Source organism: Shigella sp. FJ200513 (assembly GCF_040495915.1).
Classification (GTDB): domain Bacteria; phylum Pseudomonadota; class Gammaproteobacteria; order Enterobacterales; family Enterobacteriaceae; genus ECMA0423.
On the sequence record NZ_JBDYCV010000003.1, the window covers coordinates 1 to 53,342 of the forward strand.

Annotated in this window: 69 protein-coding genes and 3 pseudogenes (1 of these 72 running past the window's edge); 19 read left to right on the forward strand and 53 right to left on the reverse strand. The window is 51.6% G+C overall.

What is annotated here, in order from left to right; translation table 11 throughout:
- Positions 1-164: 164 nt before the first annotated feature.
- The 28 genes from rplQ to rpsJ all read right to left on the reverse strand — a co-directional run bounded on the left by rplQ (position 165) and on the right by rpsJ (position 13,819).
- A complete protein-coding gene (rplQ, locus tag ABZJ92_RS01200; RefSeq protein WP_001216368.1) occupies positions 165-548 on the reverse strand; it encodes a 50S ribosomal protein L17 in 384 nt (127 codons plus the stop codon).
- Between the two features lie 40 nt (positions 549-588).
- Complete coding sequence (locus ABZJ92_RS01205) at positions 589-1,578, reverse strand: DNA-directed RNA polymerase subunit alpha (protein ID WP_001162094.1); 990 nt, start codon at positions 1,576-1,578, stop codon at positions 589-591.
- 25 nt (positions 1,579-1,603) lie between these two features.
- Positions 1,604-2,224, reverse strand: coding sequence for a 30S ribosomal protein S4 (rpsD, locus tag ABZJ92_RS01210; RefSeq protein ID WP_000135224.1), 621 nt, complete (start codon positions 2,222-2,224; stop codon positions 1,604-1,606).
- A gap of 33 nt (positions 2,225-2,257) precedes the next feature.
- A complete protein-coding gene (gene rpsK / locus ABZJ92_RS01215) occupies positions 2,258-2,647 on the reverse strand; it encodes a 30S ribosomal protein S11 (protein ID WP_001029684.1) in 390 nt (129 codons plus the stop codon).
- 16 nt (positions 2,648-2,663) lie between these two features.
- A complete protein-coding gene (gene rpsM, locus ABZJ92_RS01220; RefSeq protein ID WP_000090775.1) occupies positions 2,664-3,020 on the reverse strand; it encodes a 30S ribosomal protein S13 in 357 nt (118 codons plus the stop codon).
- 146 nt (positions 3,021-3,166) lie between these two features.
- Positions 3,167-3,283, reverse strand: a complete 117-nt coding sequence (gene rpmJ / locus ABZJ92_RS01225; RefSeq protein WP_000868187.1) for a 50S ribosomal protein L36 — start codon at positions 3,281-3,283, stop codon at positions 3,167-3,169.
- A gap of 31 nt (positions 3,284-3,314) precedes the next feature.
- Positions 3,315-4,646 carry a preprotein translocase subunit SecY gene (secY, locus tag ABZJ92_RS01230; protein WP_001118861.1) on the reverse strand — a complete coding sequence of 444 codons (1,332 nt, stop codon included), beginning with the start codon at positions 4,644-4,646 and terminating at the stop codon, positions 3,315-3,317.
- Between the two features lie 7 nt (positions 4,647-4,653).
- Entirely contained in the window at positions 4,654-5,088 is a 435-nt protein-coding gene (rplO, locus tag ABZJ92_RS01235) for a 50S ribosomal protein L15 (RefSeq protein ID WP_001238917.1), read from the reverse strand.
- 3 nt (positions 5,089-5,091) lie between these two features.
- Positions 5,092-5,271, reverse strand: a complete 180-nt coding sequence (rpmD, locus tag ABZJ92_RS01240; RefSeq protein WP_001140433.1) for a 50S ribosomal protein L30 — start codon at positions 5,269-5,271, stop codon at positions 5,092-5,094.
- A gap of 3 nt (positions 5,272-5,274) precedes the next feature.
- Entirely contained in the window at positions 5,275-5,778 is a 504-nt protein-coding gene (gene rpsE, locus ABZJ92_RS01245) for a 30S ribosomal protein S5 (protein WP_000940121.1), read from the reverse strand.
- Positions 5,779-5,792: 14 nt separating this feature from the next.
- Positions 5,793-6,146: a 50S ribosomal protein L18 gene (rplR, locus tag ABZJ92_RS01250; protein WP_000358960.1), complete on the reverse strand. Its 354-nt coding sequence runs from the start codon at positions 6,144-6,146 to the stop codon at positions 5,793-5,795.
- A gap of 9 nt (positions 6,147-6,155) precedes the next feature.
- Complete coding sequence (gene rplF / locus ABZJ92_RS01255) at positions 6,156-6,689, reverse strand: 50S ribosomal protein L6 (protein ID WP_000091945.1); 534 nt, start codon at positions 6,687-6,689, stop codon at positions 6,156-6,158.
- 12 nt (positions 6,690-6,701) lie between these two features.
- Complete coding sequence (gene rpsH / locus ABZJ92_RS01260; RefSeq protein WP_000062611.1) at positions 6,702-7,094, reverse strand: 30S ribosomal protein S8; 393 nt, start codon at positions 7,092-7,094, stop codon at positions 6,702-6,704.
- A 33-nt stretch (positions 7,095-7,127) separates the two neighbouring features.
- Positions 7,128-7,433, reverse strand: coding sequence for a 30S ribosomal protein S14 (rpsN, locus tag ABZJ92_RS01265; protein WP_001118930.1), 306 nt, complete (start codon positions 7,431-7,433; stop codon positions 7,128-7,130).
- Positions 7,434-7,447: 14 nt separating this feature from the next.
- Positions 7,448-7,987, reverse strand: a complete 540-nt coding sequence (gene rplE / locus ABZJ92_RS01270; protein WP_001096200.1) for a 50S ribosomal protein L5 — start codon at positions 7,985-7,987, stop codon at positions 7,448-7,450.
- A gap of 14 nt (positions 7,988-8,001) precedes the next feature.
- Positions 8,002-8,316: a 50S ribosomal protein L24 gene (gene rplX / locus ABZJ92_RS01275; protein WP_000729180.1), complete on the reverse strand. Its 315-nt coding sequence runs from the start codon at positions 8,314-8,316 to the stop codon at positions 8,002-8,004.
- Between the two features lie 10 nt (positions 8,317-8,326).
- The gene (gene rplN, locus ABZJ92_RS01280) at positions 8,327-8,698 is read right to left on the reverse strand and encodes a 50S ribosomal protein L14 (RefSeq protein WP_000613955.1); all 372 of its coding nucleotides are present in this window, start codon (positions 8,696-8,698) and stop codon (positions 8,327-8,329) included.
- A 164-nt stretch (positions 8,699-8,862) separates the two neighbouring features.
- A complete protein-coding gene (gene rpsQ / locus ABZJ92_RS01285; protein WP_000130100.1) occupies positions 8,863-9,117 on the reverse strand; it encodes a 30S ribosomal protein S17 in 255 nt (84 codons plus the stop codon).
- A complete protein-coding gene (gene rpmC / locus ABZJ92_RS01290) occupies positions 9,117-9,308 on the reverse strand; it encodes a 50S ribosomal protein L29 (RefSeq protein ID WP_000644739.1) in 192 nt (63 codons plus the stop codon). Before rpmC ends, rpsQ begins: the two co-directional genes overlap by 1 nt.
- Positions 9,308-9,718, reverse strand: coding sequence for a 50S ribosomal protein L16 (gene rplP, locus ABZJ92_RS01295; RefSeq protein WP_000941212.1), 411 nt, complete (start codon positions 9,716-9,718; stop codon positions 9,308-9,310). The genes rpmC and rplP overlap by 1 nt, the downstream gene beginning before the upstream one ends.
- Positions 9,719-9,730: 12 nt before the next feature.
- Positions 9,731-10,432 carry a 30S ribosomal protein S3 gene (gene rpsC, locus ABZJ92_RS01300; RefSeq protein ID WP_000529945.1) on the reverse strand — a complete coding sequence of 234 codons (702 nt, stop codon included), beginning with the start codon at positions 10,430-10,432 and terminating at the stop codon, positions 9,731-9,733.
- Positions 10,433-10,449: 17 nt separating this feature from the next.
- Complete coding sequence (gene rplV, locus ABZJ92_RS01305) at positions 10,450-10,782, reverse strand: 50S ribosomal protein L22 (protein ID WP_000447531.1); 333 nt, start codon at positions 10,780-10,782, stop codon at positions 10,450-10,452.
- Between the two features lie 14 nt (positions 10,783-10,796).
- Positions 10,797-11,075 (reverse strand): 30S ribosomal protein S19, encoded by a 279-nt coding sequence (gene rpsS / locus ABZJ92_RS01310; RefSeq protein WP_001138117.1) that lies wholly within the window; start codon positions 11,073-11,075, stop codon positions 10,797-10,799.
- A gap of 16 nt (positions 11,076-11,091) precedes the next feature.
- Positions 11,092-11,913, reverse strand: coding sequence for a 50S ribosomal protein L2 (gene rplB / locus ABZJ92_RS01315; protein WP_000301864.1), 822 nt, complete (start codon positions 11,911-11,913; stop codon positions 11,092-11,094).
- Between the two features lie 17 nt (positions 11,914-11,930).
- A complete protein-coding gene (rplW, locus tag ABZJ92_RS01320; RefSeq protein WP_000617544.1) occupies positions 11,931-12,233 on the reverse strand; it encodes a 50S ribosomal protein L23 in 303 nt (100 codons plus the stop codon).
- Positions 12,230-12,835, reverse strand: coding sequence for a 50S ribosomal protein L4 (gene rplD / locus ABZJ92_RS01325; RefSeq protein WP_000424397.1), 606 nt, complete (start codon positions 12,833-12,835; stop codon positions 12,230-12,232). Before rplD ends, rplW begins: the two co-directional genes overlap by 4 nt.
- 10 nt (positions 12,836-12,845) lie before the next feature.
- Complete coding sequence (rplC, locus tag ABZJ92_RS01330; RefSeq protein ID WP_000579833.1) at positions 12,846-13,475, reverse strand: 50S ribosomal protein L3; 630 nt, start codon at positions 13,473-13,475, stop codon at positions 12,846-12,848.
- Between the two features lie 32 nt (positions 13,476-13,507).
- Positions 13,508-13,819, reverse strand: coding sequence for a 30S ribosomal protein S10 (gene rpsJ, locus ABZJ92_RS01335; RefSeq protein ID WP_001181004.1), 312 nt, complete (start codon positions 13,817-13,819; stop codon positions 13,508-13,510).
- 378 nt (positions 13,820-14,197) lie between these two features.
- On the opposite strand from rpsJ, the pseudogene ABZJ92_RS01340 reads away from it, so the two are divergent.
- A pseudogene (locus ABZJ92_RS01340) lies at positions 14,198-14,665 on the forward strand (prepilin peptidase).
- Here the strand turns inward: ABZJ92_RS01340 and bfr are convergent.
- The 11 genes from bfr to fkpA all read right to left on the reverse strand — a co-directional run bounded on the left by bfr (position 14,662) and on the right by fkpA (position 22,862).
- The gene (gene bfr / locus ABZJ92_RS01345; RefSeq protein ID WP_000675515.1) at positions 14,662-15,138 is read right to left on the reverse strand and encodes a bacterioferritin; all 477 of its coding nucleotides are present in this window, start codon (positions 15,136-15,138) and stop codon (positions 14,662-14,664) included. The pseudogene ABZJ92_RS01340 and the gene bfr sit on opposite strands and share 4 nt — an antisense overlap.
- Before the next feature lie 72 nt (positions 15,139-15,210).
- The gene (gene bfd, locus ABZJ92_RS01350) at positions 15,211-15,405 is read right to left on the reverse strand and encodes a bacterioferritin-associated ferredoxin (RefSeq protein ID WP_000289090.1); all 195 of its coding nucleotides are present in this window, start codon (positions 15,403-15,405) and stop codon (positions 15,211-15,213) included.
- A gap of 182 nt (positions 15,406-15,587) precedes the next feature.
- The gene (gene tuf, locus ABZJ92_RS01355) at positions 15,588-16,772 is read right to left on the reverse strand and encodes an elongation factor Tu (protein WP_000031783.1); all 1,185 of its coding nucleotides are present in this window, start codon (positions 16,770-16,772) and stop codon (positions 15,588-15,590) included.
- Between the two features lie 70 nt (positions 16,773-16,842).
- Entirely contained in the window at positions 16,843-18,957 is a 2,115-nt protein-coding gene (gene fusA / locus ABZJ92_RS01360; RefSeq protein ID WP_000124706.1) for an elongation factor G, read from the reverse strand.
- 96 nt (positions 18,958-19,053) lie between these two features.
- Positions 19,054-19,524, reverse strand: coding sequence for a 30S ribosomal protein S7 (rpsG, locus tag ABZJ92_RS01365; RefSeq protein WP_001138043.1), 471 nt, complete (start codon positions 19,522-19,524; stop codon positions 19,054-19,056).
- Positions 19,525-19,620: 96 nt separating this feature from the next.
- Positions 19,621-19,995, reverse strand: coding sequence for a 30S ribosomal protein S12 (gene rpsL, locus ABZJ92_RS01370; RefSeq protein WP_000246815.1), 375 nt, complete (start codon positions 19,993-19,995; stop codon positions 19,621-19,623).
- Positions 19,996-20,120: 125 nt separating this feature from the next.
- Positions 20,121-20,408, reverse strand: a complete 288-nt coding sequence (gene tusB, locus ABZJ92_RS01375) for a sulfurtransferase complex subunit TusB (protein ID WP_000903372.1) — start codon at positions 20,406-20,408, stop codon at positions 20,121-20,123.
- A 7-nt stretch (positions 20,409-20,415) separates the two neighbouring features.
- Positions 20,416-20,775, reverse strand: a complete 360-nt coding sequence (gene tusC / locus ABZJ92_RS01380) for a sulfurtransferase complex subunit TusC (RefSeq protein WP_000820723.1) — start codon at positions 20,773-20,775, stop codon at positions 20,416-20,418.
- On the reverse strand, positions 20,775-21,161 hold the full coding sequence (gene tusD, locus ABZJ92_RS01385) for a sulfurtransferase complex subunit TusD (RefSeq protein WP_001209706.1): 387 nt from the start codon (positions 21,159-21,161) through the stop codon (positions 20,775-20,777). The genes tusC and tusD overlap by 1 nt, the downstream gene beginning before the upstream one ends.
- Entirely contained in the window at positions 21,161-21,883 is a 723-nt protein-coding gene (locus ABZJ92_RS01390; protein WP_000091466.1) for a helix-turn-helix transcriptional regulator, read from the reverse strand. Before ABZJ92_RS01390 ends, tusD begins: the two co-directional genes overlap by 1 nt.
- Positions 21,884-22,049: 166 nt before the next feature.
- Positions 22,050-22,862: an FKBP-type peptidyl-prolyl cis-trans isomerase gene (fkpA, locus tag ABZJ92_RS01395; RefSeq protein WP_000838272.1), complete on the reverse strand. Its 813-nt coding sequence runs from the start codon at positions 22,860-22,862 to the stop codon at positions 22,050-22,052.
- A gap of 220 nt (positions 22,863-23,082) precedes the next feature.
- On the opposite strand from fkpA, the gene ABZJ92_RS01400 reads away from it, so the two are divergent.
- Positions 23,083-23,301: a protein SlyX gene (locus ABZJ92_RS01400; protein WP_001153613.1), complete on the forward strand. Its 219-nt coding sequence runs from the start codon at positions 23,083-23,085 to the stop codon at positions 23,299-23,301.
- 48 nt (positions 23,302-23,349) lie between these two features.
- Here ABZJ92_RS01400 and slyD read toward each other — a convergent pair whose 3' ends face one another.
- The 4 genes and pseudogenes from slyD to kefG all read right to left on the reverse strand — a co-directional run bounded on the left by slyD (position 23,350) and on the right by kefG (position 26,533).
- On the reverse strand, positions 23,350-23,940 hold the full coding sequence (gene slyD / locus ABZJ92_RS01405; RefSeq protein ID WP_000861334.1) for a peptidylprolyl isomerase: 591 nt from the start codon (positions 23,938-23,940) through the stop codon (positions 23,350-23,352).
- A gap of 94 nt (positions 23,941-24,034) precedes the next feature.
- On the reverse strand, positions 24,035-24,235 hold the full coding sequence (locus ABZJ92_RS01410; RefSeq protein WP_001007729.1) for a YheV family putative zinc ribbon protein: 201 nt from the start codon (positions 24,233-24,235) through the stop codon (positions 24,035-24,037).
- 9 nt (positions 24,236-24,244) lie between these two features.
- Positions 24,245-25,982 (reverse strand): annotated as a pseudogene (gene kefB / locus ABZJ92_RS01415) (glutathione-regulated potassium-efflux system protein KefB).
- Positions 25,982-26,533 carry a glutathione-regulated potassium-efflux system ancillary protein KefG gene (gene kefG / locus ABZJ92_RS01420; protein ID WP_001445921.1) on the reverse strand — a complete coding sequence of 184 codons (552 nt, stop codon included), beginning with the start codon at positions 26,531-26,533 and terminating at the stop codon, positions 25,982-25,984. The pseudogene kefB and the gene kefG overlap by 1 nt, the downstream one beginning before the upstream one ends.
- Positions 26,534-26,663: 130 nt before the next feature.
- On the opposite strand from kefG, the gene ABZJ92_RS01425 reads away from it, so the two are divergent.
- Genes ABZJ92_RS01425 through ABZJ92_RS01440 form a run of 4 tightly spaced genes read left to right on the forward strand, consistent with a single transcriptional unit; the run spans position 26,664 to position 30,734 of the window.
- Positions 26,664-28,577 carry an ABC transporter ATP-binding protein gene (locus tag ABZJ92_RS01425; protein WP_000634826.1) on the forward strand — a complete coding sequence of 638 codons (1,914 nt, stop codon included), beginning with the start codon at positions 26,664-26,666 and terminating at the stop codon, positions 28,575-28,577.
- Positions 28,577-29,599 (forward strand): hydrolase, encoded by a 1,023-nt coding sequence (locus ABZJ92_RS01430; protein ID WP_000057406.1) that lies wholly within the window; start codon positions 28,577-28,579, stop codon positions 29,597-29,599. Before ABZJ92_RS01425 ends, ABZJ92_RS01430 begins: the two co-directional genes overlap by 1 nt.
- Entirely contained in the window at positions 29,593-29,811 is a 219-nt protein-coding gene (locus ABZJ92_RS01435; RefSeq protein ID WP_000907085.1) for a YheU family protein, read from the forward strand. Before ABZJ92_RS01430 ends, ABZJ92_RS01435 begins: the two co-directional genes overlap by 7 nt.
- A 53-nt stretch (positions 29,812-29,864) precedes the next feature.
- The gene (locus tag ABZJ92_RS01440; protein WP_001274680.1) at positions 29,865-30,734 is read left to right on the forward strand and encodes a phosphoribulokinase; all 870 of its coding nucleotides are present in this window, start codon (positions 29,865-29,867) and stop codon (positions 30,732-30,734) included.
- Between the two features lie 54 nt (positions 30,735-30,788).
- Here ABZJ92_RS01440 and ABZJ92_RS01445 read toward each other — a convergent pair whose 3' ends face one another.
- The gene (locus ABZJ92_RS01445) at positions 30,789-31,193 is read right to left on the reverse strand and encodes an OsmC family protein (protein WP_001148908.1); all 405 of its coding nucleotides are present in this window, start codon (positions 31,191-31,193) and stop codon (positions 30,789-30,791) included.
- A 301-nt stretch (positions 31,194-31,494) separates the two neighbouring features.
- Here ABZJ92_RS01445 and crp point away from each other — a divergent pair, with 301 nt between their 5' ends.
- Both crp and ABZJ92_RS01455 read left to right on the forward strand, forming a co-directional pair.
- Complete coding sequence (gene crp, locus ABZJ92_RS01450; protein WP_000242755.1) at positions 31,495-32,127, forward strand: cAMP-activated global transcriptional regulator CRP; 633 nt, start codon at positions 31,495-31,497, stop codon at positions 32,125-32,127.
- A 50-nt stretch (positions 32,128-32,177) separates the two neighbouring features.
- Entirely contained in the window at positions 32,178-34,268 is a 2,091-nt protein-coding gene (locus ABZJ92_RS01455; protein ID WP_005052777.1) for a YccS/YhfK family putative transporter, read from the forward strand.
- 66 nt (positions 34,269-34,334) lie between these two features.
- Here ABZJ92_RS01455 and argD read toward each other — a convergent pair whose 3' ends face one another.
- From argD to ppiA, 5 genes are all read right to left on the reverse strand, one after another.
- A complete protein-coding gene (gene argD, locus ABZJ92_RS01460; protein ID WP_000963807.1) occupies positions 34,335-35,555 on the reverse strand; it encodes a bifunctional acetylornithine/succinyldiaminopimelate transaminase in 1,221 nt (406 codons plus the stop codon).
- Positions 35,556-35,640: 85 nt separating this feature from the next.
- Positions 35,641-36,204 carry an aminodeoxychorismate synthase component 2 gene (gene pabA / locus ABZJ92_RS01465; RefSeq protein WP_000601855.1) on the reverse strand — a complete coding sequence of 188 codons (564 nt, stop codon included), beginning with the start codon at positions 36,202-36,204 and terminating at the stop codon, positions 35,641-35,643.
- A gap of 31 nt (positions 36,205-36,235) precedes the next feature.
- On the reverse strand, positions 36,236-36,838 hold the full coding sequence (locus ABZJ92_RS01470) for a putative adenosine monophosphate-protein transferase Fic (protein WP_001280612.1): 603 nt from the start codon (positions 36,836-36,838) through the stop codon (positions 36,236-36,238).
- Complete coding sequence (locus tag ABZJ92_RS01475; protein ID WP_000736860.1) at positions 36,828-36,995, reverse strand: YhfG family protein; 168 nt, start codon at positions 36,993-36,995, stop codon at positions 36,828-36,830. Before ABZJ92_RS01475 ends, ABZJ92_RS01470 begins: the two co-directional genes overlap by 11 nt.
- Positions 36,996-37,099: 104 nt before the next feature.
- On the reverse strand, positions 37,100-37,681 hold the full coding sequence (ppiA, locus tag ABZJ92_RS01480) for a peptidylprolyl isomerase A (RefSeq protein WP_000477215.1): 582 nt from the start codon (positions 37,679-37,681) through the stop codon (positions 37,100-37,102).
- A 270-nt stretch (positions 37,682-37,951) separates the two neighbouring features.
- Between ppiA and tsgA the strand changes: the two genes are divergently transcribed.
- The 11 genes and pseudogenes from tsgA (at position 37,952) to frlR (ending at position 50,158) form a co-directional block, all read left to right on the forward strand.
- Positions 37,952-39,133, forward strand: coding sequence for an MFS transporter TsgA (gene tsgA / locus ABZJ92_RS01485; RefSeq protein WP_000185262.1), 1,182 nt, complete (start codon positions 37,952-37,954; stop codon positions 39,131-39,133).
- Between the two features lie 261 nt (positions 39,134-39,394).
- Positions 39,395-41,938 (forward strand): NADPH-nitrite reductase large subunit, encoded by a 2,544-nt coding sequence (nirB, locus tag ABZJ92_RS01490; RefSeq protein ID WP_000049213.1) that lies wholly within the window; start codon positions 39,395-39,397, stop codon positions 41,936-41,938.
- Complete coding sequence (gene nirD / locus ABZJ92_RS01495; RefSeq protein ID WP_000084766.1) at positions 41,935-42,261, forward strand: nitrite reductase small subunit NirD; 327 nt, start codon at positions 41,935-41,937, stop codon at positions 42,259-42,261. Before nirB ends, nirD begins: the two co-directional genes overlap by 4 nt.
- A gap of 125 nt (positions 42,262-42,386) precedes the next feature.
- Positions 42,387-43,193, forward strand: a complete 807-nt coding sequence (nirC, locus tag ABZJ92_RS01500) for a nitrite transporter NirC (protein WP_000493556.1) — start codon at positions 42,387-42,389, stop codon at positions 43,191-43,193.
- A gap of 18 nt (positions 43,194-43,211) precedes the next feature.
- On the forward strand, positions 43,212-44,585 hold the full coding sequence (cysG, locus tag ABZJ92_RS01505; protein WP_000349881.1) for a siroheme synthase CysG: 1,374 nt from the start codon (positions 43,212-43,214) through the stop codon (positions 44,583-44,585).
- Between the two features lie 246 nt (positions 44,586-44,831).
- Complete coding sequence (locus ABZJ92_RS01510) at positions 44,832-44,999, forward strand: YhfL family protein (RefSeq protein ID WP_001031834.1); 168 nt, start codon at positions 44,832-44,834, stop codon at positions 44,997-44,999.
- Between the two features lie 294 nt (positions 45,000-45,293).
- A pseudogene (gene frlA, locus ABZJ92_RS01515) lies at positions 45,294-46,631 on the forward strand (fructoselysine/psicoselysine transporter).
- A gap of 20 nt (positions 46,632-46,651) precedes the next feature.
- The gene (frlB, locus tag ABZJ92_RS01520; protein ID WP_025745374.1) at positions 46,652-47,665 is read left to right on the forward strand and encodes a fructoselysine 6-phosphate deglycase; all 1,014 of its coding nucleotides are present in this window, start codon (positions 46,652-46,654) and stop codon (positions 47,663-47,665) included.
- Positions 47,666-47,714: 49 nt separating this feature from the next.
- Positions 47,715-48,545, forward strand: coding sequence for a fructoselysine 3-epimerase (frlC, locus tag ABZJ92_RS01525; protein ID WP_000847821.1), 831 nt, complete (start codon positions 47,715-47,717; stop codon positions 48,543-48,545).
- Positions 48,542-49,327 (forward strand): fructoselysine 6-kinase, encoded by a 786-nt coding sequence (gene frlD / locus ABZJ92_RS01530; RefSeq protein WP_000853346.1) that lies wholly within the window; start codon positions 48,542-48,544, stop codon positions 49,325-49,327. Before frlC ends, frlD begins: the two co-directional genes overlap by 4 nt.
- 99 nt (positions 49,328-49,426) lie before the next feature.
- A complete protein-coding gene (gene frlR / locus ABZJ92_RS01535; RefSeq protein ID WP_005052755.1) occupies positions 49,427-50,158 on the forward strand; it encodes a DNA-binding transcriptional regulator FrlR in 732 nt (243 codons plus the stop codon).
- A gap of 159 nt (positions 50,159-50,317) precedes the next feature.
- Here frlR and ABZJ92_RS01540 read toward each other — a convergent pair whose 3' ends face one another.
- The 4 genes in view from ABZJ92_RS01540 to ABZJ92_RS01555 are tightly spaced (at most 11 nt apart) and all read right to left on the reverse strand, a layout consistent with a single transcriptional unit that may run on beyond the window.
- A complete protein-coding gene (locus tag ABZJ92_RS01540) occupies positions 50,318-51,403 on the reverse strand; it encodes an aminotransferase class I/II-fold pyridoxal phosphate-dependent enzyme (RefSeq protein ID WP_000847164.1) in 1,086 nt (361 codons plus the stop codon).
- A gap of 11 nt (positions 51,404-51,414) precedes the next feature.
- The gene (locus tag ABZJ92_RS01545; RefSeq protein ID WP_000366887.1) at positions 51,415-52,719 is read right to left on the reverse strand and encodes a YhfT family protein; all 1,305 of its coding nucleotides are present in this window, start codon (positions 52,717-52,719) and stop codon (positions 51,415-51,417) included.
- An 11-nt stretch (positions 52,720-52,730) separates the two neighbouring features.
- Positions 52,731-53,084 (reverse strand): DUF2620 domain-containing protein, encoded by a 354-nt coding sequence (locus ABZJ92_RS01550; RefSeq protein ID WP_000719728.1) that lies wholly within the window; start codon positions 53,082-53,084, stop codon positions 52,731-52,733.
- A 10-nt stretch (positions 53,085-53,094) separates the two neighbouring features.
- On the reverse strand, positions 53,095-53,342 hold the final stretch of the coding sequence (locus ABZJ92_RS01555; protein WP_000007018.1) for a phosphotriesterase-related protein. 631 nt of this gene lie beyond the right edge of the window; only the last 248 of its 879 coding nucleotides appear in the window; its start codon lies off the right edge, out of view; it ends in the stop codon at positions 53,095-53,097.

Consider the following 53,342-nt stretch of genomic DNA (forward strand, 5'->3'; position numbering starts at 1 on the left):
GTGTCCATCAATATAGATGGGCGCGATTGTTGCCAGACAGGACAATTTTCACAAGACGTCGCTGATGGGGCGCTTACCAAAAAGAGTACAGCTATTGTAGATAAGTGGGGATACTACGGGTATAAAAAAACCCGCCGGGGCGGGTTTTTTTACATTGCTTCAGATTACTCTGCAGCAGCTTCTGCTTTCTCTGAACGATCAACCAGCTCGATGTAAGCCATCGGCGCGTTGTCGCCTGCACGGAAGCCACACTTCAGAATACGAGTGTAACCACCGGCACGGCTCGCGAAACGCGGGCCCAGTTCGTTAAACAGTTTTGCCACGATCTCGTTATCACGAGTACGGGCGAATGCCAGACGACGATTAGCAACGCTATCAGTCTTGGCAAGAGTAATCAGCGGCTCAACTACGCGGCGCAGCTCTTTCGCTTTAGGCAGAGTCGTCTTGATGATTTCATGACGAACCAGTGAACCTGCCATATTGCGGAACATAGCCTGGCGATGGCTGCTGTTGCGGTTCAGTTGACGACCACTCTTACGATGGCGCATGACCTTATCCTTCTCAGTAAAACCTTAACCTGTGATCCGGTTACTCGTCAGCGATGCTTGCCGGTGGCCAGTTTTCCAAGCGCATGCCCAGAGACAGTCCACGGGAAGCCAGCACGTCTTTAATCTCAGTAAGAGATTTTTTACCAAGGTTAGGCGTTTTAAGGAGCTCAACCTCGGTACGCTGTACCAGATCACCGATATAGTGGATAGCTTCTGCTTTAAGGCAGTTAGCAGAGCGGACAGTCAATTCCAGATCGTCAACAGGGCGCAGCAGGATCGGATCGAACTCTGGTTTCTCTTCTTTCACTTCAGGCTGACGTACATCACGTAAGTCAACGAAAGCTTCCAGTTGTTCAGCCAGAATGGTTGCCGCACGACGAATCGCCTCTTCAGGATCGATTGTGCCGTTGGTTTCCATTTCGATGACCAGCTTGTCCAGGTCGGTACGCTGTTCTACACGCGCTGCTTCAACATTGTAGGCAATACGCTCCACAGGGCTGTAGCATGCGTCGACCAGCAGACGGCCGATTGGGCGCTCATCTTCTTCCGAATGAATTCGGGTAGAAGCCGGCACATAACCACGACCGCGCTGAACTTTGATACGCATGCTAATAGACGCGTTCTCATCGGTCAGGTGGCAGATCACGTGCTGCGGCTTGACGATTTCAACATCACCGTCGTGGGTGATATCGGCTGCAGTCACAGGGCCAATGCCAGATTTATTCAAGGTAAGAATAACTTCATCTTTGCCCTGAACTCTCACCGCCAGCCCTTTCAGGTTGAGCAGGATTTCCAGGATATCTTCCTGAACGCCTTCTTTGGTGCTGTACTCATGTAGTACACCATCAATCTCAACCTCGGTCACCGCGCAACCCGGCATCGATGAGAGCAGAATACGGCGCAGTGCGTTACCCAGAGTATGGCCAAAGCCACGCTCTAAAGGCTCAAGGGTCACCTTGGCGTGCGTCGAACTCACTTGCTCGATATCAACCAGGCGCGGTTTTAGAAACTCTGTCACAGAACCCTGCATTGTGTCCTCTCTTTGGTACTAAGCTTTACTTGGAGTAAAGCTCGACGATCAGGTGTTCGTTAATGTCCGCAGACAGATCAGAACGCTCCGGCTTACGCTTAAACGTACCTTCCATCTTGCCAGCATCAACTTCCAGCCAAGTTGGCTTTTCACGCTGCTCAGCCAGCTCCAGAGCGGCTTTCACGCGAGACTGCTTCTTCGCTTTCTCACGAATGCTTACAACGTCATTCGGACTAACCTGATAAGAAGCGATGTTAACAACACGACCGTTTACCATAATTGCTTTATGGCTAACCAGCTGACGTGCTTCTGCACGAGTGGCACCGAAGCCCATACGGTATACAACGTTGTCCAGACGACCTTCCAGCAGAGCCAACAGGTTTTCACCGGTGTTGCCTTTCAGACGTGCTGCTTCTTTGTAGTAGTTACGGAACTGACGCTCCAGCACACCATAGATACGGCGAACTTTTTGCTTTTCACGCAACTGCACACCATAGTCAGACAGACGCGGCTTACGCGCACCGTGCTGGCCAGGAGCTTGTTCAATTTTACACTTGGTATCGATCGCGCGAACGCCAGACTTAAGGAATAAGTCGGTGCCCTCACGACGGCTCAGCTTGAGCTTAGGACCCAAATATCTTGCCATTTTCTTTCTCCAACAAACCTGGAAAACGAGGCGTTATACGCGACGTTTTTTCGGCGGACGACAACCGTTATGAGGGATCGGAGTCACATCAGTAATGTTAGTGATGCGGAAACCTGCGGCGTTCAGAGCACGAATAGTAGATTCGCGGCCTGGACCCGGACCTTTAACCATAACTTCCAGATTCTTGATGCCGTATTCTTTCACGGCGTCAGCGCAACGCTCTGCTGCAACCTGAGCTGCAAACGGAGTGGATTTGCGAGAACCACGGAAACCGGAACCACCGGCTGTTGCCCAACCCAACGCGTTACCCTGACGATCAGTGATAGTCACGATGGTGTTGTTGAAAGAAGCATGGATATGAGCCACGCCGTCAGAGACTTGTTTTCTTACACGTTTACGTGCACGAATTGGTGCCTTTGCCATTATTCAATCACCCCGATTATTTCTTGATCGGTTTGCGCGGACCCTTACGGGTACGTGCGTTGGTCTTGGTACGCTGACCGCGAACCGGGAGACCACGACGATGACGCAAACCGCGATAGCAACCAAGATCCATCAGGCGCTTGATGCTCATGCTGATTTCACGGCGCAGATCACCTTCAACGACAAATTTGGCAACTTCGTCACGCAGCGTGTCGATTTGTCCTTCAGACAGCTCACTGATCTTAACATCTTCAGCGATACCCGCTGCAGCCAGGATGGCTTTAGAACGGGTCTTGCCGACGCCATAAATCGAAGTTAATGCGATTACGGCATGCTTATGATCAGGAATGTTAATGCCTGCTATACGGGCCACTATGCACTCCTACTATTTAATATGTACGTTCCATGCTGAAAAGCCCGTTTTCAGGATACTCAAATGGAAACGTACAGACATACAAAAGATTGGCTGGCTAATCTAGCCAGCTCAACCCAACTTTGCAAGAAAAATATGCGAAAAAATCAGCCTTGGCGCTGTTTATGCTTCGGCTCGGCACTGCAAATCACACGGATGACACCATCACGCTTAACGATTTTGCAGTTACGGCATAATTTCTTGACGGAAGCACGAACTTTCATTTTTACTCTCCGTAACTTCTCGGGCGACCAATTATCGGCCGTAGCCTTTCAGGTTCGCCTTCTTCAATGCAGACTCATACTGACTGGACATCATCAGAGTTTGCACTTGAGCCATAAAGTCCATAATCACGACAACAACGATAAGCAGTGAGGTCCCACCGAAGTAGAACGGTACTTTCATTGCATCACGCATGAACTCCGGGATCAGGCAGATAAAGGTAATATACAGCGCACCAACCAAGGTCAGGCGGGTCATTACTTTATCGATATACTTCGCCGTTTGCTCTCCCGGACGAATTCCTGGTACAAATGCACCGGACTTCTTCAGGTTATCTGCTGTTTCACGCGGGTTGAAAACCAACGCCGTGTAGAAGAAACAGAAGAAGATGATTGCAGACGCATAGAGTAACACATAAAGCGGTTGCCCAGGCTGCAAATACAGCGAAATTGTTGTCAGCCAGTTCCAACCAGTACCGCCCCCGAACCATGACGCGATGGTCGCCGGGAACAGAATAATACTGGAAGCGAAGATTGCCGGGATTACCCCCGCCATATTCACTTTCAGCGGTAAATGTGTGCTCTGTGCAGCATAGACACGACGACCTTGCTGACGTTTCGCGTAGTTTACCACAATGCGGCGTTGACCACGCTCAACAAACACAACAAAGAACGTCACTGCAAATACTAATACTGCAACCAACAGCAACACGAGGAAGTGCAGGTCGCCTTGACGCGCTTGCTCGATAGTATGGGCAATGGCTGGCGGGAGTCCCGCGACAATACCGGCGAAGATAATGATTGAAATACCGTTGCCGATACCTCGTTCAGTGATCTGTTCGCCCAACCACATCAGGAACATCGTTCCTGTGACCAGACTTACAACAGCGGTGAAGTAGAATGCAAAGCCCGGGTTAATCACCAGGCCTTGCATACCAGGCATATTCGGCAGACCGGTAGCAATACCGATCGACTGGAATATTGCCAGCACCAGAGTACCGTAACGGGTGTACTGGCTGATCTTACGACGACCAGACTCCCCTTCTTTCTTAATTTCTGCCAACGTTGGGTGAACCACCGTCAGCAGCTGGATAATGATCGACGCCGAAATATACGGCATGATCCCCAGAGCAAAGATAGAAGCACGGCTGAGAGCACCACCAGAGAACATGTTAAACATCTCAATGATGGTGCCTCGCTGTTGCTCAAGCAGTTTGGCAAGTACAGCGGCATCAATACCAGGGATCGGAATAAAAGAGCCAATACGGAACACAATCAGCGCACCGATAACAAACAGCAGTCTGCGTTTCAGCTCGCCTAAGCCACCTTTGGCACTTTGAAAATCTAATCCCGGTTGTTTAGCCATCTGCTACTTATTCCTCGATTTTACCGCCAGCAGCTTCGATAGCAGCACGAGCGCCTTTAGTAACACGCAGGCCACGAACAGTTACCGGAGTCGTTACTTCGCCAGCCAGGATCACTTTCGCGAACTCGATCTGGATACCGATAATGTTAGCCGCTTTCAGCGTGTTCAGGTCTACAACACCGCCTTCTACTTTAGCCAGGTCAGATAGACGAACTTCGGCTGTAATCGCTGCTTTACGAGAAGTGAAGCCGAATTTCGGCAGACGACGGTACAGAGGCATCTGACCACCCTCGAAACCGCGACGTACGCCACCGCCAGAACGAGACTTCTGACCTTTGTGACCACGACCACCGGTTTTACCGAGGCCAGAACCGATACCACGACCCAGGCGTTTACCCGCCTTTTTGGAGCCTTCGGCCGGAGACAGAGTATTTAAACGCATCTCTTACTCCTCAACTTTAACCATGAAGGAAACCGCGTTGATCATACCGCGAATAGCAGGAGTATCCTCGCGCTCTACGGTGTGACCAATACGACGCAGACCCAAGCCAAGCAGCGTTGCCTTGTGTTTCGGCAGACGACCGATTGCACTGCGGGTTTGAGTAATTTTAATAGTCTTTGCCATGGTTTATTTCCCCAGAATTTCTTCAACGGATTTACCACGCTTGGCAGCGACCATTTCTGGAGAATTCATATTTTCCAGGCCATCAATAGTTGCACGAACCACGTTGATCGGGTTGGTGGAACCATATGCTTTAGCCAGAACGTTATGAACCCCAGCGACTTCCAGAACGGCGCGCATTGCACCACCGGCGATGATACCGGTACCTTCGGAAGCCGGCTGCATGAATACGCGAGAACCCGTGTGAACACCTTTAACAGGGTGTTGTAGAGTGCCGTTATTCAGCGCGACGTTAATCATATTGCGACGGGCTTTTTCCATCGCTTTCTGGATCGCTGCTGGAACTTCACGCGCTTTACCGTAACCAAAACCAACGCGACCGTTACCATCGCCAACTACAGTCAGAGCTGTGAAGGAGAAAATACGACCACCTTTAACGGTTTTAGATACGCGGTTTACCGCGATCAGCTTTTCCTGCAGTTCGCCAGCTTGTTTTTCGATGTGAGCCATCTTACACCTCTACCTTAGAACTGAAGGCCAGCTTCACGGGCAGCATCTGCCAGTGCCTGGACACGACCATGATATTGGAACCCGGAACGGTCAAAGGATACATCTTTGATGCCTTTTTCCAGAGCGCGTTCAGCGACAGCTTTACCCACAGCTGCAGCCGCGTCTTTGTTACCGGTGTACTTCAGTTGTTCAGCGATAGCTTTTTCTACAGTAGAAGCAGCTACCAGAACTTCAGAACCGTTCGGTGCAATTACCTGTGCGTAAATGTGACGCGGGGTACGATGTACCACCAGGCGAGTTGCGCCCAGCTCCTGGAGCTTGCGGCGTGCGCGGGTCGCACGACGGATACGAGCAGATTTCTTATCCATAGTGTTACCTTACTTCTTCTTAGCCTCTTTGGTACGCACGACTTCGTCGGCGTAACGAACCCCCTTGCCTTTGTAAGGCTCAGGACGACGGTAGGCGCGCAGATCCGCTGCAACCTGGCCGATCACCTGCTTATCAGCGCCTTTCAGCACGATTTCAGTCTGAGTCGGACATTCAGCAGTGATACCCGCAGGCAGCTGATGGTCAACAGGATGAGAGAAACCCAGAGACAGGTTAATCACATTGCCTTTAACCGCTGCACGGTAACCTACACCAACCAGCTGCAGCTTCTTAGTGAAGCCTTCGGTAACACCGATAACCATTGAGTTCAGCAGGGCACGCGCGGTACCAGCCTGTGCCCAACCGTCTGCGTAACCATCACGCGGACCGAAGGTCAGGGTATTATCTGCATGTTTAACTTCAACAGCATCGTTGAGAGTACGAGTCAGCTCGCCGTTTTTACCTTTGATCGTAATAACCTGACCGTTGATTTTTACGTCAACGCCGGCAGGAACAACGACCGGTGCTTTAGCAACACGAGACATTTTTTCCTCCGATTAGGCTACGTAGCAGATAATTTCGCCACCAAGACCAGCCTGGCGCGCTGCACGATCAGTCATAACACCTTTAGAGGTAGAAACAACTGCGATACCCAGACCCGCCATAACTTTCGGCAGCTCATCTTTACGTTTATAGATGCGCAGACCTGGGCGGCTGACACGCTGAATGCTTTCTACAACAGCTTTGCCCTGGAAATACTTCAGAGTAAGTTCCAGTTCAGGCTTGGTGTCGCCTTCAACTTTAAAATCTTCAATAAAACCTTCTTCCTTCAGCACGTTGGCGATTGCCACTTTCAGCTTGGAGGAAGGCATGGTGACCGCAGCTTTGTTCGCGGCCTGACCGTTACGGATACGGGTCAGCATATCCGCGATCGGATCTTGCATGCTCATCTGTCTTTACTCCCGTGATTCAATTGGTGACAATTACCAGCTAGCCTTTTTCAGACCCGGGATTTCACCGCGCATAGCGGCTTCACGGACCTTAATACGGCTCAACCCGAACTTCCGCAGGAAACCATGCGGACGACCTGTTTGACGGCAGCGGTTACGCTGACGAGACGGGCTGGAATCACGCGGCAGAGTCTGCAGCTTGAGAACAGCGTTCCAACGATCTTCGTCGGAAGCGTTCACATCAGAGATGATCGCTTTCAGTTCAGCGCGTTTCGCGAAGTATTTATCAGCTAAAGCTACGCGTTTTACTTCGCGTGCTTTCATTGATTGCTTAGCCATTTAGTAACCCTACCTTACTTGCGGAACGGGAAGTCAAAGGCAGCCAGCAGAGCGCGGCCTTCTTCGTCAGATTTCGCAGTAGTGGTAATGGTAATATCCAAACCACGAACGCGGTCGACTTTATCGTAGTCGATTTCTGGGAAGATGATCTGCTCACGGACACCCATGCTGTAGTTACCACGACCGTCGAAAGACTTAGCGGACAGGCCACGGAAGTCACGGATACGAGGTACAGCAATAGTGATCAGGCGCTCAAAGAACTCCCACATGCGTTCGCCACGCAGAGTTACTTTACAGCCGATCGGATAGCCCTGACGGATTTTGAAGCCTGCAACAGATTTGCGTGCTTTGGTGATCAGCGGTTTTTGACCGGAGATTGCTGCCAGGTCTGCTGCTGCGTTATCCAGCAGTTTTTTGTCAGCGATCGCTTCACCAACACCCATGTTCAGGGTGATCTTCTCGACCCGAGGGACTTGCATGACAGAATTGTAGTTAAACTCAGTCATGAGTTTTTTAACTACTTCGTCTTTGTAGTAATCATGCAGTTTCGCCATCGTACTACTCCAAATTACTTGATAGTTTCGCTGTTAGACTTGAAGAAACGGACTTTTTTGCCGTCTTCGAATCTAAAGCCTACACGGTCAGCCTTGCCGGTTGCCGCATTGAAGATTGCTACGTTGGAAACCTGAATAGCGGCTTCTTTTTCAACGATGCCACCCGGTTGGTTCAGGGCCGGAACCGGCTTCTGATGTTTCTTAACCAGGTTGATACCTTCAATAATGACCTTGCCGGAAGACAGGACATTCTTAACTTTACCGCGTTTACCTTTATCTTTACCGGTTAACACGATAACTTCGTCATCACGACGGATTTTCGCTGCCATGATTCGCTCCTTAGAGTACTTCTGGTGCCAGAGAGATAATTTTCATGAACTTCTCACTACGAAGCTCACGAGTTACCGGCCCAAAAATACGCGTACCGATAGGCTGCTCGCTGTTGTTGTTCAGAAGAACACAAGCATTACCATCGAAGCGAATGACAGAACCGTCCGGGCGACGAACACCCTTCTTGGTGCGCACCACTACCGCCTTCAGCACATCACCTTTTTTGACCTTACCACGCGGAATTGCTTCTTTGATGGTGATCTTGATGATGTCGCCTACGCCTGCGTAGCGACGGTGCGAGCCACCCAGAACCTTGATACACATTACGCGACGTGCACCGGAGTTGTCGGCGACGTTCAGCATAGTCTGTTCTTGGATCATTTTAGTGCTCCGCTAATGTCAACTACTACTGAGACCCGAAAATCAGGTCGTTAAAAATCCCCATATCGAGGGCGCGGCATTATAACACCGCTTCAAGGATATGGGTAGAAAAAATAAACGGCTCATTTCTGAGCCGTTTATTCGTATCGAGAGAGTGTACTGTATTACAGAACCGCTTTCTCTACAACGCGAACCAGCGTCCAGGATTTAGTCTTGGACAGCGGACGGCATTCGCGGATTTCAACCACGTCACCGATACCGCATTCGTTGTTCTCGTCATGTACGTGCAGTTTGGTCGTACGCTTGATGAATTTTCCGTAGATCGGGTGTTTCACAAAACGTTCGATAGCAACAACAATGGATTTCTCCATTTTGTCGCTAACAACGCGACCTTGCAGAGTACGGATTTTATCGGTCATTACGCACCCGCCTTCTCGTTCAGTAAAGTCTTAACGCGTGCGACATCGCGACGCACTTGCTTCAACAGGTGAGACTGTTGCAGCTGGCCACTTGCAGCCTGCATACGCAGGTTGAACTGCTCACGCAGCAGGTTCAGCAGCTCGGTGTTCAGCTCTTCAATGCTCTTCTCACGCAGCTCTTTTGCTTTCATTACATCACCGTCTTAGTTACAAAGGTGGTTTTAATCGGCAGTTTCGCTGCTGCCAGCTTGAATGCTTCACGGGCCAGCTCTTCCGGAACACCGTCCATTTCATACAGGACTTTACCCGGCTGAATCAAGGCAACCCAATACTCCACGTTACCTTTACCTTTACCCATACGCACTGCCAGCGGCTTTTCAGTGATCGGTTTGTCCGGGAACACACGGATCCAGATCTTACCTTGACGCTTAACTGCACGGGTCATAGCACGACGTGCTGCTTCGATCTGACGGGCAGTCAGACGACCACGGCCAACAGCTTTCAGACCGAAGCTGCCGAAGCTAACATCCGTACCCTGCGCCAGACCGCGGTTACGGCCTTTGTGCATTTTACGGAATTTTGTACGCTTTGGTTGTAACATCAGCGACGCTCCTTATTTACGGCCTTTACGCTGCTGCTTTTTAGGCTGAGCAGCCGGTTTTTCCGGTTGTTCAACAGCAGCCATACCACCCAGGATCTCGCCTTTGAAGATCCACACTTTAACGCCGATTACACCGTAAGTGGTGTGCGCTTCAGAGGTGTTGTAGTCGATGTCAGCACGCAGAGTGTGCAGCGGTACGCGACCTTCGCGGTACCATTCGGTACGTGCGATTTCCGCGCCGCCCAGACGGCCGCTAACTTCAACTTTAATACCTTTAGCGCCCAGACGCATTGCGTTCTGTACAGCACGCTTCATAGCACGACGGAACATAACGCGACGTTCCAGCTGAGAAGTGATGCTGTCAGCAACCAGTTTTGCGTCCAGTTCAGGCTTACGAACTTCGGCGATGTTGATCTGTGCAGGAACGCCAGCGATGTCCGCTACGACCTTACGCAGTTTTTCTACGTCTTCACCTTTTTTACCGATAACGATACCCGGGCGAGCAGTGTGAATGGTTACACGGATGCTCTTAGCCGGACGCTCGATAACGATACGAGATACGGACGCTTTAGCCAGTTCCTTAGTCAGGTACTGACGTACTTTAAAATCGCTGTCCAGGTTGTCAGCGAATTCTTTGGTGTTCGCAAACCAAGTAGAGTTCCATGGTTTTACAATACCCAAGCGAATACCATTAGGATGTACTTTCTGACCCATTGCTAGTCTCCAGAGTCTCAGCGATCGGACACAACCACAGTGATGTGGCTGGTGCGCTTCAGGATGCGATCTGCACGACCTTTTGCACGCGGCATAATGCGCTTCATGCTCGGGCCTTCGTCTACGAAAATTTTCGTAACTTTCAGATCGTCAATGTCAGCGCCATCGTTGTGTTCAGCGTTAGCAATGGCAGATTCCAGAACTTTCTTGACCTGTACAGCCGCTTTCTTGTTGGTGTAGGTCAAAATATCCAGAGCCTGCGACACTTTCTTACCGCGAATCAGGTCAGCAACAAGGCGAACCTTCTGAGCAGAAGAACGAGCATGGCGATGTTTAGCAATAGTTTCCATCTCTTCCTCCTACCTTATTTCTTCTTCGCTTTTTTATCAGCAGCGTGGCCGCGATAAGTACGAGTCGGTGCGAATTCACCCAGTTTGTGACCGACCATTTCGTCGGTTACAAATACCGGAACGTGCTGACGACCATTATGGACAGCGATGGTCAAACCGATCATGTTAGGAAAGATCGTTGAACGACGGGACCAAGTGCGCAGGGGCTTCTTGTCTCCGCTTTCCACCGCTTTCTCTACCTTCTTCAGCAAGTGCAGGTCAATAAAAGGACCTTTCTTGAGAGAACGTGGCATGGCTTATCCTCTAAAATTATTTGCTACGGCGACGTACGATGAATTTATCAGTACGCTTGTTGCTGCGGGTCTTCTTACCTTTGGTCTGAACGCCCCACGGAGTTACCGGGTGCTTACCAAAGTTACGACCTTCACCACCACCATGTGGGTGGTCTACCGGGTTCATCGCGGTACCGCGAACGGTCGGACGAACACCACGCCAGCGTGCAGCACCTGCTTTACCCAGAACGCGCAGCATATGCTCAGCATTGCCAACTTCGCCCAGAGTTGCACGGCAGTCTGCTTCTACTTTACGCATTTCACCAGAACGCAGACGCAGGGTGACATAAGCACCATCACGAGCAACGATCTGAACGTAAGTACCAGCGGAACGTGCCAGCTGACCGCCTTTACCTGGTTTCATTTCTACGTTATGAACAGTAGAACCAACCGGGATGTTGCGCATCGGCAGGGTGTTACCTGGTTTGATTGCAGCATCAACGCCAGACTGAATCTGGTCGCCAGCTTTCAGGCCTTTAGGGGCCAGGATGTAACGGCGTTCACCGTCTTTGTACAGAACCAGCGCGATGTTCGCGGAACGGTTCGGATCGTACTCAAGACGTTCAACAACTGCCGGGATACCGTCTTTGTTGCGTTTGAAGTCAACAATACGGTAAGCCTGCTTGTGGCCACCACCGATATGACGAGTGGTGATACGGCCATTGTTGTTACGACCACCGGATTTGCTGTTTTTTTCCAGCAACGGAGCAAAAGGTTTGCCCTTGTGCAGCTCAGGGTTAACCACTTTAACTACGTGGCGACGACCCGGAGATGTCGGTTTACATTTAACAACTGCCATTGTATTACTCCTCCGACTTACTCAGCGCCGCCAACGAAGTCCAGATTCTGGCCTTCTTTCAGGGTGACGTAAGCTTTTTTCCAGTCGCTACGACGACCGATACGCTGTCCGTGACGTTTAACTTTCCCTTTAACTACCAGGGTGTTAACGACTTCGACTTCGACTTCAAACAGTTTCTGCACAGCAGCTTTGATTTCTGCTTTGGTCGCGTCTTTAGCAACTTTGAGTACGATGGTGTTGGATTTTTCCATCGCAGTAGACGCTTTTTCAGAAACGTGCGGTGCACGCAGCACCTTCAGCAGACGTTCTTCACGAATCATGCCAGCATCTCCTCAACTTGCTTAACAGCATCAGCAGTCATTACGACTTTGTCGAAGGCGATCAGGCTAACCGGGTCGATACCAGTTGCATCGCGTACGTCAACCTTCTGCAGGTTGCGCGCAGCCAGGAACAGGTTTTCGTCCAGCTCACCGGTGATGATCAGCACATCTTCCAGAGCCATGTCTTTCAGTTTCTGTGCCAGCAGCTTAGTTTTCGGCGCTTCTACAGAGAACTTCTCGACAACGATCAGACGATCCTGACGTACCAGTTCGGACAGGATGCTTTTCAGCGCGCCGCGGTACATCTTCTTGTTAACTTTTTGACTGTGGTCCTGCGGACGAGCAGCAAAGGTCACGCCACCAGAACGCCAGATCGGGCTCTTGATAGAACCAGAACGCGCACGGCCGGTGCCTTTCTGGCGCCACGGTTTTTTACCGGAACCAGTTACTTCAGCACGAGTCTTCTGAGCACGAGTACCCTGACGAGCACCAGCTGCATAAGCAACAACAACCTGGTGAACCAGCGCTTCGTTGAAATCACGACCGAAGGTAGTTTCGGAAACAGTCAGCGCGCTCTGCGCGTCTTTCAATACTAATTCCATTGCTATCTCCTTACGCCTTCACAGCTGGTTTAACGATCAGGTCGCTACCGGTTGCACCCGGGACAGCACCTTTAACCAGCAGCAGGTTGCGCTCAGCGTCAACGCGTACTACGTCAAGGCTCTGAACGGTTACACGTTCGTTACCCATCTGACCTGCCATTTTCTTGCCTTTGAACACTTTGCCCGGAGTCTGGTTCTGACCGATAGAACCCGGAACGCGGTGAGACAAGGAGTTACCGTGAGTAGCGTCCTGGGTACGGAAGTTCCAGCGCTTAACGGTACCTGCGAAACCTTTACCTTTAGAGGTGCCAGTTACGTCAACTTTTTTAACGTCAGCAAACAGTTCAACGCTAATGCTCTGACCTACAGTGAACTCTTCGCCTTCAGCCAGGCGGAATTCCCACAGACCACGGCCAGCTTCTACGCCAGCTTTAGCGAAGTGGCCAGCTTCAGGCTTGGTCACACGGTTAGCTTTTTTAGCACCGGTGGTCACCTGAATAGCACGGTAGCCATCGTTAGCCAGGTCTTTAACCTGAGTAACGCGGTTTGCTTCAACTTCGATTACGGTTACTGGGATAGAAACGCCGTCTTCTGTGAAGATACGGGTCATACCCACTTTTTTACCGACTAAACCAATCATTGTTTCAACCTCTCAATCGCTCAATGACCTGATTAACCCAGGCTGATCTGCACGTCTACACCGGCAGCCAGATCCAGACGCATCAGAGCATCAACGGTTTTCTCGGTTGGCTCAACGATGTCAACCAGACGCAAGTGAGTACGGATTTCGTACTGATCGCGCGCGTCTTTGTTGACGTGCGGGGAGATCAGAACAGTGAAGCGCTCTTTGCGTGTCGGCAGCGGGATCGGACCACGGACCTGCGCACCAGTGCGCTTGGCAGTCTCGACGATTTCCGCGGTTGCTTGATCGATCAGACGATGATCAAACGCTTTCAGGCGGATACGGATTCTTTGGTTCTGCATGAGACCAGAGCTCCAATTATTTTATAAACGAAAATGATTACTCCTCAGACCCATTACGATTGATGGGAGAGTGTAACCGTTCTTACGTAGCTCCCCGATTGGGAGCATTGTTAGGTAGCCAAATTCGGCTAACTGAGGTTTAGATTGAACCTGCTGTCAACTACGACAAGCCCGCGCATTATACGCAAATCTGAGCCTGACGCAAGCATCGGGTAGAAATTAATCGCAACGCGCAGATTGCGAGCTGCATTCCACGAAATTTGTAAGGTTGTGAAGATAGCGTTTTTCACCGGAATCAGGTTAACAAATCAGCGCTCTCTCTGTTGCTGAGCATCCGGAGTTATTCGATGGTGATACTCCAATTACAGAGGATGTTTTATGGACACTACCCTTCCCTTTCTAATTTTGTACGCTTGTTTATCAGCCCTACTTTTTTTCTGGGATGCAAAGCATGGCTTGTTACCTGACAGATTTACGTGCCCGTTACTCTGGTCAGGTCTTTTGTTCTATCAAGTTTGTCATCCTGATGGTTTAGCCGATGCGTTATGGGGGGCAATTGTTGGTTACGGCACATTCGCTGTCATTTACTGGGGGTATCGCATACTGCGACATAAAGAAGGATTAGGCTATGGTGATGTGAAGTTTCTCGCCGCCCTTGGCGCCTAGCATTCATGGGCCTTCTTACCACGACTGGTTTTCCTTGCTGCCTCATTCGCTTGCGGAGCCGTAGTTATTGGTCTGCTCATGAGAGGAAAAGAATCATTAAAAAACCCGCTGCCTTTTGGGCCATTTCTGGCGGCTGCGGGTTTCGTTATAGGCTGGGATAGTTTGCTGATAGGCCGTTAATCTTTAACTTTAATTTGTGATTGCAGGTAATTTTGTAGGCCGATTTTACCGATGAGATCCAGTTCAGTTTCGAGCCAGTCGATATGACCTTCTTCATCAGCAAGGATCTCGATCATCATATCGCGGCTAACATAGTCATGAACGCTGTCGGCATATGCGATAGCCTCACGCAGATCCTTCGCGCCTTCCAGTTCTAATCGCAGGTCAGATTGCAGCATCTCCTCGACATCTTCACCAATCCCCAGTTTGCCTAAATCCTGTAAGTTGGGGATTCCTTCTAAAAACAAAATACGCTCGATATATTTATCAGCGTGTTTCATCTCATCGATGGATTCATGGTATTCGACGTCATTGAGACGCATCAGGCCCCAGTTTTTAAACATCCGGGCATGGAGAAAATACTGATTGATTGCGACAAGCTCATTTCCCAATAGTTTATTGAGATAATTTATGATTTTAACATCACCTTTCATTTTATAGTCCCTCCGCTTCCACTATTAGAGCGTAGATGGGGCTAGCAGGATGTCAAAAAATAAGCGTGGGCTTCAGGCAATCTCTTTAAATTCTGGCATCTGCATCAACTCGTCCTGCATCACTTCGCGCGCGGCGCGAATGCACTTACCGCATTGATTTCCCACAGGAATAAACTTACGCAATTGTTGGAAAGATTGCGGATGAAACTGACGGACTGCCTGGCGAATTTTTTTGTCACTTACACCATTACACAAACAAACGTACATGATTGCTCCCGTTCAAATTCTGCACAAAGTGTAAATGAGAATGGTTATGATTACAATAGCACAGTTTTATTTGCGCCATAGTTCAGCGAGCAAAATTACGACTAAATATTTCGAGCTCAAATTACGGGCAGCAAAAAGGGCGCCGAAGCGCCCTTTTCAATTCAAAACTAATTAACGTGTAATTAGCCCAGAACTTTAGCAACAACGCCCGCGCCAACGGTACGGCCGCCTTCACGGATTGCGAAACGCAGACCGTCGTCCATCGCGATCGGGTGGATCAGGGTAACAACCATTTTGATGTTGTCGCCCGGCATTACCATCTCTACGCCTTCCGGCAGTTCGATGGTACCAGTCACGTCAGTAGTACGGAAGTAGAACTGCGGACGGTAGCCTTTGAAGAACGGAGTATGACGGCCGCCTTCATCTTTGGACAGAATGTACACTTCAGATTCGAACTTGGTGTGCGGCTTGATGGTGCCCGGCTTAGCCAGTACCTGACCACGTTCGATTTCTTCACGTTTGATACCACGCAGCAGAACACCTACGTTCTCACCAGCACGGCCTTCGTCCAGCAGTTTGCGGAACATTTCAACGCCAGTACAGGTAGACTTCTGAGTCTCTTTGATACCAACGATTTCAACTTCTTCACCAACTTTGATGATACCGCGTTCTACACGACCGGTAACAACGGTACCACGACCGGAGATGGAGAATACGTCTTCGATCGGCAGCAGGAACGGCTTGTCAATCGCACGCTCTGGTTCCGGAATATAAGAATCCAGGAAGCCAGCCAGTTCCAGGATTTTCGCTTCCCACTCTGCGTCGCCTTCCAGCGCTTTCAGAGCAGAACCACGAACGATCGGAGTGTCGTCGCCCGGGAAGTCGTACTGAGACAGAAGTTCACGAACTTCCATTTCAACCAGTTCCAGCAGCTCTTCGTCATCAACCATGTCGCATTTGTTCAGGAACACGATGATGTACGGAACGCCTACCTGACGACCCAGCAGGATGTGCTCACGAGTCTGCGGCATCGGGCCGTCAGTCGCAGCAACTACCAGGATCGCGCCGTCCATCTGAGCAGCACCGGTGATCATGTTTTTAACATAGTCGGCGTGCCCCGGGCAGTCTACGTGTGCGTAGTGACGGGTCGGGGTGTCATATTCAACGTGAGAAGTGTTGATGGTGATACCACGAGCTTTTTCTTCCGGCGCGTTATCGATCTGGTCGAATGCACGAGCAGCACCGCCGTAGGTTTTAGCCAGTACGGTGGTGATTGCAGCGGTCAGAGTAGTTTTACCGTGGTCAACGTGGCCGATAGTACCAACGTTAACGTGCGGTTTTGTACGTTCAAATTTTTCTTTAGACACGGCTATATTCCTTACTATAGTGCTCTCCCCTTCAGGAGAGAGCACGGGACTTTGGTATTAACCCTTAGGCTTATTTACCACGGGCTTCAATTACGGCCTGAGCAACGTTACTCGGCGCTTCATCATACTTCAGGAATTCCATAGTGTATGATGCACGACCTTTGGTCAGAGAACGCAGCTGAGTTGCGTATCCGAACATTTCAGACAGCGGTACTTCAGCGTGGATCTTAACGCCAGTAACTTCAGATTCCTGACCTTTGAGCATACCACGACGACGGCTCAAGTCACCGATAACGTCACCGGTGTTCTCTTCCGGAGTTTCTACTTCAACCTTCATGATCGGCTCAAGCAGAACTGGTTTCGCTTTCTTAAAGCCTTCTTTAAAGGCGATAGAAGCAGCCAGTTTAAACGCCAGTTCAGAGGAGTCAACGTCATGGTAAGAACCGAAGTGCAGACGAATACCCATGTCTACTACCGGGTAGCCTGCCAGCGGACCTGCTTTCAGCTGTTCCTGGATACCTTTATCAACGGCCGGGATGTATTCGCCAGGGATTACACCACCTTTAATGTCGTTGATGAACTCGTAGCCTTTCGGGTTTGAACCCGGCTCCAGCGGGTACATGTCGATAACAACATGACCATACTGACCACGACCACCAGACTGTTTCGCGTGTTTACCTTCAACATCGGTAACTTTCTGGCGGATAGTTTCACGGTAAGCAACCTGCGGTTTACCTACGTTCGCTTCAACGTTGAATTCACGCTTCATACGGTCAACGATGATGTCGAGGTGCAGTTCGCCCATACCCGCGATGATGGTCTGGTTAGATTCTTCGTCAGTCCATACACGGAAAGACGGGTCTTCTTTAGCCAGACGGCCCAGAGCCAGACCCATTTTTTCCTGGTCAGCTTTGGTTTTCGGTTCAACTGCGATGGAGATTACCGGCTCAGGGAATTCCATACGTTCCAGAATGATCGGCGCATCCGGGTCACACAGGGTGTCACCAGTGGTTACGTCTTTCAGGCCGATAGCAGCAGCGATGTCGCCCGCGCGAACTTCTTTGATCTCTTCACGTTTGTTAGCGTGCATCTGAACGATACGACCGAAACGCTCACGTGCAGCTTTCACGGAGTTCAGTACGGTATCACCAGAGTTAACCACACCGGAGTAAACACGGAAGAAGGTCAGGTTACCAACAAACGGGTCGGTAGCGATTTTGAACGCCAGTGCAGAGAACGGCTCGTCATCACTTGCGTGACGTTCAGCCGGAGTGTCTTTACCGTCGTCCAGGATACCGTTGATCGCAGGTACGTCAACCGGGGATGGCAGGTAATCAATTACCGCATCCAGCATCGCCTGAACACCTTTGTTCTTGAACGCAGAACCACAGGTTACCAGGATGATTTCGTTGTTCAGAACGCGCTGACGCAGAGCACCTTTGATTTCTGCTTCAGTCAGTTCTTCACCACCCAGGTATTTTTCCATCAGCTCTTCAGAAGCTTCAGCTGCGGATTCGATCAGGTTCTGGTGCCATTCGTTAGCCAGTTCAACCATGTCTGCCGGGATATCTTCGTATTCGAAGGTTACGCCCTGGTCAGCGTCATTCCAGTTGATAGCTTTCATTTTCACCAGGTCAACAACACCGGTGAAATGTTCTTCAGCACCAATCGCCAGCTGCAGCGGAACCGGGTTCGCGCCCAGACGGGTTTTGATCTGGTTAACAACTTTCAGGAAGTTCGCACCCACGCGGTCCATTTTGTTAACGAACGCAATGCGCGGAACTTTATATTTGTTTGCCTGACGCCATACGGTTTCAGACTGCGGCTGAACACCACCAACTGCGCAGTAAACCATTACCGCACCATCGAGAACACGCATGGAACGTTCTACTTCGATTGTGAAGTCAACGTGCCCCGGGGTGTCGATGATGTTGATGCGATGCGGCTCATACTGCTTAGCCATACCAGACCAGAATGCAGTAGTCGCAGCGGAAGTGATGGTAATACCACGTTCCTGCTCCTGCTCCATCCAGTCCATGGTTGCAGCGCCGTCATGAACTTCACCGATTTTATGGTTTACACCGGTGTAGAACAGAATACGTTCGGTAGTAGTGGTTTTACCGGCGTCGATGTGCGCACTGATACCGATGTTACGGTAGCGTGCGATGGGTGTTGTACGAGCCATTTGTTTCCTCGTTTATCTTTTAGGCGTTCAATTTAAGTAGCCCAAAGCGGGCTGCTTACTGGAAGCGCCCGCCTGGTGACTAAAACTCCGAAGGGATTACCAACGGTAGTGTGCGAACGCCTTGTTGGCTTCGGCCATACGGTGAACGTCTTCACGTTTCTTAACTGCAGTACCTTTGTTTTCTGCAGCATCAGAAAGTTCGTTCGCCAGGCGCAGAGCCATGGATTTATCACCGCGTTTACGAGCAGCTTCAACGATCCAACGCATTGCCAGAGCATTACGACGAACCGGACGGACTTCAACTGGTACCTGATAAGTAGAACCACCAACGCGGCGAGACTTAACTTCTACAGTCGGGCGCACGTTTTCGAGAGCTACTTCGAATGCTTCCAGTTCAGATTTACCAGAGCGCTGAGCCAGGGTCTCCAGCGCGCTGTATACGATAGATTCAGCAGTAGATTTTTTACCATCTACCATCAGGATATTTACAAATTTAGCCAGCAGTTCTGATCCGAACTTCGGATCCGGCAGAATTTTACGCTGACCAATGACGCGACGACGTGGCATGGAAATACTCCGTTGTTAATTCAGGATTGTCCAAAACTCTACGAGTTTAGTTTGACATTTAAGTTAAAACGTTTGGCCTTACTTAACGGAGAACCATTAAGCCTTAGGACGCTTCACGCCATACTTGGAACGAGCCTGCTTACGGTCTTTAACGCCGGAGCAGTCAAGAGCACCACGTACGGTGTGGTAACGAACACCCGGGAGGTCTTTAACACGACCGCCACGGATCAGGATCACGGAGTGCTCCTGCAGGTTGTGACCTTCACCACCGATGTAGGAAGTCACTTCGAAACCGTTAGTCAGACGAACACGGCATACTTTACGCAGCGCGGAGTTCGGTTTTTTAGGAGTGGTAGTATATACACGAGTACATACGCCACGTTTTTGCGGGCATGCTTCCAGCGCAGGCACGTTGCTTTTCGCAACTTTGCGAGCACGTGGTTTGCGTACCAGCTGGTTAACTGTTGCCATTAAATAGCTCCTGGTTTTAGCTTTTGCTTCGTAAACACGTAATAAAACGTCCTCACACAATATGAGGACGCCGAATTTTAGGGCGATGCCGAAAAGGTGTCAAGAAATATACAACGATCCCGCCATCACCAGGCCATCTGGCTGGAGTGCTTAACCGTAAGTCTGACGAAATCAGTATAGTCAATGGGAATGATGTCGTTCAAAATTTGACCAGTCAAACCGCGGGCAATAAGGTCTTCGTTCAGGGCATAGACCTTAATGGGGGCATTACGCAGACTTTCAAGGTAGCGGTTACCGTCAACTGCGGCAGTTACGCCATCTTGCAATAATAGCAGTTCGTCTCCTTCACTGAGCAGACGCAGCAGCGCAGCAAAATCCGTCAGCCAGGGTGAACGATGTAACGTGTGCAGCATAAACGCCTCAAAACCTCAAAATAACATCGTAGTTGGCGAGTTCGCGGCGTAAGGCATCTGCTTCGAGCGGCGTGGCTTCGACAACAAAGGGTGTCTGCGGATCTAACCCGCGTTCGCGCAGTGAAGCCGCACAAACCCAGCACTGTTCAATGTCGTACAGACTCAACAATTTAAAAGTGGCAATGTAATCACGCGCCAGCACTGCATCGGGCTTTTGTCCTGACAGCAGCTGAAAAACGCCATCAGCAATAAAGAAGACGGCCAGATCGTCAGTTAATGCGGAAGTTGCCAGTAAAGCATCTAAACCTTCCCGACCAGCAGCTGTACCATGAGGTGCAGTAGAAAAAACAAACGCAATTCGTTTCATCAGAACTGTACCACCCTGTCACAGGTCAGCGAGGCTTCCGCCAGCGCGCCAAGTCCGCTTAAGGTAAATCCCGGCTGAAGGTTTGACGAAGCCAGCCCCAGCCTTCCTGCTTCAGTTTCATCGACGATACCGCGGCGTAACGCTGCCGCTACGCAGATATTCAGCGCCACACCATGTTGCGCATTCAACTGTTGCCAGCCGCGCACAAGGTCAAATTCGTCGCTTGCCGGTGAGGTCAGTTGGTTAGCGTTATAGACCCCTTCCCGATAGAAAAAGACGCTGCTTAACTTATGGCCTTCTGCTATCAGCGCCTGCGCAAACTGAAAAGCACTACTCGCCTGTTGCGTACCGTATGCTGGCCCGGTCACCACGATGGCAAAACGCATTACTTATCTTGCCCCTGAAAATCACCGCTCTTGAACTGGCGGATGTAGAGATAGACAGTGTGTTTGGAGATGTTCAGGCGGTCAGCAACCTGGTTGATCGCATCTTTAATATCGAAGATCCCTTTCTCGTAGAGATTCAGCACGATCTGACGATTTTTGGCGTTATTAGAAACATTGCGATCGGCATTCACTTCTTCGATGGTGAACTCCAGCGTTTGGGTAACCAGATCTTCAACAGAAGAGGCAAAGTTGACGCTTGAACCGACATCCGGGGTTTCTGGCGGCACAAAAGTGCTCATAATCTGCGAGAAGGGAACATCAAGATTCATATTGATGCACAGCAGACCAATTACACGCTGTTCGCGGTTACGAATCGCGATAGTCAGGGACTTCATTAATACGCCGCTTTTGGCGCGAGTAAAGTAGCATTTAGAAACGCTGCTATCCGCTCCCGTCATATCGTGCAGCATACGTAGCGCCAGGTCAGTAATTGGCGAACCAATCTTCCGGCCTGTATGTTCACCGTTAGCAATGCGAATGGCTGAACATTTTAGATCCTGCAAAGAGTGCAAAACGATTTCACAGTGGGAGCCAATAAGCATCGCTAACCCGTCCACCACCGCTTCGTAGGATTTCAGAATATCAAAATCGGTCTGGTCGAAAGGACGTTGATCCAGTAAATCCAACTCACTGGTTTCGTTGGTTAAAAGCGACCTGGACATGAAAAAAAACACTCCTTTTCAGGAGCCTGTCGTTAACTTTTCAGGGCAGGCTCATTAATGATGCGGGTAACTAAATTAATACAGCGGAGGTTCCGCTTTCCAGCACTAATTATATCCGGCCTGTAATAAAAAAACCGCCGCCTGGTCAGGCGGCGGTTCTTAATGCTTATTTTTTAGCAGAATCTGCGGCTTTCGCATCAGCTTCCGGCTTTGCATCAGCCTTCGGCGCTGGTTTCACATCCAGCAGCTCTACGTCAAACACTAGGGTAGAATTCGGTGGGATCCCCGGAACACCCGCTTTGCCGTAAGCCAGTTCTGGTGGAATAACCAGTTTGATCTTACCGCCTTTCTTGATGTTCTTCAGACCTTCTGTCCAACCCGGGATAACACCGTCCAGACGGAAAGAAAGCGGTTCACCACGGGTGTAAGAGTTGTCGAACTCTTTACCGTCGATCAGCGTACCTTTGTAGTTCACTACAACAGTATCGCTGTCTTTCGGTGCTTCGCCTTTACCGGCTTCTACTACCTGATAAACCAGACCAGTTGAAGAGGTTTTCACACCTTTCTCTTTGGCAAATTTCTCGCGGTACTCTTTACCTTTTGCTTCGTTATCAGCCGCGTCTTTTTCCATCTTCGCCTGAGCAGAAGACTTCACGCGAGCTTCGAATGCTTGCAGAGTCTGTTCGATCTCTTGGTCGGAGAGTTTGCTCTTATCAGCAAATGCATCCTGAACACCAGCGATCAGCTGATCTTTATCCAGTTTGATGCCCAGTTTTTCTTGTTCTTTAAGAGAGTTTTCCATGTAACGACCCAGCGAAGCACCCAGTGCATAAGCTGATTTCTGATCGTCATTTTTGAACGATGCTTTGCTGTCTGCAGTTGTAGCAGGTTTTGCAGCTTCAGCAGCAAAAGTGATTGGTGCATGCAGGGCAACGGCCATTGTGGTCGCCAGTAGCGTTACTTTAAACAGTGATTTCATCCATATCTCCAGGATCGGGGCATCTCACCCCAGGGTTAACTATTATCAGAAGGGTACTATAAAGCGTTGTCGAACAAATCTACATACAGACACGCCCTATTATCATCTATTTTCAGACTCTTTTTGTTTAAATTAGTTTCGATGACCGCGAAATGAGTGCTGTCTCGGGCAGCAAAGTTAAGTAGAATCCGCGGCGACCATTCGACAAAAGAGGTGAATCATGCAGGATTTATCATTGGAAGCACGCCTGGCAGAGCTGGAGAGCCGACTGGCTTTTCAGGAAATCACCATTGAAGAACTGAACGTCACGGTGGCCGCTCATGAAATGGAGATGGCGAAACTGCGCGATCATCTGCGTCTGCTGACCGAGAAGTTAAAAGCCAGCCAGCCGTCGAACATCGCGTCGCAGGCTGAAGAAACGCCACCGCCACATTATTGAGGCGTAAAAAAAGCGGGGATTCCCCGCTTTTTTGTCACCTTTTCGGTATTAGTGGCAACCACAACCGCCGTTGCCTTTACCGCCACAGCAGCCTTCGCCACCGTGTTCATGACCGTGATCGTGGCCATGACCGCCGCAGCAACCGTCGTGGTCGTGATCGTGGTGATGATCGTGCGCGCCGTGAACGTGGCCATGAGCCAGTTCTTCTTCGGTCGCTTCGCGAATCGCCACAACTTCAACGTTGAATTTCAGGTTCTGACCGGCCAGCATGTGGTTACCATCAACCACTACGTGATCGTCTTCAACCGCAGTGATTTCAACCGGTACCGGACCCTGGTCAGTTTCAGCCAGGAAACGCATACCTACCTGCAGTTCATCAACGCCCATAAATACGTCTTTAGGAACACGTTGCACTAGGTTTTCGTCGTACTGACCGTAAGCGTCGTTCGCGCCAACAGCGACATCAAATTTGTCGCCAACTTCATGACCTTCCAGCGCCGTTTCCAGGCCAGAGATCAGGGAACCGTGACCATGCAGGTAGTCCAGCGGCGCACTCACCGGAGACTCATCAACCAACACACCGTCTTCTGTACGTACCTGATAGGCCAGGCTGACCACCAGGTCTTTTGCTACTTTCATGATATCTCCTGAGCATGGGAAGAATAGTGGCGCAGATTGTAGCGGAATTCTGCAGCCGTGTACTCACTAGCTTAAAAAAACTCGGCGCATATCGCTAGTCCGGATGAAAAATCCCGATCACTTGCTCATCTTTGTGAACGTGATCGCGGGCTTCTTTGTCTGCTTCTCGCATCTGATGTCCGCACTTAACACATTCAACAATATCAATATTATTTTCGCGCCACATCGCCATTGAATCCTGCGCCTGACAGGCCGGGCATTTTGCGCCCGCTATAAAACGTTTTCGGATTGCCATCCTTACCCTCTACTCAAATTCATCCCAGCCGTCCAGCTGGCGTCGTTCTTGTTGCATTTCACGCTGGAAAATCTCTTCCAGTTCGCGTCGGGCTTCCCTGGCGCGAGAAATTTGTACGGTATCAGCATGCATCGGGATTAACTCCCGCAGCATTCGCATATCCAGGCGGCGAAAATGCAGTTGCGCCCGCTGTGCCTGATGCGGATGCATGCCAAGCGTGACCAGCGTCTTGCGCCCCAGCTCTAACGCACTGGAGAATGTTTCACGGGAAAACTGCGTCACCCCTGCCTGTAATAACTCATGCGCTTCCACACGTCCGCGCGCTCGCGCAAGAATATGCAAATGCGGAAAGTGCTGCTGGCATATTTCCACCAGCTTCATGGTGTCTTCCGGCTCGTTACAGGTAATGACGATAGACTCAGCGGCCTCTGCACCCGCAGAACGTAAAAGATCGACCTGCGTGGCGTCGCCGTAATAAACTTTGTAGCCATATTTACGCATCAGGTTAACGGCGCTGATATCCCGCTCCAGCACGGTAATGCGCATTTTATTTGCCATCAGCAAACGACCAATCACCTGACCAAAACGCCCGAAGCCCACGACAATGACCTGGGGTTTATCATCGTTGACCCACGGTTTTTCGTCTTCTTCTTCCGGTCCGTTAAACTGGCGGGATAGCCATTTATCCACCAGCTTCATCAGCAACGGCGCCATCTGGTCGCCCTGGAATAAACGTTGTGAAGAAGCGGTAGAAAAGAGGACAAAGGCAAACTCACCGCCCTGACTCAACACGCCAGCAAACTGCATCCGCTCTGAGCTACGCACGCCATACAATCGCGCCAGCAGATACAGCACGAGAATTTTCACCGCCACCAGCACAACCACGCTTATCACTACCCACAACAGATGGGTATAAAGCACCCCGAGGTTGAGCGACATGCCGACAGAGATAAAGAACAAACCGAGCAGCAAGCCTTTGAAGGGATCGATAGCCGTTTCCAGTTCATGGCGATATTCACTTTCCGCCAGCAGCACGCCCGCAATAAATGTACCGAGCGCCATCGACAGCCCCAGCGCATCCATAAACAATGCGGAACCCAACACCAGCAGCAGCGTCGCGGCGGTGAACACTTCCCGCACGCCAGAAGCTGCAATAAAGCGGAATACCGGACGCAGTAAATAGCGCCCACCAATCAGCATGCCGACAAACTCCAGCACCTTCATGCCGATCTTCATCCAGTCGAAATGTTCGTCTGCCGACCCCGCCAACAACGGCACTAACGCCAGTGCTGGGATCACTGCCAGATCCTGAAACAGCAGAACCGAAAACCCGAGCTGGCCGGATTCGCTGCGATTCATCCCTTTCTCACGCATCAATTGCAACGCCATTGCAGTTGAAGACATCGCAAAGCCAATGCCACCGACCACCGCCGCCTGCCAGGCGAAATCCGTCAGCATCAATAATCCCGCCAGCAACGCCGCGCTTAACAGCACCTGTGCCGCGCCTACGCCAAAAATCGAACGCCGCAGTTGCCAAAGTTTGGAGGGATTCAACTCAAGGCCGATGATAAACATCAGGAATACCACGCCGAGTTCCGAAAAGTGGAGGATCTCATCGACGTCGCTAATAAACCCCAGCCCCCACGGGCCAATTGCAATCCCCGCCAGCAAATATCCCAACACAGCGCCAATCCCCAGCCGCGAAGAGAAACAGCACTCCTGCGAGTAAAAAATCGGAACCTTCCATCAGCGGCCTCCTGGAGACAGCGGATTTGCCAACCAGTCACCGTAGGCTCTGGCGTGGCTCGCCAGCTCCTTTGCGCTTTGCCGTCTCGCCCAGTAAATAATGATGGGACTTAACCAATGCATCCGGCACATGCCCGCCGCCAGTTCAAAGGGGCGCAGCACATCGCTCATCGGGTAGCGATTCAGCGCGTCATAACGGTAAGCACTTTCCGGCTCGCCGGTGGTAATCACGTTACGCCAGTACTTTCCCGCCAGTTGGTTTCCTCCCGGCCCGCTGGCAAAACCACGACTTAATACCCGGTCCAGCCACTCTTTCAGTAGCGCCGGGCAGCTATAGGTATAAAGAGGATGCTGAAAGACAATCACCTCGTGCTCGCGCAGTAATGCCTGCTCACGGGGGATATCAATAAAAAAATCGGGATAGTGCGCGTAAAGGTCGTGCACGGTAACATTGCTGAGCTGCGTGGCCGGTTTAAGCAGTACCCGGTTTGCCACCGAGTCCTGAGATTCCGGATGGGCATACAGCAGCAAAACTTTCGCTGGCTGAGACATCATCCCCCTCCCGGTATGGTTTTTGTGTATAGTCGCTGTTTTGGGCTACCATTGCGCCCGGTGCGGCAGCTCGCCCATACATTACATTATCATAATGATAAGTTAACATAGTCTGAACATACGGCGCCTTATGATTGTTTTCTCCTCGTTACAAATTCGTCGCGGCGTGCGCGTCCTGCTGGATAATGCCACCGCCACCATCAACCCCGGGCAGAAAGTCGGCCTGGTGGGTAAAAACGGCTGTGGTAAATCTACCCTGCTGGCATTGCTGAAAAATGAAATCAGCGCCGACGGCGGCAGCTACACCTTTCCGGGAAGCTGGCAACTGGCGTGGGTGAATCAGGAAACGCCAGCGTTACCGCAAGCGGCGCTGGAATATGTCATTGACGGCGACCGTGAATATCGTCAACTGGAAGCGCAGCTGCACGACGCCAACGAACGTAACGACGGGCACGCCATTGCGACCATTCATAGCAAGCTGGATGCTATTGACGCATGGAGTATTCGCTCCCGTGCCGCCAGCCTGCTGCACGGCCTCGGTTTCAGCAATGAACAACTGGAGCGCCCGGTAAGTGATTTCTCCGGTGGCTGGCGTATGCGTCTTAACCTTGCCCAGGCGCTGATTTGCCGTTCAGACTTGCTGCTGCTCGACGAACCGACTAACCACCTCGATCTCGATGCCGTTATCTGGCTGGAAAAATGGTTGAAGAGCTATCAGGGCACGCTGATCCTGATCTCTCACGACCGCGACTTCCTCGATCCGATCGTTGATAAAATTATTCATATCGAACAACAAAGCATGTTCGAGTACACCGGCAACTACAGTTCGTTTGAAGTACAGCGCGCCACCCGTCTGGCGCAGCAACAAGCGATGTACGAAAGCCAGCAGGAACGCGTGGCACATCTGCAAAGTTATATCGATCGTTTCCGTGCCAAAGCCACCAAAGCGAAGCAGGCCCAGAGCCGCATTAAGATGCTGGAACGTATGGAGCTGATTGCCCCCGCACACGTCGACAACCCGTTCCGCTTTAGCTTCCGCGCGCCGGAAAGCCTGCCAAATCCGTTACTGAAGATGGAAAAGGTCAGCGCAGGCTATGGCGATCGCATTATTCTCGACTCGATTAAATTGAATCTGGTCCCCGGCTCGCGCATTGGTCTGTTAGGCCGCAACGGCGCAGGTAAATCGACATTAATCAAACTGTTAGCCGGTGAACTTGCGCCAGTCAGCGGTGAAATTGGTCTGGCGAAAGGGATCAAGCTCGGCTACTTCGCCCAGCATCAACTTGAATACCTGCGCGCCGACGAATCACCTATTCAACATCTGGCACGTTTAGCGCCGCAGGAGCTGGAACAAAAACTGCGTGACTACCTCGGCGGCTTTGGTTTCCTGGGCGATAAAGTAACCGAAGAAACGCGCCGCTTCTCCGGTGGGGAAAAAGCCCGCCTGGTGCTGGCATTAATTGTCTGGCAGCGTCCGAATCTGCTGCTGCTCGACGAACCGACTAACCACCTTGACCTCGACATGCGTCAGGCACTCACCGAAGCATTAATCGAGTTTGAAGGCGCGCTGGTTGTCGTTTCGCACGACCGTCATTTGCTGCGTTCCACCACTGACGATCTCTACCTGGTTCACGATCGTAAAGTCGAACCGTTCGACGGCGATCTGGAAGATTATCAACAGTGGTTGAGCGACGTACAAAAGCAGGAAAACCAGACCGACGAAGCGCCAAAAGAGAACGCGAACAGCGCCCAGGCACGTAAAGATCAGAAGCGTCGGGAAGCGGAGCTGCGTGCGCAAACCCAGCCGCTGCGTAAAGAGATTGCCCGTCTGGAAAAAGAGATGGAGAAGCTGAACGCGCAACTGGCGCAGGCGGAAGAGAAACTCGGCGACAGCGAACTGTATGACCAGAGCCGTAAAGCGGAGTTGACCGCCTGCCTGCAACAGCAAGCCAGCGCCAAATCCGGCCTGGAAGAGTGCGAAATGGCGTGGCTGGAAGCCCAGGAGCAGCTTGAGCAGATGCTGCTGGAAGGCCAAAGCAACTGATGGCGCAGATAACGACGACCGATGCCAATGAATTTAGCAGCAGTGCTGAATTCACCCCTATGCGCGGCTTTAGCAATTGTCATCTACAAACTATGCTGCCGCGTTTGTTTCGTCGTCAGGTGAAATTCACCCCGTACTGGCAGCGGCTGGAGTTGCCCGACGGCGATTTTGTCGATCTCGCGTGGAGTGAAGACCCCGCACAGGCGAAACATAAACCGCGTTTAGTGGTGTTTCACGGGCTGGAAGGCAGTCTCAATAGCCCTTACGCCCACGGTCTGGTTGAGGCGGCGCAAAAGCGCGGCTGGCTGGGCGTGGTGATGCATTTTCGCGGATGCAGCGGTGAACCAAACCGTATGCACCGCATTTACCATTCGGGCGAAACCGAAGACGCCAGTTGGTTTTTACGCTGGCTGCAACGCGAATTTGGTCATGCGCCAACGGCTGCCGTCGGCTATTCGCTCGGCGGTAATATGCTGGCCTGTTTGCTGGCAAAGGAAGGCAATGATCTCCCGGTTGATGCGGCGGTGATTGTCTCTGCGCCGTTTATGCTGGAAGCCTGTAGCTATCATATGGAAAAGGGCTTTTCCCGCGTTTATCAGCGTTACTTGCTGAACCTGTTAAAAGCCAATGCCGCGCGCAAGCTGGCAGCCTACCCCGGAACGCTGCCGATTAATCTCGCGCAGTTAAAATCGGTACGTCGCATCCGTGAATTTGACGATCTAATCACCGCCAGAATTCACGGCTACGCCGACGCTATCGACTATTATCGTCAGTGTAGCGCCATGCCAATGCTGAACCGGATCGCCAAACCGACGCTGATTATTCACGCCAAAGACGATCCGTTTATGGATCATCAGGTGATCCCAAAACCGGAAAGTCTCCCCTCGCAGGTGGAGTATCAACTGACTGAACATGGCGGTCATGTTGGCTTTATTGGCGGTACATTACTTCATCCGCAAATGTGGCTGGAGTCACGCATTCCTGACTGGTTAACAACGTATCTGGAGGCGAAATCATGTTGATTCCGTGGCAAGACCTCTCCCCCGAAACGCTGGAAAATTTAATTGAAAGCTTTGTGTTACGTGAAGGCACCGATTATGGTGAACATGAGCGTACACTTGAACAGAAAGTCGCCGACGTCAAACGCCAGCTACAGTGCGGAGAAGCGGTGCTGGTATGGTCGGAGCTGCACGAAACGGTCAATATTATGCCGCGCAGTCAGTTTCGCGAATAACCTGCAACCGTCGGCGGACGAGATAATAGTGATAGCTAAGTCATGGAGTTACTATGTCTGCCAAACATCCGGTCATTGCGGTAACAGGATCCAGCGGCGCGGGGACCACCACCACCAGCCTCGCGTTTCGTAAAATATTCGCGCAGTTAAATCTGCATGCAGCTGAGGTGGAAGGCGACAGTTTTCACCGTTACACCCGCCCGGAAATGGACATGGCGATCCGCAAAGCGCGCGACGCCGGGCGGCATATCAGCTACTTCGGCCCCGAAGCGAACGACTTCGGCCTGCTGGAACAAACCTTCATTGAATACGGTCAGAGCGGCAAAGGGAAATCTCGCAAATATCTGCATACCTACGACGAAGCCGTACCCTGGAATCAGGTACCGGGAACATTCACCCCCTGGCAACCTTTACCAGAACCCACTGATGTACTGTTTTATGAAGGTTTACACGGCGGCGTAGTCACGCCACAGCATAACGTTGCGCAGCATGTGGACTTACTGGTCGGCGTAGTGCCTATCGTTAACCTTGAGTGGATTCAAAAACTGATCCGCGACACCAGCGAGCGCGGGCACTCACGAGAAGCAGTGATGGACTCGGTAGTGCGTTCAATGGAAGACTATATCAACTACATCACACCGCAGTTTTCCCGCACCCATCTTAACTTCCAGCGCGTTCCCACCGTCGACACTTCAAACCCGTTCGCGGCAAAAGGTATCCCGTCGCTGGATGAAAGCTTTGTGGTGATCCATTTTCGTAATCTGGAAGGGATCGATTTCCCTTGGCTGCTGGCGATGTTGCAAGGCTCATTCATTTCCCACATCAATACGTTAGTGGTACCTGGCGGCAAAATGGGGCTGGCAATGGAATTAATTATGCTGCCGCTGGTGCAACGATTGATGGAAGGAAAGAAAATCGAGTAACTTTGCTATTATGCCGGATAAAATACTATCCGGCTTCACAACGGGATAGTTAAGTCACGCGGCAACCACTTCATACGAGTGAGTAATATTCACCGCTTTTTCCAGCATCAACGCCACTGAACAATATTTCTCGGCAGAGAGATCAACCGCACGCGCAACCGCTGCGTCTTTCAGGTCGCGACCGGTGACGATAAAATGCAGATTAATGTGCGTAAACAGGCGTGGTGCCTCTTCGCGGCGTTCAGAGGTCAATTTTACTTCACAATCGACCACATCCTGACGCCCTTTTTGCAGGATCGAAACCACATCGATGGCACTGCAACCACCCGCCGCCATCAACACCATTTCCATCGGACTTGGTGCTTTATCGCCTGAGTTGCCGTCCATTAAAATCTGGTGACCAGAGGCGGATTCGCCCAGAAAAGTTAACCCTTCGACCCACTTCACTCGCGCTTGCATTTTTGCTACTCCACTGCGTCAATTTTCCTGACAGAGTACGCGTACTAACCAAATCGCGCAACGGAAGGCGACCTGGGTCATGCTGAAGCGAGACACCAGGAGACACAAAGCGAAAGCTATGCTAAAACAGTCAGGATGCTACAGTAATACATTGATGTACTGCATGTATGCAAAGGACGTCACATTACCGTGCAGTACAGTTGATAGCCCCTTCCCAGGTAGCGGGAAGCATATTTCGGCAATCCAGAGACAGCGGCGTTATCTGGCTCTGGAGAAAGCTTATAACAGAGGATAACCGCGCATGGTGCTTGGCAAACCGCAAACAGACCCGACTCTCGAATGGTTCTTGTCTCATTGCCACATTCATAAGTACCCATCCAAGAGCACGCTTATTCACCAGGGTGAAAAAGCGGAAACGCTGTACTACATCGTTAAAGGCTCTGTGGCAGTGCTGATCAAAGACGAAGAGGGTAAAGAAATGATCCTCTCCTATCTGAATCAGGGTGATTTTATTGGCGAACTGGGCCTGTTTGAAGAGGGCCAGGAACGTAGCGCATGGGTACGTGCGAAAACCGCCTGTGAAGTGGCTGAAATTTCGTACAAAAAATTTCGCCAATTGATTCAGGTAAACCCGGACATTCTGATGCGTCTGTCTGCACAGATGGCGCGTCGTCTGCAAGTCACTTCAGAGAAAGTGGGCAACCTGGCGTTCCTCGACGTGACGGGCCGCATTGCACAGACTCTGCTGAACCTGGCAAAACAACCAGATGCTATGACTCACCCGGACGGTATGCAAATCAAAATTACCCGTCAGGAAATCGGTCAGATTGTCGGCTGTTCTCGTGAAACCGTGGGACGCATTCTGAAGATGCTGGAAGATCAGAACCTGATCTCCGCACACGGTAAAACCATCGTCGTTTACGGCACTCGTTAATCCCGTCGGAGTGGCGCGTTACCTGGTAGCGCGCCATTTTGTTTCCCCCGATGTGGCGCAGACTGATTTATCACCCCGATATCAACTATGCACTTCGACAAACGCTGGTGCTATGTTTGCCCGTGGCCGTTGGGTTAATGCTTGGCGAATTACGATTCGGTCTGCTCTTCTCCCTCGTTCCTGCCTGTTGCAATATTGCGGGCCTTGATACGCCTCATAAACGTTTTTTCAAACACTTAATCATTGGTGCGTCGCTGTTTGCCACCTGTAGCTTACTGACACAGCTGCTACTGGTAAAAGATGTTCCCCTGCCCTTTTTGCTGACCGGATTAACGCTGGTACTTGGCGTCACTGCTGAGCTGGGGCCATTACACGCAAAATTGCTTCCTGCATCGCTGCTCGCCGCCATTTTTACCCTCAGTCTGGCGGGATACATGCCGGTCTGGGAACCATTGCTCATCTATGCGTTGGGCACTCTCTGGTACGGATTGTTTAACTGGTTTTGGTTCTGGATCTGGCGCGAACAACCGCTGCGCGAGTCACTAAGTCTGCTGTACCGTGAACTGGCAGATTATTGTGAAGCCAAATACAGCCTGCTTACCCAGCACACCGATCCTGAAAAAGCGCTGCCACCGCTGCTGGTGCGCCAGCAAAAAGCGGTCGATTTAATTACTCAGTGCTATCAGCAAATGCATATGCTTTCCGCGCAAAACAATACCGATTACAAGCGGATGCTGCGTATTTTCCAGGAGGCGCTGGATTTGCAGGAACATATTTCGGTCAGTTTGCATCAGCCGGAAGAGGTGCAAAAACTGGTCGAGCGTAGCCATGCGGAAGAAGTTATCCGCTGGAATGCGCAAACCGTCGCCGCTCGCCTGCGCGTGCTGGCTGATGACATTCTTTACCATCGCCTGCCAACGCGTTTTACGATGGAAAAGCAAATTGGCGCACTGGAAAAAATCGCCCGCCAGCATCCGGATAATCCGGTTGGGCAATTCTGCTACTGGCATTTCAGCCGCATCGCCCGCGTGCTGCGCACCCAAAAACCGCTCTATGCCCGTGACTTACTGGCCGATAAACAGCGGCGAATGCCGTTGCTTCCGGCACTGAAAAGTTATCTGTCACTAAAGTCTCCGGCGCTACGCAATGCCGGACGACTCAGTGTGATGTTAAGCGTTGCCAGCCTGATGGGCACCGTGCTGCATCTGCCGAAGTCGTACTGGATCCTGATGACGGTATTGCTGGTGACACAAAATGGCTATGGCGCAACCCGTCTGAGGATTGTGAATCGCTCCGTGGGAACCGTGGTCGGGTTAATCATTGCGGGCGTAGCGCTGCACTTTAAAATTCCCGAAAGTTACACCCTGACGTTGATGCTGATTACCACCCTCGCCAGCTACCTGATATTGCGCAAAAACTACGGCTGGGCAACGGTCGGTTTTACTATTACCGCAGTGTATACCCTGCAACTGTTGTGGCTGAACGGTGAGCAGTACATCCTTCCACGTCTTATCGATACCATTATTGGTTGTTTGATTGCTTTCGGTGGTACCGTCTGGCTGTGGCCGCAGTGGCAGAGCGGGTTATTGCGTAAAAACGCCCATGATGCTTTAGAAGCCTATCAGGAAGCGATTCGCTTGATTCTGAGCGAGGACCCGCAACCAACGCCACTGGCCTGGCAGAGAATGCGGGTAAATCAGGCGCATAACACTCTGTATAACTCATTGAATCAGGCGATGCAGGAACCGGCATTCAACAGCCATTATCTGGCAGATATGAAACTGTGGGTAACGCACAGCCAGTTTATTGTTGAGCATATTAATGCCATGACCACGCTGGCGCGGGAACACCGGGCATTGCCACCTGAACTGGCACAAGAGTATTTACAGTCTTGTGAAATCGCCATTCAGCGTTGTCAGCAGCGACTGGAGTATGACGAACCGGGTAGTTCTGGCGATGCCAATATCATGGATGCGCCGGAGATGCAGCCGCACGAAGGCGCGGCAGGTACGCTGGAGCAGCATTTACAGCGGGTTATTGGCCATCTGAACACCATGCACACCATTTCGTCGATGGCATGGCGTCAGCGACCGCATCACGGGATTTGGCTGAGTCGCAAGTTGCGGGATTCGAAGGCGTAATACAGGCTAAACCATCGGATAAGGCATTCACGCCGCATCCGACATATTTTGCCTGATACGTCTTATTTACGCCCCAACCACCTTCGCCACCGCGTGGGCGAAACGTTGCATCCCTTCATCGATATCCGCATCTTCCACCACCAGCGACGGTGCTAAACGCATCACATCCGGTCCGGCATTCAGCACCATTACGCCAACCTCTGCACCCGCATACAGGAAATCACGCGCCCGACCTTTGTAGTGTGGTTTCAGCTCCGCGCCAATTAACAGCCCCATACCGCGAATATCGCTAAACACATCGTACTGCTGATCGATCTTCTGCAAATGGTCAACAAAACGCTGGCGTTTCGCCTGAATGCCTTCCAGCACTTCAGGGGTATTGATGATATCAAACGCCGCGCCCGCTACTGCACAGGCCAGAGGATTACCGCCGTAGGTGGAACCGTGAGAACCAGGATGAAACGCAGAAGCAATTTCCGCCGTGGTCAGCATGGCGCTAATCGGGAAGCCGCCGCCTAACGCTTTCGCAGAAGTCAGAATATCCGGCGTCACACCGTAGTACCTGTAAGCAAACAAATCGCCAGTCCGCCCCATCCCGCACTGCACTTCATCAAACACCAATAATGCCTGATGTTGATCGCACAGCTCGCGCAAGCCCTGCAAAAACTCTGGCGTCGCTGCCGTCACACCGCCCTCGCCCTGGATCGGCTCAACCACCACCGCACAGGTGTGATCATCCATCACCGCTTTCACTGCATGGAGATCGTTAAAGGGAACGTGGATGATGTCTGCCGGTTTCGGCCCAAAGCCGTCGGAATATTTTGGCTGCCCACCCACCGAAACGGTAAACAGCGAGCGACCATGAAAAGCGTTATGGAAGGCAATAATTTTGGTTTTGAACGGGCTATGACGCACACAGGCGTAATGGCGTGCCAGTTTAAAGGCGGTTTCGTTAGCTTCCGTGCCGGAGTTCATAAACACCACGCGTTCGGCAAACGTCGCCTCAATCAGTTTGCGCCCAAGACGCAGCGCCGGTTCATTGGTGAAAACGTTACTGATATGCCACAGAGTTTCGCCCTGGGTTTTTAACGCGTTCACCAGCGCAGGATGGCAATGGCCCAACGCCGTAACTGCAATGCCACCCGCGAAATCGACATACTCCTTGCCTTGCTGATCCCAGATTCGGCTGCCCTGACCTTTTACCGGAATAAACTCTGCCGGAGCATAAATCGGCAGGATCACTTCATCGAAAGTCGCGCGTGTAATTGCTGTTTGTTCAATTGCCATCTCATGATCACCCTGTTACGCATAAATAAATGTGAAATTATAATCACAAAATATGCATAAAAAATCACTGAATGGCAATCGGAAATCAGAGATGCAGGAAATTAGCCAGCAGTTGATGTCCTTGTTCGCTAAGAATACTTTCTGGATGGAACTGCACACCTTCCAGATCCCACTGGCGATGGCGAATCCCCATAATCTCGCGGGTTTCGCTCCAGGCCGTCACGTCAAAGCACGCTGGTAATGAGTCAGGTTCCACCACCAGCGAATGGTAGCGTGTCACGGTAAGTGGATTTGCCAGCCCCCGAAATACGCCCTCACCGCTATGTGTAATCGGCGAGGTTTTGCCGTGCATGACCTTTGCGGCGCGCACAACTTTGCCGCCAAATGCCTGCGCCATTGCCTGATGACCGAGGCAGACGCCAAGAATCGGCAAGCGCCCGGCATAGTGGCGAATAACGTCAAGGGAGATCCCGGCTTCATCTGGCGTACAGGGGCCAGGTGAGATGACAATTTTTTGTGGTTTAAGGGCGTCGATATCCGCCAGCGTCAACGCATCGTTGCGCTTAACCAGCACATCCGCCCCCAGTTCACAAAAGTACTGGTAGAGGTTCCAGGTAAAAGAATCGTAGTTATCTATAAGCAGGATCATGGCGGCTCCGGTACGAAAGAACCGCGCTATTTTACTCAGATTCCCCGGCTTCGCTTACCACTTTGCTAAATATCATCTGCAGTGCGGTGAGATCCCCCATTGCCCCACTCTGATTTGCCTGATTCCAGGCCTCTTTTTCGATACCCTGCCAGCTCAGTTGATATCCGGCATGAATCGCCAGTTGCTCGAAGAAGATCCGCTGTGCCAGACCACTTCCCACCCGGAAGGGATGCAGCACGTTGATTTCACAATAGTAATGCGCCAGCCGCTCGACGAACTTCGCTTTCTCCAGGCCAACCAGATAACCTTCTTCCTCCAGATCCTGCATCAGGGCATTGCCCTCTTTTTCGATATAAGCAAAGTGGCAGAACGGCGTATCGCCCTGATAAATATCAACTTCACGCAGTTGCCCTGCCCAGTCGAAAATATCCTGGTACAGCTGGCGATGGATAGTGCGCAAATGCGGTAAACCGCGCACCAGCGGACCAAGCTCAATGGTCGCAGCACGCAGCGCCGTCATTTCGTAAGCGGCCTGTTCCAGCCGCTGCTGCTGGCGGATGTTCAGCCGGTTACGCATGATATCAAGGCCAGGATAAAGATACAGATCGCGCCCTTCGCCGAATTTATCGCTCATAGTGCCTCCTCAGCTCTTCAAGGCGCGCTAAAGCCTCTGCGGCAGTAAGAGTGACTAAAGGCATCTCGACGCCTTCAAGACGGCGACTGGCCTGGAAATTACGATTACGCTGAAGCTCCCAGAGACGGGACTTTTGCTTATCGGTGAGTTTCTTCACTTGATGCCTCCCTGAACGTGTCCATTTGCCACAAGTATAAGCGGCAAATCCGGGTTACGCCGGGAGAGCAGAAGCGCGGGCAAGATTGCCCGCGCGAGAAATCATTACGGCAGGACTTTAGCGGAAAGGATAACTACCGGTTTTGACGGCACATTCTGGTACGGACCAACATCATGAGTCGGCACCTGGGAAATCTTATCGGCAACGTCCATGCCTTTCACCACTTTACCAAATACCGCGTAACCGAAATCACGCTGACCATGGTCAAGGAAGGCGTTATCGGCAACGTTGATAAAGAACTGGCTGGTGGCGCTGTCTTTGTCAGCGGTACGCGCCATCGCGATGGTGCCACGCGTGTTGCGCAGGCCGTTATCGGCTTCATTTTTGATTGGCGGGTTTGGTTTTTTCTGCTGCATCTGCTCGGTGAAACCGCCGCCCTGAATCATAAAGCCAGGAATGACGCGGTGAAAGGTAGTGTTGTTATAAAAACCGCTGTTCACATAATCGACAAAGTTTTGCACAGACACTGGCGCTTTTTGTTTATCCAGCTCCAGTTCGATGTTACCAGCTGAGGTTGTCAACAATACGTGCGGGTCCCCTTTCGCTGCCATTGCTGCGGGAGAAAGAGCAGAAAGAGCAGAAAGAGCGAAAACAGCAGCCATCGCCGCCAGGGTCGATTTGAACATGAGATTTCCTTAACAAACAGAGCAGAAAAAAAGCAAGTGAAGAGATTCTAAATAGCCTTCAAGAACAAGGCCATCCCTTTACCTAATTTTACGTATCTGAAATATATGTAACCTGACGATCACTTTTTATTCCGTGATCAAAATCACCTCTTAAAATGCAATTTAGCAACCGATTGCAATAAAACATTTAAACAGATCATAAAATCACCTAAAATCGCCCGCTCGCGGCATATCCCGCTATGCCATTTTATTTTTGAACGCAGGCCAATCATGACTAACAGCAATCGCATCAAGCTCACATGGATTAGCTTTCTCTCCTACGCACTGACTGGTGCGTTGGTTATTGTCACCGGGATGGTGATGGGAAATATCGCCGATTATTTCAATCTGCCTGTTTCCAGTATGAGTAACACCTTCACCTTCCTCAACGCCGGCATTTTAATCTCTATCTTCCTCAACGCCTGGCTGATGGAAATCGTCCCGTTGAAAACGCAGTTACGTTTTGGCTTTCTCCTGATGGTGCTGGCGGTTGCCGGTTTGATGTTCAGCCACAGCCTGGCGCTGTTCTCGACGGCGATGTTCATTCTCGGGGTGGTCAGCGGCATTACTATGTCGATTGGTACATTCCTGATAACACAAATGTATGAAGGGCGTCAGCGCGGTTCCCGCCTGTTATTTACTGACTCCTTCTTCAGTATGGCTGGGATGATTTTCCCAATGATCGCCGCGTTTCTACTGGCGCGCAGCATTGAGTGGTACTGGGTTTATGCCTGCATCGGGCTGGTGTATGTCGCTATTTTTATTCTGACCTTCGGCTGTGAGTTCCCGGCACTGGGCAAACGTGCACCAAAAACGGATGCTCCGGTAGAGAAAGAAAAGTGGGGGATCGGCGTACTGTTTCTCTCTGTTGCGGCGCTGTGCTACATCCTCGGTCAGTTAGGTTTTATCTCCTGGGTGCCTGAGTATGCCAAAGGCCTGGGCATGAGCCTGAACGACGCGGGCACGCTGGTGAGTAACTTCTGGATGTCATACATGGTCGGCATGTGGGCGTTCAGCTTTATTCTTCGCTTCTTTGATTTGCAACGCATTCTGACCGTACTGGCTGGTCTGGCTGCGATTCTGATGTACGTCTTTAACACCGGAACACCAGTACATATGGCGTGGTCAATTCTCGCTCTGGGCTTCTTCTCCAGCGCGATCTATACCACCATCATCACCCTGGGTTCACAGCAGACCAAAGTACCGTCGCCAAAACTGGTTAACTTTGTCCTGACCTGCGGAACCATCGGTACTATGTTGACCTTTGTGGTTACCGGCACGATTGTTGAACATAGCGGTCCGCAGGCGGCACTGCTTACAGCAAACGGTCTGTACGCTGTCGTCTTTGTGATGTGCTTCCTGTTAGGTTTCGTCAGCCGTCACCGTCAGCATAACACCCTGACCTCTCATTAATTGCTAATGCCGGACGGCACTATCGTCGTCCGGCCTTTTCCTCTCTTCCCCCGCTACGTGCATCTATTTCTATAAACCCGTTCATTTTGTCCATTTTTTGCACAAACATGAAATGTCAGACAATTCCGTGACTTAAGAAAATTTATACAAATCAGCAATATACCCCTTAAGGAGTATATAAAGGTGAATTTGATTTACATCAATAAGCGGGGTTGCTGAATCGTTAAGGTAGGCGGTAATAGAAAAGAAATCGAGGCAAAAATGAGCAAAGTCAGACTCGCAATTATCGGTAACGGTATGGTCGGCCATCGCTTTATCGAAGATCTTCTTGATAAATCTGATGCGGCCAACTTTGATATTACCGTTTTCTGTGAAGAACCGCGCATCGCTTATGACCGCGTACACCTCTCATCTTACTTCTCTCACCACACCGCCGAAGAGCTGTCGCTGGTGCGCGAAGGCTTCTACGAGAAACACGGCATCAAAGTTCTGGTCGGCGAACGCGCTATCACCATCAACCGTCAGGAGAAGGTGATTCACTCCAGCGCCGGACGTACCGTTTTTTATGACAAGCTGATCATGGCAACCGGTTCCTACCCGTGGATCCCACCAATCAAAGGTTCTGATACTCAGGACTGCTTTGTCTATCGCACCATTGAAGACCTCAACGCCATTGAATCCTGCGCCCGTCGCAGCAAACGCGGTGCCGTTGTTGGTGGCGGCCTGTTAGGTCTGGAAGCCGCTGGCGCGCTGAAAAACTTAGGTATTGAAACCCACGTTATCGAATTTGCCCCTATGCTGATGGCGGAACAGCTTGATCAGATGGGTGGCGAGCAGCTGCGTCGCAAAATCGAAAGTATGGGCGTGCGCGTTCACACCAGCAAAAACACCCTTGAGATTGTGCAGGAAGGTGTCGAAGCGCGTAAAACCATGCGTTTTGCCGACGGCAGCGAACTGGAAGTCGACTTTATCGTCTTCTCTACCGGTATCCGTCCGCGCGATAAGCTGGCAACCCAGTGTGGTCTGGACGTTGCTCCGCGTGGGGGGATTGTCATTAATGATTCCTGCCAGACTTCCGATCCGGATATCTACGCCATCGGTGAATGCGCAAGCTGGAACAACCGTGTATTTGGTCTGGTAGCACCAGGCTACAAAATGGCGCAGGTCGCCGTTGACCATATTCTGGGTAGCGAAAACGCCTTTGAAGGTGCTGACCTTAGCGCCAAGCTGAAACTGCTGGGCGTAGACGTAGGTGGTATTGGTGATGCGCACGGTCGCACGCCTGGCGCACGTAGCTATGTTTACCTCGACGAAAGTAAAGAGATCTACAAACGCCTGATTGTCAGCGAAGACAACAAAACCCTGCTCGGTGCGGTACTGGTGGGCGATACCAGCGACTACGGCAACCTGCTGCAACTGGTGCTGAACGCTATCGAGCTGCCGGAAAACCCGGATTCTCTGATTCTGCCGGCGCACTCGGGTAGCGGTAAGCCGTCTATCGGTGTTGATAAACTGCCGGACAGCGCGCAAATCTGCTCCTGCTTCGACGTCACTAAAGGTGATCTGATTGCTGCCATCAACAAAGGCTGCCACACAGTTGCGGCGCTGAAAGCTGAAACCAAAGCGGGTACTGGCTGCGGTGGCTGTATCCCGCTGGTCACTCAGGTACTGAACGCGGAACTGGCGAAACAGGGCATCGAAGTTAACAACAACCTGTGCGAACACTTTGCTTATTCGCGTCAGGAACTGTTCCATTTGATCCGCGTTGAAGGCATTAAAACCTTCGAAGAACTGCTGGCGAAACACGGCAAAGGCTACGGTTGTGAAGTTTGTAAACCAACCGTCGGTTCGCTGCTGGCCTCCTGCTGGAACGAATACATTCTGAAGCCGGAACATACTCCGCTGCAGGATTCTAACGACAACTTCCTCGCTAACATCCAGAAAGACGGCACCTACTCGGTGATCCCGCGTTCTCCGGGCGGTGAAATCACCCCGGAAGGGCTGATGGCAGTGGGTCGTATCGCGCGTGAATTTAATCTCTACACCAAAATCACCGGCTCCCAGCGCCTGGCGATGTTTGGCGCACAGAAAGACGATCTGCCGGAAATCTGGCGTCAGCTGATTGAAGCTGGCTTCGAAACCGGTCATGCCTATGCGAAAGCACTGCGTATGGCGAAAACCTGCGTGGGTAGCACCTGGTGCCGCTACGGTGTTGGCGATAGCGTCGGCCTCGGCGTGGAACTGGAAAACCGCTACAAAGGCATCCGTACGCCGCACAAAATGAAGTTCGGTGTCTCCGGCTGTACCCGTGAATGTTCAGAAGCTCAGGGTAAAGACGTGGGTATTATCGCCACTGAAAAAGGCTGGAACCTGTATGTTTGCGGTAACGGCGGCATGAAACCGCGTCATGCGGATCTGCTGGCAGCGGATATCGATCGCGAAACGCTGATCAAATATCTCGACCGCTTCATGATGTTCTACATCCGTACCGCCGACAAACTGACGCGTACCGCGCCGTGGTTAGAAAACCTCGAAGGCGGCATCGATTACCTGAAAGCGGTGATCATTGACGACAAACTGGGGCTGAACGCTCATCTGGAAGAAGAGATGGCGCGCCTGCGTGAAGCGGTAGTGTGTGAGTGGACTGAAACGGTCAATACACCGTCCGCGCAGACTCGCTTCAAACACTTCATCAACAGCGACAAGCGTGACCCGAACGTGCAGATGGTGCCAGAGCGCGAACAGCACCGTCCGGCAACGCCGTATGAACGTATCCCGGTAACTCTGGTGGAGGACAACGCATGAGCCAGTGGAAAGACATCTGCAAAATCGATGACATCCTGCCTGAAACCGGCGTCTGCGCACTGTTAGGTGACAAGCAGGTAGCGATTTTCCGCCCGTATCACAGCGACCAGGTGTTTGCGATCAGCAACATTGATCCGTTCTTCGAGTCCAGCGTGCTATCACGCGGGCTGATTGCGGAACACCAGGGCGAGCTGTGGGTCGCCAGCCCGCTGAAAAAACAGCGTTTTCGCTTAAGTGATGGCTTGTGCATGGAAGACGAACAGTTTTCCGTCAAACATTACGAAGCACGAGTGAAAGACGGCGTGGTGCAGCTGCGCGGTTAATGTTTTAACGGGAGGCGCAATGCCTCCCCTTTTTGCATGGTCCTGTAATGACCTTCGGTATATTGCAGGACATTTTTTAAACTTTTTGTTTTATTTTTTGTTTTTATTTTTTAAAGGATAATCAAATGTTTACAGACACTATTAATAAGTGTGCGGCTAATGCTGCGCGCATTGCACGCCTGTCGGCAAATAACCCGCTCGGCTTTTGGGTCAGCTCCGCCATGGCGGGCGCATATGTGGGTCTTGGGATCATCCTGATTTTCACGCTCGGTAATTTGCTCGACCCGTCCGTACGTCCGCTGGTGATGGGCGCGACCTTTGGTATCGCCTTAACGCTGGTGATTATCGCCGGTTCTGAACTGTTCACCGGACACACCATGTTCCTCACCTTTGGGGTAAAAGCGGGCAGCATCAGCCACGGGCAAATGTGGGCAATCCTGCCGCAAACCTGGCTGGGTAACCTGGTCGGTTCCGTCTTCGTTGCCATGCTCTATAGCTGGGGCGGCGGTAGCCTGCTGCCGGTAGATACCAGCATCGTTCACTCCGTCGCGCTGGCTAAAACCACTGCACCGGCAATGGTACTGTTCTTCAAAGGTGCATTGTGTAACTGGCTGGTTTGCCTGGCAATCTGGATGGCGCTGCGCACTGAAGGGGCGGCGAAATTTATCGCTATCTGGTGGTGTCTGCTGGCATTTATCGCGTCCGGCTACGAGCACTCTATCGCTAACATGACGCTGTTCGCGCTCTCCTGGTTCGGCAACCACAGCGAAGCCTACACGCTGGCGGGTATTGGTCATAACCTGCTGTGGGTGACGCTGGGTAATACTTTATCAGGTGCCGTATTCATGGGATTGGGTTATTGGTATGCTACGCCGAAAGCGAATCGTCCGGTTGCGGACAAATTTAATCAAACTGAAACAGCTGCCGGTTAATTACTAAGGGGTTTTTACGTGGATCATTTGCCTATATTTTGCCAATTACGCGATCGCGACTGTCTGATTGTCGGCGGTGGTGATGTCGCGGAACGCAAAGCAAGGTTGCTGTTAGACGCAGGCGCTCGCTTAACGGTGAATGCATTAGCGTTTATTCCACAGTTCACCGCATGGGCAGATGCAGGCATGTTAACCCTCGTCGAAGGGCCATTTGATGAAAGCCTTCTCGACACCTGCTGGCTGGCGATTGCAGCGACGGATGATGACACGCTTAACCAGCGCGTCAGCGAAGCCGCTGAAGCTCGTCGCATCTTCTGTAACGTAGTTGATGCGCCGAAAGCCGCCAGCTTTATTATGCCGTCGATTATTGACCGCTCACCGCTAATGGTAGCGGTCTCCTCTGGCGGCACCTCTCCGGTTCTGGCGCGCCTGTTGCGCGAAAAACTCGAATCACTGCTGCCGTTGCATCTGGGCCAGGTGGCGAAATATGCCGGGCAATTACGCGGGCGAGTGAAACAACAGTTCGCCACGATGAGTGAGCGTCGCCGTTTCTGGGAGAAATTGTTCGTTAACGACCGCCTGGCGCAGTCGCTGGCAAACAACGATCAGAAAGCCATTACTGAAACGACCGAACAGTTAATCAACGAACCGCTCGACCATCGCGGTGAAGTGGTGCTGGTTGGTGCAGGTCCGGGCGATGCCGGGCTGCTGACGCTGAAAGGACTGCAACAAATTCAGCAGGCAGATGTGGTGGTCTACGACCGTCTGGTTTCTGACGATATTATGAATCTGGTACGCCGCGATGCTGATCGCGTTTTCGTCGGCAAACGCGCGGGATACCACTGTGTACCGCAGGAAGAGATTAACCAGATCCTGCTGCGGGAAGCGCAAAAAGGCAAACGCGTGGTGCGGCTGAAAGGTGGCGATCCGTTTATTTTTGGCCGTGGTGGCGAAGAGCTGGAAACACTGTGCAACGCGGGTATTCCGTTCTCGGTGGTTCCGGGTATTACCGCAGCTTCTGGTTGCTCTGCCTATTCGGGTATTCCACTCACGCATCGCGATTATGCCCAGAGCGTACGCTTAATTACCGGACACTTAAAAACCGGTGGCGAGCTGGACTGGGAAAACCTGGCGGCAGAAAAACAGACGCTGGTGTTCTATATGGGGTTGAATCAGGCCGCGACTATTCAGCAAAAGCTGATTGAACACGGTATGCCTGGCGAAATGCCGGTGGCAATTGTCGAAAACGGAACGGCAGTCACGCAGCGCGTGATTGACGGTACGCTCACGCAACTCGGTGAACTTGCTCAGCAAATGAACAGTCCATCGCTAATTATTATTGGTCGGGTTGTTGGCCTGCGCGATAAACTGAACTGGTTCTCCAATCATTAATTTAACCCGGGCCAGAGAATTCTGGCCTTCTTAATGACTCTTTTTATATATTCAGCAAATAAAACATAACCCCTTAATAAATATTATCTGCTAATGGGTTATATTCACCGTTACAGCGATTTACAAAATTAAGTCATTCGCTCACTGACGCCAATTAAATATTCCTGTATCGTTCTTAACGAGCAGTCTGCTTATATTCATATAATCAATGAATATTAATTAATATATAATACATAGGGAATGTAAATGAACAAATTTATTAAAGTTGCACTGGTAGGTGCAGTACTGGCTACGTTAACTGCATGTACTGGTCATATTGAAAACCGTGATAAGAACTGCTCTTACGACTACCTGCTGCACCCGGCAATTTCTATTTCTAAAATCATTGGCGGTTGCGGTCCTACTGCACAGTAAGTCTCTGACAGAAATCGGCTAACACCGGTTTAATTGCCCGACGCCCTCTGGATTTTCCGAGGGCGTATTTGTTTCTATGTCCTTCTTGCCCCCGCCCGTAAAAATATTTTCACTTTAAATTCAATTTTATAACTACATCCATTAGCCACAGCGCGATCCTGTGCGAAATTTTGTGATCTTCCTCCACATCACATAACATAATATGTTGTTATATTCATCATGCATTGTCATGTTACCTTTTAAATGGCTGCAAACTCTCCCCTACAACGTATTGGACAAGAAAAAGGTATCGCTATGGGAAGCCAGGAACTCCAACGCAAGCTCGGATTTTGGGCCGTTCTTGCAATCGCCGTCGGGACAACCGTCGGCTCCGGTATTTTTGTATCTGTGGGTGAAGTGGCAAAAGCAGCGGGCACGCCGTGGCTTACGGTGCTCGCGTTTGTCATTGGCGGGTTAATTGTGATCCCGCAAATGTGCGTCTATGCGGAACTATCCACCGCTTATCCGGAAAATGGCGCAGATTATGTTTATCTGAAAAATGCCGGAAGCCGACCGCTGGCTTTCCTCTCCGGCTGGGCCAGCTTCTGGGCCAACGATGCGCCGTCATTGTCGATTATGGCGCTGGCGATTGTCAGCAATCTTGGCTTTTTAACGCCTATCGATCCGTTGCTCGGTAAATTTATCGCCGCCGGATTAATTATCGCCTTTATGTTGCTACACCTGCGCTCCGTTGAAGGCGGCGCAGCGTTTCAGACGCTAATTACCATCGCCAAAATTATCCCGTTCACTATCGTCATTGGCCTTGGGATCTTCTGGTTTAAAGCGGAGAATTTTGCCGCCCTTACCACCACTGCGATTGGCGCAACGGGCAGCTTTATGGCGCTGCTGGCGGGGATCTCTGCCACCAGTTGGTCGTATACCGGCATGGCCTCTATCTGTTATATGACCGGCGAAATTAAAAACCCCGGAAAAACCATGCCACGAGCGCTGATTGGTTCCTGTCTGCTGGTTCTGGTGCTCTACACCCTGCTGGCGCTGGTGATTTCCGGCCTGATGCCCTTCGACAAACTCGCCAATTCTGAAACGCCGATTTCCGACGCCCTGACCTAGATCCCCGCACTCGGCAGCACCGCTGGGCTCTTTGTTGCCATCACGGCGATGATCGTCATTCTTGGTTCGCTTTCCAGCTGCGTGATGTACCAGCCGCGGCTGGAATACGCGATGGCGAAAGACAACCTGTTCTTTAAATGCTTCGGCCATGCGCATCCGAAATACAACACGCCGGATGTCTCCATCATCCTGCAAGGGGCGCTGGGGATCTTCTTCATCTTCGTTTCCGATCTCACCAGCCTGCTGGGTTATTTCACCCTGGTGATGTGTTTCAAAAATACCCTCACCTTCGGCTCCATCATCTGGTGTCGTAAACGCGACGATTACAAACCGCTGTGGCGTACTCCGGCTTTCGGGCTGATGACCACCCTCGCCATTGCGTCAAGCCTCATTCTGGTCGCCTCAACCTTTGTCTGGGCACCGATTCCCGGCCTTATCTGCGCCGCCATCGTTATTGCTACTGGTCTGCCTGCTTACGCCTTCTGGGCGAAGCGTAGCCGCCAGCTCAACGCTTTGTCGTAATGTTATCTGAAGAAAATAAAATGTTGGATATTGATAAAAGCACCGTGGACTTTCTGGTCACCGAAAATATGGTTCAGGAAGTGGAAAAAGTTCTCAGCCATGACGTTCCGCTGGTGCACGCCATCGTGGAAGAGATGGTGAAGCGCGACATTGATCGTATTTATTTCGTTGCCTGCGGCTCGCCACTCAACGCGGCGCAAACGGCGAAACATCTGGCGGATCGCTTTTCCGATCTTCAGGTCTACGCCATTTCCGGCTGGGAGTTCTGCGATAACACCCCGTATCGCCTCGACGATCGTTGCGCGGTGATTGGCGTTTCTGACTACGGTAAAACGGAAGAGGTAATCAAAGCGCTGGAGCTGGGCCGGGCCTGCGGAGCACTCACTGCGGCGTTCACCAAACGCGCGGACAGCCCGATTACCTCGGCGGCGGAATTTAGCATTGATTATCAGGCCGACTGTATCTGGGAAATTCACCTGCTGCTCTGCTACAGCGTGGTGCTGGAGATGATCACCCGCCTCGCGCCGAACGCGGAAATCGGCAAGATCAAAAACGATCTCAAGCAGTTGCCGAATGCGCTCGGTCATCTGGTACGCACCTGGGAAGAAAAAGGCCGCCAGCTTGGTGAACTGGCCAGCCAGTGGCCGATGATTTATACCGTTGCTGCGGGTCCGCTGGGTTACAAAGAAGGCATTGTAACGCTGATGGAATTTACCTGGACGCACGGCTGCGTGATTGAGAGCGGAGAGTTCCGCCATGGCCCGCTGGAGATTGTCGAACCGGGCGTTCCGTTCCTGTTCCTGCTCGGCAATGATGAAAGTCGCCACACCACCGAACGCGCCATTAACTTTGTTAAACAGCGTACTGACAACGTGATCGTCATCGATTACGCCGAAATTTCGCAAGGGCTGCACCCGTGGCTGGCACCGTTCCTGATGTTCGTGCCAATGGAGTGGCTCTGCTACTACCTGTCTATTTACAAAGATCACAACCCGGATGAACGCCGCTATTACGGTGGTCTGGTGGAATATTAATCCCTCTCCCGGCCCGGCAACGGGCCGGATTTACGCAAGGAGTTACCCGATGAAAACAGGTATGTTTACCTGCGGCCACCAGCGGCTGCCTATTGAACACGCATTTCGTGATGCAAGCGAGCTGGGTTACGACGGCATCGAAATTTGGGGCGGTCGCCCGCACGCGTTCGCGCCGGACTTAAAAGCGGGCGGCATCAAACAAATCAAGGCGCTGGCGCAGACGTATCAGATGCCGATTATCGGTTACACGCCAGAAACCAACGGCTATCCGTATAACATGATGCTGGGCGATGAACATATGCGTCGTGAAAGCCTGGACATGATCAAGCTGGCGATAGATATGGCAAAAGAGATGAACGCGGGTTATACGCTGATTTCTGCGGCCCACGCGGGCTATCTCACGCCGCCTAACGTTATCTGGGGGCGGCTGGCAGAGAACTTAAGCGAACTGTGTGAGTACGCGGAAAACATCGGCATGGATCTGATCCTCGAACCGTTAACGCCGTATGAATCGAACGTCGTGTGTAATGCTAATGATGTGCTTCATGCGCTGGCGCTGGTGCCTTCGCCGCGCCTGTTCAGCATGGTCGACATTTGCGCGCCGTATGTCCAGGCGGAACCGGTGATGAGTTATTTCGACAAACTGGGCGATAAATTACGTCATCTGCATATTGTCGACAGCGACGGGGCCAGCGACACGCATTACATTCCTGGAGAAGGCAAAATGCCGCTGCGGGAACTGATGCGCGATATTATTGATCGGGGCTATGAGGGTTACTCTACGGTGGAGCTGGTGACGATGTATATGAACGAGCCCAGACTCTATGCCCGCCAGGCGCTGGAACGCTTTCGCGCGCTGCTGCCGGAGGATGAGAGATGAAAACCCTGGCGACAATCGGCGATAACTGCGTCGATATCTACCCGCAACTGAATAAAGCGTTTTCTGGCGGTAATGCGGTCAATGTGGCGGTGTACTGCACTCGCTACGGCATACAGCCGGGATGCATTACCTGGGTGGGTGACGATGACTACGGCACAAAGCTGAAGCAGGATCTCGCCCGCATGGGCGTCGATATCAGCCATGTCCATACGAAACACGGCGTTACCGCACAAACTCAGGTGGAACTGCACGACAATGATCGCGTTTTTGGCGACTACACCGAAGGCGTGATGGCCGACTTTGCCCTGAGTGAAGAGGATTACGCCTGGCTGGCGCAGTATGACATTGTGCACGCGGCAATCTGGGGACATGCGGAAGACGCATTCCCACAGCTGCACGCTGCGGGCAAACTTACCGCTTTCGACTTCTCCGACAAGTGGGACAGCCCGCTCTGGCAGACACTGGTGCCGCATCTCGATTTTGCCTTTGCCTCCGCACCGCAAGAAGACGAAGCGCTGCGTCTGAAGATGAAAGCGATTGTTGCCCGTGGCGCAGGAACAGTGATTGTCACGCTGGGTGAAAACGGCAGCATTGCCTGGGATGGCGCGCAGTTCTGGCGTCAGGCTCCTGAACCGGTGACGGTTATCGACACCATGGGTGCCGGAGATTCGTTCATTGCCGGATTCCTTTGCGGCTGGTCTGCGGGGATGACATTACCGCAGGCGATGGCGCAGGGAACGGCGTGCGCGGCGAAAACCATTCAGTACCACGGTGCCTGGTAGGTATAACGTTGGCGTGAGCATCTTCACGCCAACGTGCTGTTACTTGCCGGAAAACGACCCTATAATCCGAGTAATTCATTCTTTATTTCAGGGTCGATTATGTCAGCTACGGACCGCTACTCTCATCAACTCCTCTACGCTACCGTCCGCCAGCGGCTGCTGGATGATATCGCGCAGGGGGTTTACCAGGCCGGGCAACAGATCCCTACCGAAAACGAGCTTTGTACACAATATAACGTCAGCCGCATTACCATTCGCAAAGCCATCAGCGACTTAGTGGCAGACGGCGTACTGATCCGCTGGCAGGGAAAAGGCACCTTTGTACAAAGCCAGAAAGTTGAAAACGCCCTGCTTACTGTCAGTGGTTTTACCGATTTTGGCGTCTCACAAGGCAAGTCGACGAAAGAGAAAGTGATCGAACAGGAACGGGTCAGCGCCGCGCCGTTTTGCGAAAAGCTGAACATCCCCGGAAACAGCGAAGTGTTCCATCTCTGCCGGGTGATGTATCTCGATAAAGAGCCGCTGTTTATTGATAGTTCATGGATCCCGCTGTCGCGTTATCCTGACTTTGATGAGATTTACGTCGAAGGAAGCTCCACCTATCAGTTATTTCAGGAGCGTTTTGACACGCGAGTGGTCAGCGACAAAAAGACCATCGATATCTTTGCCGCCACCCGCCCGCAGGCAAAATGGCTGAAATGCGAACTGGGCGAACCGTTGTTTCGCATCAGCAAAATCGCCTTTGATCAGAATGACAAACCGGTGCACGTCTCCGAACTCTTCTGCCGCGCCAATCGCATCACCTTAACGATTGATAATAAAAGACATTAACCGTAGGCCGGATAAGATGCGCCAGCATCGCATCCGGCGATGCTGGCGCACTGAATTTTACATCCCGCACGTTCCCCTCACCCTAACCCTCTCCCCAAAGGGGCGAGGGGACCGTTCAGTGCGGAATTTAGCTTGATTGCCGAACGGTGCTATCCAGCATTAAATACTCGCAATACTCTCACGCAAAATCCGCAGCACCGTCTCTTCACCGCTGCGATTCGGGTTAATGCGAATCGCACAATGTTCGAGTTGTGGATTCGCCTGGCGAAACGTTCCTGAAAGTCGATAGAAGAGCGGCGGGATTTCATATTTCGACTCTGCACCGACCGGGTAAGGCAACGCGCCACGCTTTTGCGCTTCTTCCAGCACCCTGGCGGCAATCAGCTGATGAAACTCGACAATCAACACCTTCGACTGCGCATTGGCAATGACGGCGCTTTTCACTTCCGCCACCGCGCCGCCGTTAAGCAAAGCCAGCAACCGTTCGGATACTCCCGCCTGCACCGCATGCATCACTGGCGCGAACACCAGACCACGCAAGACTTCCAGCGCCTGTGAGCCCTGGATCTGGCTACCGCCGGAGTAAAGCGTGGCGCGAATCCGACTAATAACATCGGCATCGCCAACCACTGCACCAACGCCCTCCGGCCCAAACAGCTTGAAGCAGGAGAATGTCGAGACATTCGCGCCGCATTCACAGCCGATTCGCGCTACCTTCATCACCGCATAGTTATCATCGGTTAACGCTGGAACACCTGCCGCGCGCAACGTTGCCAGCACATCTGCCAGCACATAGCTGTCCTGCGGCTGCTGGCGCGTATGCTGCACCAGCGCGGCATCAGGTTGTTGCTCGTCGACGACCTGCTTCAGTGCCGACAGGTCATTGAAATCAGCAGTAATAAGCGTCAGCCCCATCTGCTCAATAATAACCCGTGTCGTCGGGTAAACAGGCGCGTCATGCACCAGAAGACGCTGCCCCGGTTTGAGCAAAGCCGCCAGCCCGGCGCGAATCGCGCCAGTCCCCGCGCCCTGCACCAGCGCCGCGGCCTGTGCGTGAAATGCATCAGCCAGCACCTGCTCCACCCGTTGGGTAATACGCGGTTGATTCAGACTTGGAGTTAACCCTAAATCACCGCCAGCAAGAAACTCGCTGCCTGGAAAATGGCGGCAAATAGTGTCCACCAGCGCAAACTGCTTTTGCTGCGCTTCAGCAAGAGTCAGGCTTTGCAAAGGAAACGTCTTCATAGGTGCCTTCCTTAAGCCGGAACGAACAGGCCAAGCCAGTAAAGAACATTCAGCAGAATACCGGTGATCATTACTGCCACGACCGGTGCCGCCATTTTCTGTACCGGACGGCCCAGGGATTCGTTGAGGAAGTAAATGGCAACCGCGATAGAGAATCCGGTATAACCCGCCATCTTAATTGCTGCGAAAATCGAACCGACCAGCAGCGCCACTTCCATCAGCATATTCATGGCGTTACGGATGTTATCCGACGCATTACGCACCGACGGGTAGCGTCCCAGCCATTTGCCGATCGAACGAAGCAGCAAGACTTCCGCCGAAATAACCACTGCGCCTAATACCGCTGCAACCATCGGATTCGGCGAGAGATAGCCCACCGCATAAACAAAGGTAAAGCCCGCAACTGCATACACACCCGTTGCTAAGGCGGTGGTGGCAATCAACGGCACAAACCCCAGTCCGCGCATAAATTCTGCCAGAGCCGCCTGATTAATCAGCGTTTGCGATTGTTCCGGCGTCACGCCTGCGGAATACGCTTTCTCCAGTGTGAAGATCGAAACTTCGCTACCAGCAAAAATCTTCATACTGGCAACGGCGGCAATCAATGCTCCCACGATGGCGATATAAGGTAAGTTTTTGATAATCCGCGACGTGCGCTCTTCAAACACCGAAAGCCCGCTGGCATCGATGTCATTTTCATCACGATGACGCAGGTCGTGAGTTATCGCGATCCCCAGCAGCATCACCATGCCAATAAAGATTTCGATGGATTCAGGGTTAAGATGTGGGAAATAGCGCACGACTACCACACGGGTCATCAGAACAACCACGGCGGCGACCAGACTTTGCTTCCAGCCAAACTGGTAGAAAATCGCCACCAGCGGGAACAGTGCAAAAGCAGAAACCACCGGCGAGCTTAATTCCCCGAGGCTACCTAATACATCCACCGGCAGCGCGGTCAGCAGCTGGTTAACTGGCAACAGGCAAGTAAGGATCAACACGCCCCAGATAGCGCCAAGACCAAACGCCATCAGGCTGTTTATCGCCAGTACGCCGAGGATATCGGTAGGAAGAAAGAGTAACCATGCGTTGAGCAGCCCGGTTTTCAGGGTAAAAGAGATCCCCACCGAGGCCACAAAACCAATGCTCAGACCAAAAGCGATACTCCCCGCCTCGCGACGGTTCATATAGCCTTCAATCAGTTGCGGCAGGATCGGGTGGATGCCGTCATGAAAAACAGCCGCCGAGCGATGCTCCAGAAGCGATGTCATACCCGTCAGGCACGCCACCACGATAATCTGAATATACAGATCCATAGTCGTGCCTTTTATTTCAGATGGTTAATCAACATCGGAATCGCGTGTTCGACGTGCTCAACGGAAAGGCCAAACGCCACTTTCCCTTCAGCGATCATTTTGGCGATATGCTCGTCTTTCGCTTTAATGCCTGGTTTGGCAATGGTGCAACTTTTGTTATAGCCAATCACCGCGATGGCAATCGACAATGCCGCGCCCGCACCGGTATTACACGCGCCAATGTAATAATCTAGTTGCCCGGATTTCACCTTCATTGCCGCTTCCATGTCGTTGTGAATGAAAACTTCAAAACAGCCAGGAGCCGTCGCTTCAATGGTTTTTTTAATCTGCTCACGCTGTAAGCCTGCAACGCCAATCTTTTTCATGAGTCTGTCCTTATTGGAAAAATTGAGAGGGATTTTCACGTAACATCACATCCACATCGGCCTGACTGAATCCTGACTGGCGCAATTGCGGAATAAAGGTGGTCAATAAATAGTCATAGCCATAACCACCATTGGCTTTTAAATGGGAGCGGCGCGTAATATCCATCGACAGCATGACGCGGTTCAGCAACCCACGGTCACGTAGCGCGTGGAGCATCGCAATGCGCTTTTCGTCCGGGTAGTAACTGTTCTTACCAA

What these genes read in the sequence shown, in the direction of transcription:
- rplQ (WP_001216368.1), bottom strand. Translation starts at nt 548, where the DNA reads ATGCGCCATCGTAAGAGTGGTCGTCAACTGAACCGCAACAGCAGCCAT.
- ABZJ92_RS01205 (WP_001162094.1), bottom strand. Translation starts at nt 1,578, where the DNA reads ATGCAGGGTTCTGTGACAGAGTTTCTAAAACCGCGCCTGGTTGATATC.
- rpsD (WP_000135224.1), bottom strand. Translation starts at nt 2,224, where the DNA reads ATGGCAAGATATTTGGGTCCTAAGCTCAAGCTGAGCCGTCGTGAGGGC.
- rpsK (WP_001029684.1), bottom strand. Translation starts at nt 2,647, where the DNA reads ATGGCAAAGGCACCAATTCGTGCACGTAAACGTGTAAGAAAACAAGTC.
- rpmJ (WP_000868187.1), bottom strand. Translation starts at nt 3,283, where the DNA reads ATGAAAGTTCGTGCTTCCGTCAAGAAATTATGCCGTAACTGCAAAATC.
- secY (WP_001118861.1), bottom strand. Translation starts at nt 4,646, where the DNA reads ATGGCTAAACAACCGGGATTAGATTTTCAAAGTGCCAAAGGTGGCTTA.
- rplO (WP_001238917.1), bottom strand. Translation starts at nt 5,088, where the DNA reads ATGCGTTTAAATACTCTGTCTCCGGCCGAAGGCTCCAAAAAGGCGGGT.
- rpmD (WP_001140433.1), bottom strand. Translation starts at nt 5,271, where the DNA reads ATGGCAAAGACTATTAAAATTACTCAAACCCGCAGTGCAATCGGTCGT.
- rpsE (WP_000940121.1), bottom strand. Translation starts at nt 5,778, where the DNA reads ATGGCTCACATCGAAAAACAAGCTGGCGAACTGCAGGAAAAGCTGATC.
- rplR (WP_000358960.1), bottom strand. Translation starts at nt 6,146, where the DNA reads ATGGATAAGAAATCTGCTCGTATCCGTCGTGCGACCCGCGCACGCCGC.
- rplF (WP_000091945.1), bottom strand. Translation starts at nt 6,689, where the DNA reads ATGTCTCGTGTTGCTAAAGCACCGGTCGTTGTTCCTGCCGGCGTTGAC.
- rpsH (WP_000062611.1), bottom strand. Translation starts at nt 7,094, where the DNA reads ATGAGCATGCAAGATCCGATCGCGGATATGCTGACCCGTATCCGTAAC.
- rpsN (WP_001118930.1), bottom strand. Translation starts at nt 7,433, where the DNA reads ATGGCTAAGCAATCAATGAAAGCACGCGAAGTAAAACGCGTAGCTTTA.
- rplE (WP_001096200.1), bottom strand. Translation starts at nt 7,987, where the DNA reads ATGGCGAAACTGCATGATTACTACAAAGACGAAGTAGTTAAAAAACTC.
- rplX (WP_000729180.1), bottom strand. Translation starts at nt 8,316, where the DNA reads ATGGCAGCGAAAATCCGTCGTGATGACGAAGTTATCGTGTTAACCGGT.
- rplN (WP_000613955.1), bottom strand. Translation starts at nt 8,698, where the DNA reads ATGATCCAAGAACAGACTATGCTGAACGTCGCCGACAACTCCGGTGCA.
- rpsQ (WP_000130100.1), bottom strand. Translation starts at nt 9,117, where the DNA reads ATGACCGATAAAATCCGTACTCTGCAAGGTCGCGTTGTTAGCGACAAA.
- rpmC (WP_000644739.1), bottom strand. Translation starts at nt 9,308, where the DNA reads ATGAAAGCAAAAGAGCTGCGTGAGAAGAGCATTGAAGAGCTGAACACC.
- rplP (WP_000941212.1), bottom strand. Translation starts at nt 9,718, where the DNA reads ATGTTACAACCAAAGCGTACAAAATTCCGTAAAATGCACAAAGGCCGT.
- rpsC (WP_000529945.1), bottom strand. Translation starts at nt 10,432, where the DNA reads ATGGGTCAGAAAGTACATCCTAATGGTATTCGCTTGGGTATTGTAAAA.
- rplV (WP_000447531.1), bottom strand. Translation starts at nt 10,782, where the DNA reads ATGGAAACTATTGCTAAACATCGCCATGCTCGTTCTTCTGCTCAGAAG.
- rpsS (WP_001138117.1), bottom strand. Translation starts at nt 11,075, where the DNA reads ATGCCACGTTCTCTCAAGAAAGGTCCTTTTATTGACCTGCACTTGCTG.
- rplB (WP_000301864.1), bottom strand. Translation starts at nt 11,913, where the DNA reads ATGGCAGTTGTTAAATGTAAACCGACATCTCCGGGTCGTCGCCACGTA.
- rplW (WP_000617544.1), bottom strand. Translation starts at nt 12,233, where the DNA reads ATGATTCGTGAAGAACGTCTGCTGAAGGTGCTGCGTGCACCGCACGTT.
- rplD (WP_000424397.1), bottom strand. Translation starts at nt 12,835, where the DNA reads ATGGAATTAGTATTGAAAGACGCGCAGAGCGCGCTGACTGTTTCCGAA.
- rplC (WP_000579833.1), bottom strand. Translation starts at nt 13,475, where the DNA reads ATGATTGGTTTAGTCGGTAAAAAAGTGGGTATGACCCGTATCTTCACA.
- rpsJ (WP_001181004.1), bottom strand. Translation starts at nt 13,819, where the DNA reads ATGCAGAACCAAAGAATCCGTATCCGCCTGAAAGCGTTTGATCATCGT.
- bfr (WP_000675515.1), bottom strand. Translation starts at nt 15,138, where the DNA reads ATGAAAGGTGATGTTAAAATCATAAATTATCTCAATAAACTATTGGGA.
- bfd (WP_000289090.1), bottom strand. Translation starts at nt 15,405, where the DNA reads ATGTACGTTTGTTTGTGTAATGGTGTAAGTGACAAAAAAATTCGCCAG.
- fusA (WP_000124706.1), bottom strand. Translation starts at nt 18,957, where the DNA reads ATGGCTCGTACAACACCCATCGCACGCTACCGTAACATCGGTATCAGT.
- rpsG (WP_001138043.1), bottom strand. Translation starts at nt 19,524, where the DNA reads ATGCCACGTCGTCGCGTCATTGGTCAGCGTAAAATTCTGCCGGATCCG.
- rpsL (WP_000246815.1), bottom strand. Translation starts at nt 19,995, where the DNA reads ATGGCAACAGTTAACCAGCTGGTACGCAAACCACGTGCTCGCAAAGTT.
- tusB (WP_000903372.1), bottom strand. Translation starts at nt 20,408, where the DNA reads ATGCTGCACACGTTACATCGTTCACCCTGGCTGACGGATTTTGCTGCG.
- tusC (WP_000820723.1), bottom strand. Translation starts at nt 20,775, where the DNA reads ATGAAACGAATTGCGTTTGTTTTTTCTACTGCACCTCATGGTACAGCT.
- tusD (WP_001209706.1), bottom strand. Translation starts at nt 21,161, where the DNA reads ATGCGTTTTGCCATCGTGGTGACCGGGCCAGCATACGGTACGCAACAG.
- ABZJ92_RS01390 (WP_000091466.1), bottom strand. Translation starts at nt 21,883, where the DNA reads ATGTCCAGGTCGCTTTTAACCAACGAAACCAGTGAGTTGGATTTACTG.
- fkpA (WP_000838272.1), bottom strand. Translation starts at nt 22,862, where the DNA reads ATGAAATCACTGTTTAAAGTAACGCTACTGGCGACCACAATGGCCGTT.
- ABZJ92_RS01400 (WP_001153613.1), top strand. Translation starts at nt 23,083, where the DNA reads ATGCAGGATTTATCATTGGAAGCACGCCTGGCAGAGCTGGAGAGCCGA.
- slyD (WP_000861334.1), bottom strand. Translation starts at nt 23,940, where the DNA reads ATGAAAGTAGCAAAAGACCTGGTGGTCAGCCTGGCCTATCAGGTACGT.
- ABZJ92_RS01410 (WP_001007729.1), bottom strand. Translation starts at nt 24,235, where the DNA reads ATGGCAATCCGAAAACGTTTTATAGCGGGCGCAAAATGCCCGGCCTGT.
- kefG (WP_001445921.1), bottom strand. Translation starts at nt 26,533, where the DNA reads ATGTCTCAGCCAGCGAAAGTTTTGCTGCTGTATGCCCATCCGGAATCT.
- ABZJ92_RS01425 (WP_000634826.1), top strand. Translation starts at nt 26,664, where the DNA reads ATGATTGTTTTCTCCTCGTTACAAATTCGTCGCGGCGTGCGCGTCCTG.
- ABZJ92_RS01430 (WP_000057406.1), top strand. Translation starts at nt 28,577, where the DNA reads ATGGCGCAGATAACGACGACCGATGCCAATGAATTTAGCAGCAGTGCT.
- ABZJ92_RS01435 (WP_000907085.1), top strand. Translation starts at nt 29,593, where the DNA reads ATGTTGATTCCGTGGCAAGACCTCTCCCCCGAAACGCTGGAAAATTTA.
- ABZJ92_RS01440 (WP_001274680.1), top strand. Translation starts at nt 29,865, where the DNA reads ATGTCTGCCAAACATCCGGTCATTGCGGTAACAGGATCCAGCGGCGCG.
- ABZJ92_RS01445 (WP_001148908.1), bottom strand. Translation starts at nt 31,193, where the DNA reads ATGCAAGCGCGAGTGAAGTGGGTCGAAGGGTTAACTTTTCTGGGCGAA.
- crp (WP_000242755.1), top strand. Translation starts at nt 31,495, where the DNA reads ATGGTGCTTGGCAAACCGCAAACAGACCCGACTCTCGAATGGTTCTTG.
- ABZJ92_RS01455 (WP_005052777.1), top strand. Translation starts at nt 32,178, where the DNA reads ATGTGGCGCAGACTGATTTATCACCCCGATATCAACTATGCACTTCGA.
- argD (WP_000963807.1), bottom strand. Translation starts at nt 35,555, where the DNA reads ATGGCAATTGAACAAACAGCAATTACACGCGCGACTTTCGATGAAGTG.
- pabA (WP_000601855.1), bottom strand. Translation starts at nt 36,204, where the DNA reads ATGATCCTGCTTATAGATAACTACGATTCTTTTACCTGGAACCTCTAC.
- ABZJ92_RS01470 (WP_001280612.1), bottom strand. Translation starts at nt 36,838, where the DNA reads ATGAGCGATAAATTCGGCGAAGGGCGCGATCTGTATCTTTATCCTGGC.
- ppiA (WP_000477215.1), bottom strand. Translation starts at nt 37,681, where the DNA reads ATGTTCAAATCGACCCTGGCGGCGATGGCTGCTGTTTTCGCTCTTTCT.
- tsgA (WP_000185262.1), top strand. Translation starts at nt 37,952, where the DNA reads ATGACTAACAGCAATCGCATCAAGCTCACATGGATTAGCTTTCTCTCC.
- nirB (WP_000049213.1), top strand. Translation starts at nt 39,395, where the DNA reads ATGAGCAAAGTCAGACTCGCAATTATCGGTAACGGTATGGTCGGCCAT.
- nirD (WP_000084766.1), top strand. Translation starts at nt 41,935, where the DNA reads ATGAGCCAGTGGAAAGACATCTGCAAAATCGATGACATCCTGCCTGAA.
- nirC (WP_000493556.1), top strand. Translation starts at nt 42,387, where the DNA reads ATGTTTACAGACACTATTAATAAGTGTGCGGCTAATGCTGCGCGCATT.
- ABZJ92_RS01510 (WP_001031834.1), top strand. Translation starts at nt 44,832, where the DNA reads ATGAACAAATTTATTAAAGTTGCACTGGTAGGTGCAGTACTGGCTACG.
- frlB (WP_025745374.1), top strand. Translation starts at nt 46,652, where the DNA reads ATGTTGGATATTGATAAAAGCACCGTGGACTTTCTGGTCACCGAAAAT.
- frlC (WP_000847821.1), top strand. Translation starts at nt 47,715, where the DNA reads ATGAAAACAGGTATGTTTACCTGCGGCCACCAGCGGCTGCCTATTGAA.
- frlD (WP_000853346.1), top strand. Translation starts at nt 48,542, where the DNA reads ATGAAAACCCTGGCGACAATCGGCGATAACTGCGTCGATATCTACCCG.
- frlR (WP_005052755.1), top strand. Translation starts at nt 49,427, where the DNA reads ATGTCAGCTACGGACCGCTACTCTCATCAACTCCTCTACGCTACCGTC.
- ABZJ92_RS01540 (WP_000847164.1), bottom strand. Translation starts at nt 51,403, where the DNA reads ATGAAGACGTTTCCTTTGCAAAGCCTGACTCTTGCTGAAGCGCAGCAA.
- ABZJ92_RS01545 (WP_000366887.1), bottom strand. Translation starts at nt 52,719, where the DNA reads ATGGATCTGTATATTCAGATTATCGTGGTGGCGTGCCTGACGGGTATG.
- ABZJ92_RS01550 (WP_000719728.1), bottom strand. Translation starts at nt 53,084, where the DNA reads ATGAAAAAGATTGGCGTTGCAGGCTTACAGCGTGAGCAGATTAAAAAA.